The 57671-nt window shown below is 30.5% G+C and carries 46 protein-coding genes (2 of these 46 running past the window's edge); 37 read left to right on the plus strand and 9 right to left on the minus strand.

Annotation, left to right across the window (positions count from 1 at the left end; all coding sequences use genetic code 11):
- Positions 1–3246 carry the 5' portion of a type IX secretion system sortase PorU gene (porU, locus tag AC1EUY_RS01065; protein ID WP_480193642.1) on the minus strand. 99 nt of this gene lie to the left of the window's left edge, so the window shows 3246 of its 3345 coding nt (coding positions 1–3246); the start codon lies at positions 3244–3246; its stop codon lies beyond the left edge, outside the window.
- A gap of 256 nt (positions 3247–3502) precedes the next feature.
- On the opposite strand from porU, the gene gldJ reads away from it, so the two are divergent.
- Both gldJ and AC1EUY_RS01075 read left to right on the plus strand, forming a co-directional pair.
- Positions 3503–5206, plus strand: a complete 1704-nt coding sequence (gene gldJ, locus AC1EUY_RS01070) for a gliding motility lipoprotein GldJ (RefSeq protein ID WP_480193643.1) — start codon at positions 3503–3505, stop codon at positions 5204–5206.
- Positions 5207–5269: 63 nt separating this feature from the next.
- Positions 5270–6544 (plus strand): UDP-N-acetylmuramoyl-tripeptide--D-alanyl-D-alanine ligase, encoded by a 1275-nt coding sequence (locus AC1EUY_RS01075; protein WP_480193644.1) that lies wholly within the window; start codon positions 5270–5272, stop codon positions 6542–6544.
- 231 nt (positions 6545–6775) lie between these two features.
- On the opposite strand, the gene secA is transcribed toward AC1EUY_RS01075, so the two are convergent.
- From secA to AC1EUY_RS01095, 4 genes are all read right to left on the minus strand, one after another.
- The gene (gene secA / locus AC1EUY_RS01080) at positions 6776–10111 is read right to left on the minus strand and encodes a preprotein translocase subunit SecA (RefSeq protein WP_480193645.1); all 3336 of its coding nucleotides are present in this window, start codon (positions 10109–10111) and stop codon (positions 6776–6778) included.
- A gap of 156 nt (positions 10112–10267) precedes the next feature.
- Positions 10268–10489 carry a DUF2795 domain-containing protein gene (locus AC1EUY_RS01085; protein WP_480193646.1) on the minus strand — a complete coding sequence of 74 codons (222 nt, stop codon included), beginning with the start codon at positions 10487–10489 and terminating at the stop codon, positions 10268–10270.
- A gap of 104 nt (positions 10490–10593) precedes the next feature.
- On the minus strand, positions 10594–11181 hold the full coding sequence (locus tag AC1EUY_RS01090; RefSeq protein WP_480193647.1) for a cob(I)yrinic acid a,c-diamide adenosyltransferase: 588 nt from the start codon (positions 11179–11181) through the stop codon (positions 10594–10596).
- 136 nt (positions 11182–11317) lie between these two features.
- Positions 11318–12094, minus strand: coding sequence for an O-methyltransferase (locus AC1EUY_RS01095; protein ID WP_480193648.1), 777 nt, complete (start codon positions 12092–12094; stop codon positions 11318–11320).
- A gap of 85 nt (positions 12095–12179) precedes the next feature.
- Between AC1EUY_RS01095 and AC1EUY_RS01100 the strand changes: the two genes are divergently transcribed.
- The 35 genes from AC1EUY_RS01100 (at position 12180) to AC1EUY_RS01270 (ending at position 54548) form a co-directional block, all read left to right on the plus strand.
- Positions 12180–12965: a polysaccharide biosynthesis/export family protein gene (locus AC1EUY_RS01100; protein WP_480193649.1), complete on the plus strand. Its 786-nt coding sequence runs from the start codon at positions 12180–12182 to the stop codon at positions 12963–12965.
- A 6-nt stretch (positions 12966–12971) separates the two neighbouring features.
- Positions 12972–15410 carry an exopolysaccharide transport family protein gene (locus tag AC1EUY_RS01105; protein ID WP_480193650.1) on the plus strand — a complete coding sequence of 813 codons (2439 nt, stop codon included), beginning with the start codon at positions 12972–12974 and terminating at the stop codon, positions 15408–15410.
- A 9-nt stretch (positions 15411–15419) separates the two neighbouring features.
- Positions 15420–16718, plus strand: coding sequence for a nucleotide sugar dehydrogenase (locus AC1EUY_RS01110; RefSeq protein ID WP_480193651.1), 1299 nt, complete (start codon positions 15420–15422; stop codon positions 16716–16718).
- A 15-nt stretch (positions 16719–16733) separates the two neighbouring features.
- Positions 16734–18047 carry a UDP-glucose dehydrogenase family protein gene (locus AC1EUY_RS01115; protein ID WP_480193652.1) on the plus strand — a complete coding sequence of 438 codons (1314 nt, stop codon included), beginning with the start codon at positions 16734–16736 and terminating at the stop codon, positions 18045–18047.
- A complete protein-coding gene (locus tag AC1EUY_RS01120) occupies positions 18047–19090 on the plus strand; it encodes an NAD-dependent epimerase/dehydratase family protein (RefSeq protein WP_480193653.1) in 1044 nt (347 codons plus the stop codon). Before AC1EUY_RS01115 ends, AC1EUY_RS01120 begins: the two co-directional genes overlap by 1 nt.
- A gap of 9 nt (positions 19091–19099) precedes the next feature.
- Complete coding sequence (gmd, locus tag AC1EUY_RS01125; RefSeq protein ID WP_480193654.1) at positions 19100–20215, plus strand: GDP-mannose 4,6-dehydratase; 1116 nt, start codon at positions 19100–19102, stop codon at positions 20213–20215.
- Positions 20208–21296, plus strand: a complete 1089-nt coding sequence (locus AC1EUY_RS01130) for a GDP-L-fucose synthase family protein (protein WP_480193655.1) — start codon at positions 20208–20210, stop codon at positions 21294–21296. Before gmd ends, AC1EUY_RS01130 begins: the two co-directional genes overlap by 8 nt.
- 14 nt (positions 21297–21310) lie before the next feature.
- Positions 21311–22378: a non-hydrolyzing UDP-N-acetylglucosamine 2-epimerase gene (gene wecB / locus AC1EUY_RS01135; protein WP_480193656.1), complete on the plus strand. Its 1068-nt coding sequence runs from the start codon at positions 21311–21313 to the stop codon at positions 22376–22378.
- Positions 22379–22420: 42 nt separating this feature from the next.
- Positions 22421–23605, plus strand: a complete 1185-nt coding sequence (locus AC1EUY_RS01140; protein WP_480193657.1) for a UDP-N-acetylglucosamine 4,6-dehydratase — start codon at positions 22421–22423, stop codon at positions 23603–23605.
- A 116-nt stretch (positions 23606–23721) separates the two neighbouring features.
- Positions 23722–24363 carry an acetyltransferase gene (locus tag AC1EUY_RS01145; protein WP_480193658.1) on the plus strand — a complete coding sequence of 214 codons (642 nt, stop codon included), beginning with the start codon at positions 23722–23724 and terminating at the stop codon, positions 24361–24363.
- Positions 24363–25427, plus strand: a complete 1065-nt coding sequence (locus tag AC1EUY_RS01150; RefSeq protein WP_480193659.1) for a nucleotidyltransferase family protein — start codon at positions 24363–24365, stop codon at positions 25425–25427. The genes AC1EUY_RS01145 and AC1EUY_RS01150 overlap by 1 nt, the downstream gene beginning before the upstream one ends.
- A gap of 8 nt (positions 25428–25435) precedes the next feature.
- The gene (locus AC1EUY_RS01155) at positions 25436–26560 is read left to right on the plus strand and encodes a hypothetical protein (RefSeq protein WP_480193660.1); all 1125 of its coding nucleotides are present in this window, start codon (positions 25436–25438) and stop codon (positions 26558–26560) included.
- An 80-nt stretch (positions 26561–26640) separates the two neighbouring features.
- On the plus strand, positions 26641–28431 hold the full coding sequence (locus tag AC1EUY_RS01160; RefSeq protein ID WP_480193661.1) for an ABC transporter ATP-binding protein: 1791 nt from the start codon (positions 26641–26643) through the stop codon (positions 28429–28431).
- A 15-nt stretch (positions 28432–28446) separates the two neighbouring features.
- Positions 28447–29691, plus strand: a complete 1245-nt coding sequence (locus AC1EUY_RS01165) for a glycosyltransferase family protein (protein WP_480193662.1) — start codon at positions 28447–28449, stop codon at positions 29689–29691.
- A complete protein-coding gene (locus AC1EUY_RS01170; RefSeq protein WP_480193663.1) occupies positions 29688–30707 on the plus strand; it encodes a glycosyltransferase family 2 protein in 1020 nt (339 codons plus the stop codon). Before AC1EUY_RS01165 ends, AC1EUY_RS01170 begins: the two co-directional genes overlap by 4 nt.
- 45 nt (positions 30708–30752) lie before the next feature.
- On the plus strand, positions 30753–32624 hold the full coding sequence (locus AC1EUY_RS01175) for a carbamoyltransferase family protein (RefSeq protein ID WP_480193664.1): 1872 nt from the start codon (positions 30753–30755) through the stop codon (positions 32622–32624).
- A gap of 1 nt (position 32625) precedes the next feature.
- Positions 32626–33792 (plus strand): SGNH/GDSL hydrolase family protein, encoded by a 1167-nt coding sequence (locus tag AC1EUY_RS01180; protein WP_480193665.1) that lies wholly within the window; start codon positions 32626–32628, stop codon positions 33790–33792.
- Positions 33793–33795: 3 nt separating this feature from the next.
- The gene (locus AC1EUY_RS01185; RefSeq protein ID WP_480193666.1) at positions 33796–33945 is read left to right on the plus strand and encodes a DUF5989 family protein; all 150 of its coding nucleotides are present in this window, start codon (positions 33796–33798) and stop codon (positions 33943–33945) included.
- 8 nt (positions 33946–33953) lie between these two features.
- Positions 33954–34322: an SxtJ family membrane protein gene (locus tag AC1EUY_RS01190; protein ID WP_480193667.1), complete on the plus strand. Its 369-nt coding sequence runs from the start codon at positions 33954–33956 to the stop codon at positions 34320–34322.
- A 25-nt stretch (positions 34323–34347) separates the two neighbouring features.
- Entirely contained in the window at positions 34348–36354 is a 2007-nt protein-coding gene (asnB, locus tag AC1EUY_RS01195) for an asparagine synthase (glutamine-hydrolyzing) (RefSeq protein ID WP_480193668.1), read from the plus strand.
- Positions 36355–36379: 25 nt separating this feature from the next.
- On the plus strand, positions 36380–37504 hold the full coding sequence (locus AC1EUY_RS01200; RefSeq protein WP_480193669.1) for a glycosyltransferase: 1125 nt from the start codon (positions 36380–36382) through the stop codon (positions 37502–37504).
- A gap of 62 nt (positions 37505–37566) precedes the next feature.
- Positions 37567–38805: an EpsG family protein gene (locus AC1EUY_RS01205; RefSeq protein ID WP_480193670.1), complete on the plus strand. Its 1239-nt coding sequence runs from the start codon at positions 37567–37569 to the stop codon at positions 38803–38805.
- Positions 38802–39938, plus strand: coding sequence for a polysaccharide (de)acetylase (locus AC1EUY_RS01210; RefSeq protein ID WP_480193671.1), 1137 nt, complete (start codon positions 38802–38804; stop codon positions 39936–39938). The genes AC1EUY_RS01205 and AC1EUY_RS01210 overlap by 4 nt, the downstream gene beginning before the upstream one ends.
- 29 nt (positions 39939–39967) lie before the next feature.
- On the plus strand, positions 39968–41293 hold the full coding sequence (locus AC1EUY_RS01215; protein WP_480193672.1) for a DUF362 domain-containing protein: 1326 nt from the start codon (positions 39968–39970) through the stop codon (positions 41291–41293).
- A 2-nt stretch (positions 41294–41295) separates the two neighbouring features.
- Positions 41296–42324 (plus strand): ATP-grasp domain-containing protein, encoded by a 1029-nt coding sequence (locus tag AC1EUY_RS01220; protein ID WP_480193673.1) that lies wholly within the window; start codon positions 41296–41298, stop codon positions 42322–42324.
- A 4-nt stretch (positions 42325–42328) separates the two neighbouring features.
- A complete protein-coding gene (gene asnB, locus AC1EUY_RS01225; RefSeq protein WP_480193674.1) occupies positions 42329–44197 on the plus strand; it encodes an asparagine synthase (glutamine-hydrolyzing) in 1869 nt (622 codons plus the stop codon).
- 4 nt (positions 44198–44201) lie between these two features.
- Positions 44202–45284, plus strand: coding sequence for a glycosyltransferase (locus AC1EUY_RS01230; protein ID WP_480193675.1), 1083 nt, complete (start codon positions 44202–44204; stop codon positions 45282–45284).
- A 1-nt stretch (position 45285) separates the two neighbouring features.
- Positions 45286–46413 carry a glycosyltransferase gene (locus AC1EUY_RS01235; RefSeq protein WP_480193676.1) on the plus strand — a complete coding sequence of 376 codons (1128 nt, stop codon included), beginning with the start codon at positions 45286–45288 and terminating at the stop codon, positions 46411–46413.
- Positions 46414–46421: 8 nt separating this feature from the next.
- Positions 46422–47567, plus strand: coding sequence for a glycosyltransferase family 4 protein (locus AC1EUY_RS01240; RefSeq protein ID WP_480193677.1), 1146 nt, complete (start codon positions 46422–46424; stop codon positions 47565–47567).
- 3 nt (positions 47568–47570) lie between these two features.
- Positions 47571–48692 carry a hypothetical protein gene (locus AC1EUY_RS01245; RefSeq protein ID WP_480193678.1) on the plus strand — a complete coding sequence of 374 codons (1122 nt, stop codon included), beginning with the start codon at positions 47571–47573 and terminating at the stop codon, positions 48690–48692.
- 9 nt (positions 48693–48701) lie between these two features.
- Positions 48702–49307 carry a sugar transferase gene (locus AC1EUY_RS01250; protein WP_480193679.1) on the plus strand — a complete coding sequence of 202 codons (606 nt, stop codon included), beginning with the start codon at positions 48702–48704 and terminating at the stop codon, positions 49305–49307.
- A gap of 3 nt (positions 49308–49310) precedes the next feature.
- Entirely contained in the window at positions 49311–50330 is a 1020-nt protein-coding gene (locus AC1EUY_RS01255; RefSeq protein WP_480193680.1) for a sugar-transfer associated ATP-grasp domain-containing protein, read from the plus strand.
- Positions 50330–51400, plus strand: coding sequence for an ATP-grasp domain-containing protein (locus tag AC1EUY_RS01260; RefSeq protein ID WP_480193681.1), 1071 nt, complete (start codon positions 50330–50332; stop codon positions 51398–51400). The genes AC1EUY_RS01255 and AC1EUY_RS01260 overlap by 1 nt, the downstream gene beginning before the upstream one ends.
- A 45-nt stretch (positions 51401–51445) precedes the next feature.
- Entirely contained in the window at positions 51446–52570 is a 1125-nt protein-coding gene (locus AC1EUY_RS01265) for a DegT/DnrJ/EryC1/StrS family aminotransferase (RefSeq protein WP_480193682.1), read from the plus strand.
- Positions 52571–52652: 82 nt separating this feature from the next.
- Positions 52653–54548 (plus strand): polysaccharide biosynthesis protein, encoded by a 1896-nt coding sequence (locus AC1EUY_RS01270; protein WP_480193683.1) that lies wholly within the window; start codon positions 52653–52655, stop codon positions 54546–54548.
- On the opposite strand, the gene AC1EUY_RS01275 is transcribed toward AC1EUY_RS01270, so the two are convergent.
- The 4 genes in view from AC1EUY_RS01275 to AC1EUY_RS01290 are tightly spaced (at most 54 nt apart) and all read right to left on the minus strand, a layout consistent with a single transcriptional unit that may run on beyond the window.
- Positions 54541–55713, minus strand: coding sequence for a lipoprotein N-acyltransferase Lnb domain-containing protein (locus tag AC1EUY_RS01275; RefSeq protein ID WP_480193684.1), 1173 nt, complete (start codon positions 55711–55713; stop codon positions 54541–54543). The genes AC1EUY_RS01270 and AC1EUY_RS01275 overlap by 8 nt on opposite strands.
- Position 55714: 1 nt before the next feature.
- Positions 55715–56833, minus strand: a complete 1119-nt coding sequence (locus tag AC1EUY_RS01280; protein WP_480193685.1) for a putative type IX sorting system protein PorV2 — start codon at positions 56831–56833, stop codon at positions 55715–55717.
- A gap of 54 nt (positions 56834–56887) precedes the next feature.
- Positions 56888–57553, minus strand: a complete 666-nt coding sequence (locus AC1EUY_RS01285) for an ABC transporter ATP-binding protein (protein WP_480193686.1) — start codon at positions 57551–57553, stop codon at positions 56888–56890.
- Between the two features lie 41 nt (positions 57554–57594).
- Positions 57595–57671, minus strand: the final stretch of a protein-coding gene (locus AC1EUY_RS01290) for a DUF5916 domain-containing protein (RefSeq protein WP_480193687.1). Its footprint extends 2374 nt past the window's final position; only the last 77 of its 2451 coding nucleotides appear in the window; its start codon lies off the right edge, out of view; the stop codon is at positions 57595–57597.

Here is a 57671-nt window from a genome sequence, read left to right on the forward strand (position 1 = left end):
ATTACCAAAATCATCTAAACCGTTCCAAGAGATGTCTCTGGCTAAATTTCCTTCGGTTTGTATGGTTTGATGTATTGTTTTTATCAATTTACCAGAAACTGTGAAAATTTGAACTTGTACATCTAATGGTTCATTCGGTTTATTATGACTGAACCAAAATTGTGTGTAATTAATCATAGGATTTGGATAATTCAATACATTTTCTAATACCAAATCGCTATCATCGACTACAACAAAATTTAACGTAGCTTCTGAAGGATTATTGTATGTATCCCAACATTTAAATGTTAATGTATGCGAACCCACTTCTAAATCGCGAAACGGAAACTTTACTTTTCCTTTTGTAAAGTCATCTAATTCAGTCTGATAGAAGTCGTTTAAAATGTAAGGATTGGCTTGATCACCATCTAAAATGGCAACAATATCATGATCAACTGCTGTAATTGAAGTATTAATACCAGATTCATCAGCTAAAGATGCCACTAAAAAAGGAGATTCGTTCGTATTGCCACCATCTGTAAATGACTCATCATTCATAAATAATTGTATGGTTGGCCCTGTAGTATCCTCAGGAGCGTTTTCGTTAATACCACCAATAACTATATCTCTTGTGAAACCCGACTTGTCGATCTGTTTGTTATCAGCATATAAACTTATTTTTGCTTTTCCGAAAGCGATTCGTAAATCTTTAGGGGCTATAAAATCAAATTTAAAGGTGCCATTGGTTACAGAAGCTTGTCCTCTAAACACTTTGCTTTCTATAGCATCAAAAGTAAGTTTTCTCCCAAAATTATTATTATCTAAAGTAGTTCTATCAACAGATTTGTCAAAAACGGTAGCAGACAGAGAGCCATTAAAATTTGAAAGTAAATTATTATTGGTGTCTGTTATAATACCTTCTAATGTAATTTTTGATAGGGCTTTTATAGTATCTAGAGATTGTGAAATAGCAACACCATTCATTTTTGTAAGTTGAATACTGGGCTTGGGTTGTGCTAATTTCATGGCAGGATCTCCCAAAAAATAGACAAATAAACGCTGACTGGTTCTAGGAGATGTAGGATCGTTTTTCATTTCCATTAACGCTTGGGCAATAGTATAATCTTCACCGTTAAACCCAAAAAGTTTTTTTACTAGTACTTCATTATAACGTTGACCCACAGAAATAAAAATTTCACGGGTGGTGGTAATCATGCTCGCTGCCCCTCCTGTAGAATTTAAAAAAACAAACTCACCTGCTGTTTCTCTTAATGGATTATCAAAACGTGAAAATTCACAGGTAACAGTAATAAGAAGCGGTAATGTATTTGGATTTCGCCAATTACGAATCTGATCTACTTCTAAAATGCGCTCGCCTGCCCAGCCATCTTCACCGCCATGACCGAAGTAGTTCATGACTAACGAACCTGTTTCAATAGCATTATCGATTGCATCTTCGACATCTGGATAACGTTCGCCTCCAGAAGAAGTCTGTTGAACAAATGCATCGGCATATATTTTTGTAATATTAAACTCAGGTTTATTTACAGCTATATCGTCAGCAATTCTTTCAACCGTTTCTTGCAAGACAAATTCCCCAGGCGTATCAGGGTCATCTGCTACCACCGTGATGTTATTTCGCCAATCACCAAATGATGCTGTCTCATAATAAGATAATATTTTATCAACTGTCTGTTGTGCCTCAATAACAGTAGTAATTGGAAATCTGCCAGTAGCAACATCTTGCTTGTCATTTGTTGTTAGTGTACCTTCATCATCGTCCATCATTCCATAATAATCATCGGTTACATATGAACGCGCTAGATCAAAACTTTCAAAAGATTGAAAGGCAGGAACAATATTATTATTGCTATTAATTCTATCTTTAAAATCATAAGAAGCATCTCCGAAAAGGCAAACGAATTTAACTCGTTTATCATCTGAAGACGCATTAGTGTATAAGTGCCGTACAAAGTCCCGTATTGCTGTTATGTCTGAGGATCCAGAAGCAAATTCATTATAAATTTCATTTAGATCTATAATGCGGACGTTAAGATTAGAATTTTGTCTGTGATAATTTGCCAATCTTTCAGCTTGCGAAAATAAATATGGCTGCGTAATAATCACATAATCGATGTCTTGTAAACTATGTAGGTTCTGGTTTGTAATGGGTGATGACGAAATTATCTCAGGTATTAAAAAATTAGTAGCATCAAAAACGATGAACTCTTTTAGTTGACCAGCACTTGATTTAAAGGTAAATGAAACACCTGAATTTTGATGTGTAATCCTTTGAGGATTTATAGGATCGGTAACCTCCCAAACTTTGGTAGTTGCATTTGTATTGCTAATTTGATATTCTATAGTTGATGAAAAAGGTAGGGAGGCAGTTTCAAAACTTCTAAATGAAAATTGTTTATCTGCTGCAATGAGTTGTTTCTTTCCAATAATTTCTACATAATCTAAATATGCTTTTGCTGATGGGTTACCATTATTATTATACGTGATCTCAACACTTATCTGATCTGAAGTTATATTGATATTATCAATGATCTCTCTAGGAATAGCAAGCGTTAGGTTATTAGAAGAGCTAGGAATGCCTGGGAAGTTTATTGTTGCTAACGATTGACCATTTACACGTATATCCATAGAAGAAGGCGTAAAGGATTCAATGATACCACGAACTCTAACATAAATATCTTCAGCTGGATCTAAATTTTCAAAATTGAAATTTACCGTTGTTGAATTTTCAAAACTTAAATTTTGACCAAACCATTGTTGTCCGTTCGAAAATAGATTCACTTCATCTTCTTCAAAAACTTCATAATCGTCAAAAGTGGTAACAATTAAGTCGGCAGTTGTATTAACAGTTGGGGCATTTTGAATTCTCTTTCCTATACCATTATCGGTTGTTATAAAATAATAAGCCTTGTCTTCATAAATATTATTTCGATGTCTAGAATTACTAGGTATATTTCTATCTACAATCCAATCATGCGGTCCTTTCGCATAAAAAAGAATATAGTCACTAGTATCAAAACTATTATCTTCAGCACCTTCTATGAATATGGCGTTTTCTTGCAACCCATCATAACGAAACTCACTATTCAGCATGGGTAGTAATGAGCCACCATTGCCAAAAATTCGAATAGTATTTGGGTTTACATCATTAACATTAATACCCAAATTTTGTAGAAAAGCTCTATCTATTCGGTAAATTCCTGTGGTGTCAACAGCGAATTTATACCAAGTTCCTGTAGCGAGCACAGAATTTTTTACACTAAAACTTTTTTGCGAAAAAAGAGCTACATGAAACAGTAGGAAAAAAACAATGAGAAATGTTTTATATCTATGCATATCAATTTAAAAGGCAAATTTACGACGAGTAATTTTAATTTTTACAAGGTTACATATAATAAAGAAATAAAACAATCGTTATACATGCAACCGAGGCTGTTTATGTTTCGGAGTTAACCAATTAAAATAGGACGACAGAACCCCTAAATTAAATAAGAGAGTAAATATGAGAAGGTTTATAGGAAAACAAGTTTTATTAGCTGTTCTAGTTGCTGGAACTTTGATAAGTTGTGGTAAAAAAGGCAGAACATCTTCTGAATTAACAGGTTGGAATTTTAATGACCCGACGTATGGTGGTTTTACTGCTAATACTAATTATGAAGGTCAGAAAACACCACCAGGTATGGTATTAATTGAAGGAGGTACTTTTACCATGGGTAGAGTACAAGATGATGTGATGTTTGATTGGAATACAACACCAACAAAACAACAGGTACGATCGTTTTATATGGATCAAGCTGAGGTAACGAACCTTGAATATTTATTCTATTTGCAATATTTAGAGCGTGTATTCCCTCCACAAGATGATAATTATAGAAAAATTTATCAAGCAGCTTTACCAGATACTTTGGTATGGAGAGATGCATTAGGTTTTAATGAGTTATTAACCGAAACGTATTTACGTCACCCATCATATGCAGATTATCCTGTAGTAGGAGTTTCTTGGTTGCAAGCTAATGAGTATTGTAAGTGGAGAACTGACCGTGTAAATGAGAAGATTCTTATTGATAAAGGAGTTTTAAATCCTACTTTCGATATGGATTCTATTACAGTAGAAGGTAAAAATCGTTTTGATACGAGTACGTACTTAGCGAATCCAGGCTTATTATTTGATGGTGATTCAGCAGTATATAATAGAGGATTACCTGATTATTCTCAAAGTAGAAAGAAGAAAGGTAAGAAAGCAAAAAAGAAAACGAAAGGTCAATTTACTGGACGTCATGTAAAAACTTCTGATGGTATTTTAACACCACGCTTTAGATTGCCAACTGAAGTAGAGTGGGAATATGCAGCAAAAGCGTTAATAGAGAATAGAGAATATAACACAATTAGAGGTCGTAAAAAATATTCTTGGAATGGTCGTTATACTAGAGATCAATCTAAGAGAAGAGCTGGTGACCAATTAGCAAACTTTAAGCAAGGTAAAGGAGATTATAGTGGTCTTGCAGGATGGAGTAATGATGGTGCTGACATTACAATTAAAGTAAAAGCTTATGATCCTAATGCATTTGGTTTATACGATATGTCTGGTAATGTTGCAGAATGGGTACAAGATGTATATAGACCCATAGTAGATAATGACGCGAATGATTTTAACTATTTTAGAGGTAATGTATTTAAAAAGCCTTTAATTGATGAAGAAGGTAAAGTTGTAGTGGTAGATTATAATAGTATTGAATTTGATACTTTAGATAATGGTAAAATTGTTCCTAAAGATTTACCTGGTAGTGTGAAATATGTGCCTATTACGAAGCGTGATGCCTTTATGAGACCAAACTATGAGAAAGCTGATAATGTAGCAATTGGTGACGGTGACTTAGGTTCTACTAGAGATTATTATAGAGATGAAGATGAATTAGAAACGAAACCAAGAATGTATAATTCACCTAAAAATCCTCGCCAGATTGGTGAAAGTGGGTTGATTATTCAACAGTACGATAAGCAAAAACGTACAACGTTAATTAGTGATCAGTCAAGAGTATTCAAAGGAGGTTCTTGGAGAGATAGAGAATATTGGTTAGACCCATCGCAGCGTAGATATTTACCTGAGTATATGGCGACAAACTTTATAGGTTTCCGCTGTGCTACAGACAAGTTAGGTGCGATGACACAAAAGAGAAGACGTAAGTCTCCAATCATTAGAAAATAGAATACCAATTATATTTAATAGAAAACTCAATACTTTTTGTATTGAGTTTTTTATTTTTATCAAATGAATATCGAAGATCTATATTTATTATATAAACAGTCACATTTAGTTTCAACGGATACTAGAAAGATTACAAAGGGCTGTCTATTTTTTGCATTAAAAGGTGATAATTTTAATGGTAATGCTTTCGCGGAAGAAGCTCTGAAAAAAGGAGCATCGTATGCGATCATTGATGAGCACGAATTTAAAAATGATGATCGATGCATAGTAGTGAAAGATGTACTTACCACACTGCAACAGTTAGCAAACTATCATAGAAAACAATTGGCAATACCCATTGTATCATTGACTGGTAGTAATGGTAAAACCACAACAAAAGAATTAATTAGTGCCGTATTGTCAAAAAAATACCGAACTACCGCTACTGTAGGAAATTTAAACAATCATATAGGGGTTCCTTTAACACTTCTATCAATGACAAATGATACGGAGCTAGGTATCGTTGAAATGGGTGCTAATCATCTGAAAGAAATTGAATTTTTATGTACTATAGTAGAACCTGATTATGGGTACATTACAAACTTTGGCAAAGCGCATCTTGAAGGTTTTGGTGGCATAGAAGGGGTTATTAAAGGTAAATCAGAATTATATGATTATTTGAGAATACATAATAAAACTGCTTTTGTAAATGCCGATGATAGCATTCAGTTAGAGAAAAGTAGCGGTATAAAAAGAGTATCATTTGGTGAAGTCATTGCAGATACTGTTGTAAAATTAATTACTGCAAATCCTTTTCTTACGATGCAATACAAGAATTTGATAATTTCTAGCCAATTGATAGGACGTTATAATTTTTATAATATTGCAGCTGCAATAGCTATAGGAAATTATTTTAAAGTTGACGATCGTTTGATGCAAGAAGCTATTGAGAATTATATACCATCTAATAACCGTTCTCAAGTTATTACTAAAGGAAACAATAAGATCATCTTAGATGCTTATAATGCAAACCCGAGTAGCATGCAAGTTGCAATCGAAAATTTTTCTGGTTTATCTAATAGATATAAGATTGCTATTCTAGGTGATATGTTTGAGCTTGGAGATGTAGCAAAAGATGAACATCAATTTATAGCTGATTTCGCCGCTGATACTACAATTGACGCTATTTATTTACTAGGAGAAAATTTTTATAAAATTCAACCCAAGAATTCAAAAGTCTATCTGTATAAAACGTTTGATGATTTTAAAACTTTTTTTCAACAACAAAAAATTAAGGATGCAAGTATTTTAATAAAGGCATCAAGAGGAATGGCTTTGGAGAGAATTTTAGATTTATAAAGCCTACTTTACTTCTAAAAGAAAGTTCTTAAAAGCTGCCCAATATCCTTGATAATCGTCTGTGGTTTCCCAGATGGCTCTTGAGCCATGGATACCTTTTTATAGTTCAATATTTTAGTTAACAATAAATTAATAATTCTAAAGCTAAAAAAAACAGAGTATAAAAAAAGGGGTTTTCCTGTTTTTCAGGAAAACCCTCTTGATAAATTGAAATTTATTTTGCAAACGTTTTTATTCTACCAGTACCCATTCACCACGTTCAATTAATGAAATTGCTTGTTTATACTTTACATCTTTGCTTTCACCACTTAAAACATTTTTTATAGTCACGCGTTCATTTCTACCTATTTTACGTTCTGTACGTACAATAGTCTCGGTAACCTGTTGTTCTTGTGTACGGTTGGCAGAAGTGCCTTCAGTAGGACTTCTAAAATCGGCTTTGCTCACCTGTACTTTTTCACGTTGCTGTTCACGAGCTTGAGACACTTGATTTGCATTTTGATTTGGTAATTCTCCTTTAAACAAAAATGATAATACTTCTTTATTTACCTTATCAATCATTTTTTTAAACAATTCAAAAGCTTCAAATTTATAGATTAATAATGGATCTTTTTGCTCATACGAAGCATTTTGAACCGATTGTTTTAATTCGTCCATCTGACGCAAATGATCTTTCCAAGTTTCATCAATGATGGCTAATGAGATATTCTTCTCAAAATCGGTTACCAACTGTTTTCCTTTTGATTCATAGGCATCTTTAAGGTTTGTAACAACATTTAACGTTTTCACACCATCCGTAAACGGAACTGCAATACGTTCATATTGGTTACCTTGCTTTTCATATACATCTTTAATTACTGGAAAAACTGCTTCTGCATTTCGGGAAATCTTATTTTGATAATGTTTATAAACAACATCAAATAATTCATCAATAAGTTCTTGTTCAGGTTTACTTTCAAATTCTTCTTTTGAGAATGGCGATGAAGTAGAAGAAAAACGGATTAATTCAAATTCAAAATTTGAATAATCATTATTAGCTTTATTCTCTAAGACAATACTCTCGCAAGTATCATACACCATATTTACAATATCAACTTGTAAACGTTCACCATACAACGCATGGCGACGACGTTTATAGATCACTTCACGTTGCGCATTCATAATGTCATCATACTCTAACAAACGCTTACGAATACCAAAGTTATTTTCTTCTACTTTTTTCTGTGCGCGCTCTATTGACTTAGAGATCATAGAATGTTGAATTACTTCACCTTCTTTAAGACCCATTCTATCCATCATTTTGGCAACTCGCTCAGAACCGAATAAGCGCATCAAGTTATCTTCAAGAGAAACATAGAATTGAGAAGATCCTACATCACCTTGACGACCCGCACGACCACGTAACTGACGGTCAACGCGACGAGAATCGTGACGTTCGGTACCTATAATTGCAAGTCCGCCAGCATTTAAAACATCTTCTTTTAACTTAATATCTGTACCACGACCTGCCATGTTTGTAGCGATAGTTACTACACCAGGTTGTCCTGCTTCAGCTACAATATCAGCTTCTCTTTTATGAAGCTTCGCGTTTAATACATTATGTTTAATTTTTCTAATTGTTAGCATACGAGATAACAATTCTGATATTTCAACCGAAGTGGTACCTACTAATACAGGGCGACCTGCATCGACTAAATCAACGATTTCTTCTATAACAGCATTGTACTTTTCTCGAGTGGTTTTATAGATTTTATCTTGACGATCATCTCTAGCTAATGGTTTGTTTGTTGGAATCTCAATTACATCTAATTTATAGATTTCCCAGAACTCTCCAGCTTCAGTTACAGCAGTACCTGTCATACCCGAAAGCTTACGATACATTCTAAAATAGTTTTGTAAAGTAACGGTAGCAAAGGTCTGTGTAGCTGCTTCAATTTTTACATTTTCTTTAGCTTCAATAGCTTGGTGTAATCCATCTGAATAACGACGGCCATCCATAATACGACCTGTTTGCTCATCGACGATTTTAATTTTTCCATCCATCAATACATACTCTACATCTTTTTCAAAAAGCGTGTATGCTTTTAATAGTTGATTCATCGTATGAATACGTTCGCTCTTTATACTAAAATCACGATATAATTCTTCTTTTGCTTTTGCTTTTTCATCGGCATCTTCATTTTCGTTTTCAATCTTAGCAATTTCAATACCTATATCGGGTAATACGAAGAAATTGTCTTCTTTAGTGTCATTTCCGCTTAAATACTCTATTCCTTTATCAGTGAGTTCGATAGAATTGTTTTTTTCATCAATCACAAAATATAATGCCTCATCTATTTTGGGCATTTCACGATTGTTATCTTGCATATAGAAGTTCTCTGTCTTTTGCAATAACTGTCGAACTCCTTCTTGACTTAGAAATTTAATTAATGCTTTGTTTTTGGGTAAACCTCTAAATACTCTTAATAGTTGAAATCCGCCTTCTTTGGTGTCGCCAGCAGCAATTAGTTTTTTAGCTTCGGCTAAAACTCCTACTAAATAGGTACGTTGTTTTTTAACGATATCATCTACTTTAGGCTTCAATTCATTAAATTCATGTCGGTCGCCCTGAGGCGTAGCTCCAGAAATTATGAGTGGAGTTCTCGCATCATCTATTAAAACCGAATCAACCTCATCAATAATTGCATAATTATGAGGGCGTTGTACCAAATCTGTTGGCGAATGTGCCATGTTATCACGCAAGTAATCAAAACCGAACTCATTGTTGGTGCCGTACGTGATATCGGCATTATATGCTTTTCTTCTTGCATCAGAATTTGGTTGGTGGTAGTCGATACAATCAATACTCAACCCATGAAATTCAAAAATTGGTCCCATCCAAGCAGAGTCTCGTTTTGCTAGGTAGTCATTTACCGTTACTACATGAACTCCTTTTCCTGTTAAAGCATTTAAGTAAATAGGTAAAGTGGCTACCAAAGTTTTTCCTTCACCAGTCATCATCTCAGCGATTTTACCTTGGTGGAGTACTGAGCCACCGATAAGTTGCACATCATAATGAATCATATCCCAAGTGATAGGCTTACCAGCGGCATCCCAAGAATTATTCCATACGGCTTTGTCTCCCTCAAGATTTACATGGTCTTTTGTAGCTAATTCTCTATCAAATGGAGTGGCAGTAACAGTAAGAGTTTCATTATTAGCAAAGCGTTTTGCGGTTTCTTTAATAACAGCAAATGCTTCGGGTAATATAGTATTTAAAACATTTTCTGAAGAAGTATAAATTTCATCATTAAGTGCATCTATTTCTTTATAGATTTCTTCTTTACGATCGATATTAGCATCTTCTAATTCATTTCTAAGATCAACAATTTTGTCTTCAGCTTCTTTCGTAGCTTCTTTGATCTTTTGTTTAAAAACGACAGTTTTATTTCGTAATTCATCAATAGATAATGTACTCATTTCATCATCGAATGCTCTCACATTATCTATAATTGGCTGTAATGATTTTAAGTCTTTTTTGCTTTTATCACCCACAAAAACCTTTAATACAGAATTTAAAAGACTCATAATTTTTTATGTGTTTTTGATAGTTATACTATGATTTTTTAAAATCACTTTTAAGGAAAAACAAATATAGTTATTGCTTTTCCAGATTTTAAATTTTATTCGTTAAATCTAATTTTAAGATAAAAAAAAAGCCTCGCTACAGAGACTTTTAGTTTTTTAATATTCATCTTCGTTCCAAAGAAAATCTTCATCGGTTGGATAATCAGGCCATATTTCTTGAATTGATTCATAGGTCTCTCCTTCATCTTCAATTGATTGTAAGTTTTCCACTACTTCAAGAGGTGCGCCAGTTCTGATAGCATAATCTATCAATTCGTCTTTGATGGCTGGCCATGGTGCATCACTTAAATAAGATGCTAATTCTAGTGTCCAATACATAGCTTATAATGTATAATTTTTAATTTTTGCAAAAGTAATTTTTTTAAGCAAAAATGCAAGTTATTTATAAATTATTTTTTTCATTAAAAAAAGAACGTATTTTTTTAATTATCAGGCTCTTCAATTTTCTTTGGAATCCAAGAAATTTCAGTAGCCTGATTATCGATTGTCAATTTTCGTGCCAGTACAAATAAAAAATCTGAAAGGCGGTTTAAATATGATAAAATTAATTCGTTAACAGGTTCTTGTTCATTTAGATAGACTACTAATCTTTCTACGCGACGACATACACAACGTGCTATGTGACAGAATGACACGGTTTGGTGCCCGCCAGGTAATATAAAATGTGTCATGGGTTGTAAGGAGTGTTCTATAAAATCGATTTCTTTTTCAAGAAAATTAATTTCGTTCTTAGATATTGTATATATATTCAATCTTTTTTTCCCGCTTTTTAGCATTTCTTTTTCTGGAGGAGTGGCAAGCATCGCTCCAATGGTGAAAATTTCGTTCTGTATTTTTAGTAGTGTTTCTGAAGTTCTTGAATCAATATTTTGATCTTTTAGTAAACCTATATAAGAATTCAGTTCATCTGCGGTACCATACGCTTCAATTCGAGCATGGTATTTTGGAACGCGAGTTCCGCCATAAAGTGCAGTAGTGCCTTTATCACCTGTTTTTGTATATATTTTCATTAGATATTCCTTTTGTTATTTAAGGGTCTTTTAAAATAGTCTGATCTAGATTTCTTCAATTTTTTACGATTTCTCTTATTGTTTAAGATTACGAGAATAAATAGAATAATAATACCAAATAATCCGATGCCAATTTTCATAATCTGATTGTAAAATGTTCTTTAGCTTGTTCTTTTCGAAAGAAAACGATTCCCCATTTAAATGTATCAATAGATACGGTAACTTTTTCGTGTTTTTTAATATGATTCCAAGCTTCATTCATGCCTTTACTCCAGTAAATATCGTCAAAGATAAAAATAGAATCATTATGAATATGATCTAAACACTGTTCGAAATAATTAATAGTAGGTCCCTTTTGATGATTTCCATCAAAATATATTAAATCGAATGTTTGGTTGTTCAACACTTTAGAAAGCGTTTTTCCAAATTCACCAATGATCAAATTAATATTGTTTAATTGATAATTGTCAAATTGTTCTTGAGCAATTTTAGCTGTTTCAGCACATCCTTCTAAAGTCGTAATTGTTGCTTTTTGGTTAGCTAATGACATACTGGCTGTAGCAATTCCTAGTGAAGTACCAATTTCTAATATATTCTGTATATTAAAATACTTGACGACTCTATATAAGAGCTTAGCTCTATTTTTAGAAATACCAGCATTACGAGCAATTTCTAAAATTAGGCGTTCATTGTAATTTAGTTTTTTAGATCCAGCACCAAAATCTACAATCTTTATTTTGCTTTTATTATTTAAGAGACTTTCTCTGTAACTAGCCATTGTGCCGTATTGGTTGATTTGTTCTTTATTATAAAAACAAAGAGAGATCAAATCAAAAACAAAAGGAGAATGTACTCCATGCTCATTTGATGAATTTATTAAAAACTTTAAGAGTGATTTTATTTGAAAAAGCATGGTTTATTTAATCAGTTCGAAAATAACCAGAATTATTATTCTAATAAAGATTTTACAATTATATTTGCCGTTAGTTTAAAATTGTATGAAACATAATTTTTTAATACTCCTATTAGTAGTGTTTTTTGTGTCTTCTTGTATTCCAAAGAAAAACTTAGTTTATTTTCAAGGAGAGCCTTCTAAGGGTGCTACACAAATAATTAATGAGCCTTATAAATTACAGGTAAATGATATTTTGAACATTCAGATAAAAGCAAACGATGAAAAATTAACCCAGATGTTTAATAGACAATCGGAGAGTAATACTGTTGCAGGGAATCAATTTTCGGATGAGAGTATATATTTCACTTCGTATTCTGTTGACAGATTCGGAAATATTAGAATTCCATACTTAGGGAACATAAATGTATTGGGTTATACAGAGAAAGAAATTATAAAAAAAATTGAGAACGAATTGTTAAAATATCTAAAGGATTCGGCGGGAGTTTTTGTTAATGTAAAGTTAGCTGGTATTCGTTTTACTGTATTAGGAGAAGTTTTACAAACAGGGACACTTATATTATATCAAAATCAAGTGAGTATTGTAGATGCAATAGCTAATGCAGGAGATATAAAAGTTACTGGAAATAGAAAAAGAGTAAATGTCATTCGTAAAAACAACAATAGAACAAAGAAATTTATATTAGATTTAACAGATGCGAATATATTTGAGTCTGAATCTTATTACATACAACCTAATGATGTTATTTATGTTGAACCTTTAAAACAAAAATCTTGGGGTACTGGGACTACTGGTCTTCAGACTTTAACTACTATTATTTCGATTGTATCATTAGTGACGTCTGCAGTATTAATTTCGAGAAATTTATAATATCAAATGGATAATCAATTAGATAAATTTGATCTAAATAGTATTAAAACTTTTGATGTAAAAGATTACATATTAAAAATAGTTTCCCATTGGAAATTGTTTTTAGGGATGATTTTATTGGGCTTACTAATTGCTTTTTTTATTAATAAAAGAAAGCAGCGTATTTATAGTCTAAGTAGTTTAATCACAGTAAAAGAAGAACAAAATCCCTTATTTACTTCAAATACTAATATAGCATTTAACTGGGGTGGGCCAAGCGATAAAGTTGAAACAATAATAAATATTTTAAAATCAAGAACTCACAATGAAAAAGTAGTTGAAAAATTAAAATATTATATTGATTATTTACAAAAAGGTAATTATAGATTAGAAGATGTTTATGGTTCCGTTCCTTTTGAAGTTGTACTAGATTCTAATAGCTATAATATATTAGGCGTTCCTATTAAATTAAATTTCCAAAATAACGGTATTGTAACTATTTCAGCTGAATTTAATCAGGAAGAATTAACATTATTTAATTATACTCAAAACAAGGTTAAAAATTTTAATCCCAAAGAAAGTAAGACGAGTGTGAAATTGAAAATAGGTGAATCAGTAAGTTTACCCTTTTGCAATTTTGAAATAAGGGTAAAAAGAATTAAAGATTTATTAGGTAAAGAATATTATATAAGATTTAAAAGTTTTAATAGTACTGTAAGAGGTTATCAAGGTATTAATGCTAGAACTAAAACGAAGGGGACGTCTTTGATTCAATTAGAATTAAAAGGAGCTAACAAAAAGAAAATAGAAGATTATTTAAACACAACTGTAGAAGTATTAGATTATGATCAACGGGAACAAAAAATACGATATGCTAGGAAAACCAAAGATTATATAGATAGAGTTTTTGATTCTGCCGAAGTAAACCTTAATACTATAGAAAAACAATTAGGTGATTATAGACGTAATAATAATGTTTATGATTTGAGTACTGAGGGACAGACGTTACTTATCGAAGTTTCTGAGCTTGATAAAATAAAACAAACTACTGAAGATAGGCTTTTATATTTTAACAATCTAGAAAATTATATAAGTTCTAATGCTGATATTGATGATGCTGTACCAGCACCAGTGAATTTAGGCTTAGAAGATGCAAATATTGCTAAAAACATTACTGAATTAATTGAATTTTCAAAGGAGAAAAAAAATTTAGAAAAAACAGTTACTTCAGATTTTCCTGGGTTACAGATATTAACAGATAAAATTTCGACTACGCGCAAAGTTGTTCTTGAAAATTTAAAGAACCTAAAAAAAGAAACCAATAATTCATTAAAAAATATTAATAATAGAATTGGTAGGTATAATTTTCGTCTGAGTAAACTACCAAAGAAAGAACAAGGTTTACTTACTCTACAGAGGTCACAAGGAATTACTGCAGCCAATTATGAATATTTGAAACAAAAACAATATGAAGCAGGAACTGCTATTGCTGCAAATGTATCAGATATAAAAATACTTGACAAAGCAAAAGATATTGGTCAATCTCCAATAAGTCCAAGAACTAGGTTCAATTATTTAATTGCTGTAATGATTAGTTTTGGTATTCCTTTTTTTTATATTTTGGTAAAAGAGGCTCTAAATAATAAAATATTAACTGTTGATGAGTTAGAAAGATTATTTGATATACCAGTTTTAGGGGTTATAGGAAGTGGTAGAATAGAAAATTATTTAGCGGTTTTTAATAAACCTAAATCTTCACTGGCTGAGTCTTTTAGAGCATTAAGATCAAATGTACAGTTCTTATTTAAAAAAGTAAATACTGAAAGTAAAACTCTTGTAGTTACTTCTTCTGTTAGTGGCGAAGGAAAAACATTGACTTCGATCAATATGGCTACTGTATTTGCTATGAGCGATAAAAAAACAATTTTACTTGGTTTAGATTTGAGAAAACCAAAATTACATCAAGATTTTGATATTAATAATGATGTCGGAATTGTGAATTTTTTAATTGGTGAAAGAAGTGCCACAGATATAATTCAAAAAACTAAAGTTCCAAATTTAGAAATAATAACTTCTGGACCAATACCTCCAAATCCATCAGAACTTCTGCTTAGTGATAATACAATTGATCTAATGAATTACTTAAAGGAAACATATGATTATATTGTTATTGATACTCCGCCTGTTGGTTTAGTGGCAGACGCAATAGAACTTTTTAAATACTCTGACGCTATTTTATACATTATAAGACAAAATTACACACAACGCGGTATGCCTAAAATGATTGATGATAAATATAAAAATGGTGAGATTAAAAATATAAGCTTTATTTTAAATGACTTTTCAATAAAAGATAGTTACGGATATGGATACGGATACGGGTACGGGTATGGTGGATATGGTAAATACGGTAACGGATATCATCAAAATGAAATTGAAAAGCCTTGGTATAAAAGAATCTTTTAAAAATTAACTATGAAGAACACTAAAATTGCTATTATAGGCTTAGGGTATGTAGGATTACCTTTGGCTGTTGAGTTTGCAAAAAAATATCAAACAATAGGATTTGATATTAATGAGAAAAGAGTCGATCAATTAAGAGCGAATAAAGACATTACTCTTGAAACCACTTCAGAAGAATTAAAAGCCGTAAATGTAAATTCATTAAATGAGCTAGAAAATAATAATGGGTTGTGGTTAACTACTAATTTATCTGAAATTTCTCAAGCCAATTTTTATGTGGTTACAGTTCCTACGCCAGTAGATAAAAATAACAGACCAGACCTTACACCTTTATATAAAGCTAGTGAAAGTGTAGGAAAAGTTTTAAAAAAAGGAGATGTTGTAGTTTATGAATCTACGGTTTTCCCAGGTGCTACTGAAGATGAGTGTATCCCAATATTAGAAAAAATATCAGGTCTAAAGTTTAATAAAGATTTTTATGCAGGTTATTCTCCTGAGAGAATAAACCCTGGTGATAAAAAACATACCGTCACTAAAATTTTAAAAGTTACTTCTGGTTCGACACCAGAAATAGGTGAATATATTGATGAAGTTTATAAATCTGTAATTACCGCAGGCACACATTTAGCTTCTTCGATTAAAGTTGCTGAAGCTGCTAAAGTAATTGAAAACTCTCAGCGTGATATTAATATTGCTTTTGTGAACGAGCTATCTAAAATTTTTAGATTGATGAATATTGATACCAATGATGTTTTAGAAGCAGCAGGTACTAAATGGAATTTCTTACCGTTTAAACCCGGATTAGTAGGAGGTCATTGTATTGGGGTTGACCCTTATTATTTAGCTCAAAAAGCAACAGAATTAGGATATAACCCTGAAATTATTTTAGCTGGAAGAAGATTGAATGATAGTATGGGCTCCTTTGTAGCACAAGAAACAGTTAAGATGATGATACGAAAAGGAATACTCATAAAAGGTAGTAATGTATTAGTACTTGGAATTACATTTAAAGAAGACTGCCCTGATATTAGAAACTCTAGAGTTATAGATATTATTGACGAGTTAAAAACATACGACATACATGTAGATGTTTTTGATCCATGGGCTTCACATGACGAAGTAAATCATGAATACGGTATCGATTTGATATCAAAAGAAGAAACCATATTAAAAAGTTATAATGCTGCTATTTTAGCTGTTGGTCATAAAGAATTTAAAGATTTTAATATAGATAAATATTTATTAGAAAAAAATGTGATTTTCGATGTTAAATCAGTATTGCCTAAAGAAAAATCTCATTGTAGGCTTTAAAATATAAATAGAACAATGAATATAACAGTAATTGGCACTGGCTATGTAGGATTAGTAACAGGAACTTGTTTATCAGATATGGGTAATAATGTTACCTGTGTCGATATTGATGTTGATAAGGTAAAAGCAATGAGGTCAGGAAAAGTGCCTATATATGAGCCAAACCTAGAAGAAATTTTTTTAAAGAATATTAATGCTGATCGCTTACATTTTACGACTAGTTTAGAAGAAGGTATTAAAAATTCAACCATTATTTTTCTTGCCTTACCAACTCCTCAAGATGAAGATGGTTCTGCAGATTTATCTTATGTAGAAAAGGTAGCTCATGATTTAGGAAAAATAATTAAGGATTATAAGATTATAATTAATAAAAGTACAGTACCTGTAGGTACTTCAGATATAGTTAAAGATATTATTTCTAAATATACATCTATTGAATTTGATGTAGTTTCTAATCCTGAATTTCTTAGGGAAGGTTTTGCAGTAAAAGACTTTATGGAACCACAGCGAATTATTATAGGTACTAAAAGTGAAAGAGCAAAACACTTACTTGCATCTCTATATAAACCTTTTGTTAATGTAAAAAGACCTATTATCTATATGGATGAGCGTTCATCAGAATTAACAAAATACGCATCAAATACTTTCTTAGCTACTAAAATTACTTTTATGAATGAAGTAGCTAATCTTTGTGAGAAAATTGGTGCAGATGTTGATTTGGTACGTATAGGTATGGGTTCAGATCCAAGAATTGGTAATCGTTTTCTGTTCCCAGGTATAGGTTATGGGGGATCATGTTTTCCAAAAGATGTAAATGCACTAGTCAAATCTAGTGATGATGCAGCATATGATTTTAAAATTTTAAAATCTGTCCTTAAGGTTAATAAAGCACAAAAAAGATCAATTATTCCTAAGATTAAAAAGTTTTTTTCTAATAATCTTAAGAATAAAAAAATTGCTATTTGGGGCTTAGCGTTTAAACCAAATACCGACGATATTAGAGAGGCACCTTCTATAGATATTATTAATGAGTTACTATTGATGGATGCTATGATAAATGCTTATGACCCAGAAGCAATGCCAAATATGAAGAGAATTTACGGAGAACGAATAGACTTTAAAGAAAATGCTTATGAGGCATTAATCGATGCAGACTGTTTAGTTATATGTACAGAATGGAGTGAGTTTATTTCACCAAATTATAACAAGATGAAAGAACTTATGCAAAATCATGTGATATTTGATGGTAGAAATATATTTGATCTTGAACAAATTAAAGATAATGGATTTTATTATGAATCTGTTGGAAGAAAAATAATAGAGAATTAATGAAAAAGGTATTAATTACTGGAGCTGCAGGGTTTATTGGGTTTCATTTAGCTCGTTTGCTTGTTGAAAATAATTTCAATGTTGTTGGTATTGATAATATTAATGATTACTATGATCCAAACTTAAAATTAATAAGACTTAACGAGTTGGGTATTGATACGTCAAAAATAGAATACAATACATCCTTAAAAGGAACAATTGATTTTGTAAAACTAGATTTACAAGATAAAGAAGAACTTTTTAGATTATTTAAAAAAGAAAAGTTTGATTATGTAATTAACCTTGCTGCACAAGCAGGAGTACGATATTCTATAGAAAATCCGCAAGCTTACATTGATAGTAATATTACTGGTTTTTTGAATATTCTGGAAGCTTGTAGGGCTTACCCTGTTGAGCATTTAGTTTTTGCATCTTCAAGTTCAGTATATGGCTTGAGTGAACAGATTCCCTTTTCTGTGAATAACAATACAGATCACCCGATGGCTATGTATGCAGCTAGTAAGAAAGCTAACGAAATGATGGCGCATTCGTATGCACATCTTTTTAATATTCCATGTACAGGTTTACGTTTTTTTACTGTATATGGTCCGTGGGGTCGCCCTGATATGGCATTACATATTTTTACTAAAGCGATTGTTGAAGATAAAGAGTTTAGTGTATTTAATTATGGCAATATGAGTCGTGATTTTACATATGTGGGAGATATTGTAGAAAGTATAAAGAGATTAATTCCTCTTTCACCAAAAAAGGATAATTTGAGTTTTGATCCAAAAAACCCTAACCCTTCTATAAGCTCAGCCCCTTATCAGCTCTTTAATATTGGTAACAATAGCCCAGTTGCTTTAATGGATTTTGTTAGGGCAGTAGAAGACGCTTTAGGTAAGAAAGGAAATATTAAATTAGAACCCATTCAACCAGGTGATGTTCCTAAGACTTATGCTGATGTTCAAAGTCTATTTGATTATATTGATTTTAAACCATCTACAAATATTAAAATTGGTGTGAAAACGTTTGTAGATAAATATTTAGAAATTTATAACTAAAAAGAAAGTATGAAAAAAGTTGCTTTGATTACAGGAGTTACTGGACAAGATGGAGCTTATCTAAGTGAGTTTCTTTTAAAGAAAGAATATATTGTTCATGGTATTAAACGCCGGTCTTCACTTTTTAATACTGATAGAATTGATCACTTATATCAGGATCCACATATAGAAAATAAAAATTTCATATTGCATTATGGAGATATGACAGATAGTACGAATCTTATTCGTATTATACAAGAAGTACAACCAGACGAAATATATAACTTGGCAGCTATGAGCCATGTGCACGTCTCATTCGATATGCCAGAATATACAGCGAATGCTGATGGAATTGGAACCTTAAGACTACTTGAGGCTATTCGTATATTGAATATGGAGAAAAAGGTGAAAATTTATCAAGCTTCTACATCTGAATTGTATGGTAAAGTACAAGAAGTACCTCAAACTGAAACTACACCTTTTTATCCTAGAAGTCCTTATGCTGTTGCAAAAATGTATGCATATTGGATAACGGTTAATTATAGAGAAGCCTATGGTATTTATGCCTGTAATGGTATATTATTTAATCATGAATCACCTATACGAGGTGAAACTTTTGTTACAAGAAAGATTACGAGAGCAGTCTCTAAAATAGCTTTAGGTTTACAAGATAAATTTTATCTCGGAAATTTAGATGCAAAGAGAGATTGGGGTCACGCTAAAGATTATGTTAGAATGATGTGGATGCTATTACAACATAAAACTCCGCAAGATTGGGTGATTGCAACAGGTAAGACAACCACAGTTAGAGATTTTGTAAAAATGGCCTTTGCTGAAGTTGGGGTTGAATTAGAATTTAAAGGTAAAGACGATAAAGAGAAGGCTTATATTAAGTCTTGTTCTAACCGAGAATATAAAATTGAAATAGGTAAAGAAATATTGGCGGTTGATCCAAGATATTACCGACCTACTGAAGTTGATCTGTTGATTGGAGATGCTACAAAAGCTAAAGAAAAATTAGGTTGGGTTCCTAAATATGATTTACAAGGTTTGGTAAAAGATATGATGAAGAGTGACCTAAACTTGATGAAGAAAAATCAATATCTTAAAGAAGGGAATTATCAGATTATGAATTATTATGAATAAAAATGCTAAAATCTTTATAGCTGGACATAGAGGTTTAGTGGGTAGTGCAATTCTAAAAAACCTTAAATTTAAGGGGTATTCTAACTTTATATTAAAAACTCACAATGAATTAGATTTAACAAGTCAAAAAGAAGTAACCTCTTTTTTTGAAAAAGAAAAACCTGAATATGTTTTTTTAGCTGCAGCTAAAGTGGGTGGTATAGTTGCAAATAATGTATATAGAGGAGAGTTCATTTATAATAATTTAATGATTCAAAACAATGTAATTCACCAATCATATCTGAGTGGAGTTAAAAAATTATTATTCCTTGGAAGTACATGTATATACCCAAAAAATTGCCCTCAGCCAATGAAAGAGGATTATTTATTAACTGATACACTCGAATATACAAATGAACCTTACGCAATTGCAAAAATAGCAGGGATTAAAATGTGTGAAAGCTATAATATTCAATATAACACTAATTTTATAGCAGTACAACCTACTAATTTATATGGCCCAAATGATAATTTTGATCTCGAAAAATCGCATGTACTACCAGCCTTAATTCGTAAAATTCATTTAGGGAAAGCTTTAGAGAAAGAAGACTGGATTACTATTAAGGAAGACTTAAATAAATTACCAATAAAGGGTATTTCTGGCGATCATAGTAAAGATGAAATTTTGAATATTCTTAAAAAATATGGTATTCGATTTAACTCTTTGAATCAGGTAGAAGTTGAAATATGGGGAACAGGTAAACCGATGAGAGAGTTCTTATGGAGTGAAGATATGGCAGATGCTTGCGTTTTTTTAATGGAGAATGTAAATTTTTCAGATTTGATAGACAATAAAAAAAATATTATAAATACCCATATTAATATAGGAACAGGCATAGAAATATCTATAAAAGAACTATCTCAAAAAATTAAGGATATAATAAATTTTAAAGGAAATTTATATTTTAATGAAGACAAACCAGATGGAACTCTACGAAAATTAACCGATACTTTTAAGTTAAATAATTTAGGTTGGAAATATTCTGTTGATTTAGAAGAAGGAATAAGAAGAGTTTATAATTTATATAGTGGTAAAAATTAAAAGTTACTTTATTTATGAAAGTTGTTACCGTTATTGGTGCTAGACCACAGTTTATAAAAGCCTCTTTATTAAGTAGAGAAGTCTTAAAATTTAAAAATATTGAAGAAGTAATTATTCATACAGGGCAACATTTTGATGAAAATATGAGTAAAATCTTTTTTAAAGAAATGGATATTCCTGAACCTAAATATAATTTAGAAATAAATAGCCTTTCTCATGGAGCCATGACTGGTCAAATGCTTGAGAAAATAGAAGAGATATTGTTGGTTGAAAAACCCAACTGGGTTTTAGTATATGGCGATACAAATTCTACTATTGCTGGGGCTTTAGCTGCAAAAAAACTTCATATTAAAGTAGCACATGTTGAAGCAGGTTTAAGGTCTTATGATAATAAGATGCCAGAAGAGATCAATAGAATTTTAACAGATAATATAAGTGACATATTATTCTGTCCAACAGAATCTGCCGTTTCAAATCTAAGAAAAGAAGGTTTTTTTAATAAAGAAGATGTCAAGATTATTAACTGTGGAGATATTATGTATGATGCTGCACTATACTATAAAAGCAAAGCTAAAGGTAATTTAAAAGTTGATAAAGAATTTATTTTAGCAACTGTACATAGGCAAGAGAATACAAATAACAAGATCAAACTGACTCAAATTGTAAAATCTTTTAATGAGTTAGTTGATATGGGAAAAAAAATTATTATACCATTACACCCTCGTACTAAAAAACTTATAAGAGAATATAAATTAGAAACAAAGTTTACAATTATAAATCCAGTAGGCTATCATGAGATGATTTATTTATTAGATAATTGCAGTTCGGTTATAACAGATAGTGGCGGTTTACAAAAAGAAGCATATTTTTTTAATAAGTTTTGTATAACATTAAGAGATACTACAGAATGGGTAGAACTACTAGAGAATAAAGTAAACGTTTTATTGCCAATTGATAACCGTTTAACAGAAAAGATTAAAGAACATTTGAATAAGAAAATTGATAATAATACAAAGCTATATGGAGAGGGAAATAGCTCTCAAATTATTCTTAATAATTTGAAGGAATTTAACTTGAATTAATATAAAAATTATATTACTAAAAAATATCTAATTAATATTATAATGTACTTAGATCTTATTGGTAGGAGTAGAAAATTATTTGTAGAAGATATTCACGACTATGATGAATTCTTAAAAGAAAAAGTAAGTAAGTCTAGTTTTTTAGTTTTAGGTGGAGCAGGATCTATAGGTCAGGCTGTAACCAAAGAAATTTTTAAAAGAAACCCTAAAAAACTTCACGTAGTAGATATAAGCGAAAATAATTTAGTAGAACTTGTTCGGGATATTAGAAGTTCTTTTGGATATATAGACGGAAAATTTAAAACTTTTGTTTTAGATATAGGTTCAGTTGAATATGATGCTTTCTTTGAAGATGATGGAAAGTATGATTATGTATTAAACCTTTCTGCATTAAAACATGTACGCAGTGAGAAGGATCCTTTTACTTTAATGCGTATGATTCAAGTAAATATTCTTAATACAGATAAAACATTACAGCAATGTATAAATAAAGGAGTAAAGAAATATTTTTGTGTTTCTACAGATAAAGCTGCGAATCCAGTTAATATGATGGGTGCTTCTAAAAGAATTATGGAGATGTTCGTTCATAAAAGAAGCAAAAAAATAAAAGTATCTATGGCGCGCTTTGCTAATGTTGCTTTTTCTGATGGTTCATTGCTTCATGGTTTTGATCAAAGAATTAAAAAACAACAGCCTTTGGTTGCTCCAAATGACGTTAGAAGATATTTTGTTATCCCAGAAGAGTCAGGGCAATTATGCCTTATGTCCTGTATATTGGGAGACAATAGAGATATTTTTTTTCCTAAATTAAGTGAAGATTTACATTTAATAACCTTTTCAGAAATAGCTGAAAAATATCTATATACGAAAGGGTTAGAGCCAGTGCATTGTACTTCTGAGGTTGAAGCCAGAGAATTAGCAAAGTCTCTAGGAAACAGCAATAAATGGCCATGTCTTTTTACTAAAAGTGATACTACTGGAGAAAAAGATTTTGAAGAATTTTTCACTAATAATGAAATACTTGATATGAATACATTCAAAAACCTTGGTATCATAAAAAATGATGTTTATTTCGATAACTCTAAATTAGAAGAATTTACAAATGCCATATTAGATTTTAAAGGAAAAAAGAAATGGAACAAAAAGCAGATAGTAAATTTATTTCTAAAAATAATTCCCGATTTTTCTCATAAGGAAACAGGTAAATATTTAGATAGTAAAATGTAGTAGTAAAATCTTATAAGTAGAATTTTTTACTACATAAAAATAAATGTTATATAGGTTTTAAATTATTTAAATAAAAAAAATCAACTTTAATATCTGATTGCTCTTAATCATAATTAATGAAGAAACCAGAAATAATTCTTGTCGGTGGCGGAGGACATTGTAAGTCGTGTATTGACGTGATTGAGACCGAAGGACGATTTACGATTAAGGGTATTATTGATTTACCCGATTCTTTAGGTGAATTAACTTTTGGTTATCCCGTTATTGGAAATGATAATGATTTAAGTAAATTATCACGAGAAGGCAATAATTTTCTAATTACTTTAGGTCATTTAGGTAATCCGAAAAGAAGAATAGAACTGTTTGAGATTATTAAAACAAATAAAGGTCACTTACCAGTGATAATATCTCCTTTTGCTCGTGTTTCAAAATATTCAGAAATTGGAGATGGTACAATAGTTATGCATAACTGTATTGTAAATTCAGATGCTAAGATTATGGAAAACTGTATAATTAATAGTAAAGCACTTGTCGAGCACGATGTAACAATTGGCTCAAATTGTCATATTTCTACTAATGCAAATATCAATGGAAATTGTAGAGTTGCAGAAGAATCTTTTATTGGAAGTTCTACAACCGTTAAAAATGGAATTTCAATAACAAGTAATGTAATTATCGGAGCTGGTTCGGTCGTTGTAAATGCTATAAACGAGAAAGGTATATATTTTGGTAATCCAGCTAGAAAAGTAAAAATGTAATGAATTTAACAGAGAAAATTGATAAAAGAAAGATTGATGTAAATGTAAAAGTGTTAGATGCATTAAAACAAATGGATAACATTGATAAAAAACTGTTACTGGTTTTTGATAATGATAAGTTTGTTAATATATTAAGTATAGGAGATATTCAAAGAGCAATAATAGCGGGGAAAAATTTGAATGAAAGCATAGGTCATGTTTTAAGGTATGAGACTAAAGTAGCAAATGAGACTGATAAGTTTGAAGATGTTAAAACTATAATGGAGAAGTACCGAATGGAACTCATGCCAGTTTTAGATAACAATAATCGCTTAATTCATGTGTATTTTTGGGAAGATGTATTTGAAACCGAAAGAATAAAAAAAAACGTAAAACTTGATCTTCCTGTAATTATCATGGCTGGGGGAAAAGGTACGCGTATGAAGCCTATTACTAATATTATTCCAAAACCATTGATACCCTTCGGAGATAAAAGTATGATGGAACAAATAATTGATAGATTTCAAGTTGTAGGTTGTAATGAATTTCATGTTTCTGTTAATTATAAATCAGAAATGATAAAATTCTATTTTGAACAAATAAAGGATAAAGAGTATAGTATTAATTTTTTTAAAGAAGATAAACCGTTAGGTACAGCTGGAAGCTTGCATCTGTTAAAAGGGAAAATCGACAGTACTTTTTTTGTAAGTAATTGTGATATATTAATTGATGATGATTATGAAGAGATTTATAAATATCATCAACAAAACAGCAATGAATTAACCATAGTTTCAGCATTAAAACATTACCCAATACCTTACGGAACTCTAGAAACCGGTCGTAATGGTGTGCTAAAAAGAATAACTGAAAAACCTGATTTAAATTTTCAAATAAATACTGGTTTTTATATTGTTGAGCCACATTTATTAGATGAGGTACCTAAAGATAGAGTTTTTCATATTACACACCTAATAGAAAAAGTGTTAGATAGGGATGGTAAAATAGGCGTATATCCAATTAGTGAGGGTGCATGGAAAGATATTGGAGTATGGGGAGAATATTTAAAAAACAACGTAATCGAATAAAAATTTAAATGAAGATTATTTTTATTTTTAATCTGGCTTATAAAACACCTTTTTTTTATGAGTTAGTAGATCGGTTACTCAAATCTGGTAGCGAGGTTGTTGTTTATGATTTTATCAGCTCGAAAAAGTACATACCAAGCACTAGAGAAATCCATTCACTTAATCCTTTTTTTGGTGCTAAGTTAATTCTTAAAATAAGATATTTTAGACGTCTTTTTATCCCATTTATAAATAAAAAAATAGTTGAAAAAGAGTTTGGACCAAAAGATATTGTTAATATTCATTATCTCCATAAAGATTATGTACAATATGCAAATGTTATCAAAAGTAAAGTTGCAAAGCTTATCATTACATTCTGGGGGTCAGACTATTTACGAGTTGATACAAAAACAAAAAATAAGTACATTCCCTTACTTGATAGTTGCGATACTATTAGTATGGTTGAAGGAATTCAAGATGATTTTAAGAGAACTTATAGTAGTTTTAAGCATAAAATAAGAACCAGTTATTTTGGATTGAACCAACTAGATTTTATTAAGAATACCAATACTAAATCAATCGAAGAATTTAAGAATAAGTACACTTTAACCAAAGATGCAATTTTTGTTTCAATAGGTTATAATGCGAGTCCAGCTCAACAGCATCTTTTATTGATAGAAAGATTGAATAACTTATCAATCAAACTGAAAAATAAGATTCATATCTTAGTGCCGTTGACTTATGGAGGAGATCAAAATTATATAAAAGAGATTATTAATAAGTTAAAAGATTCTAAAATTTGTTTTACAACTTTTACAAGTTTTTTAGAAGATGATGACCTAGCGATTTTGCGAAATATTTCTAATATCACCTTAAATATTCAAAAGACTGATGCTTTTTCTGGTAGTATGTCAGAGTCTATTATGGCACAAAATGTTGTTTTAGTTGGCGATTGGTTGCCGTATGATATTTATGATGCATGGAACGTTAAAATTTTTAGGGCAAATCTAAATGAATACGAGAGAAAAATGAGTGATATTATTGAAAACTATAAATATTATTCAGAACTAATATTGGGTAATAGCGAAAAAGTTTATAAGAAGTTAAGTTGGCAATATACATTACCACTTTGGCAAAATATATACAAAGAGTAGTAGAAATTTACTAAACAATGAGTTCAATGTTTAAAAAAGATGAAACAAAAGTTAGAATGTATAAAAAAGGTTAACGTTTTATGATCAAAAGATTATTAAGAAAATACTTTACTCACTTTAATTTCTTTTATAGTTTCTTAGGTTATCGAATGTTTATTTCATTAGGCTTATCGATTGCTGTAGGTGTACTCGATGGTTTGGGTATAGCTATGTTTTTGCCATTGCTTCAAATGGTATCAGAAGAAGGACTCGATGATTCTAGTAGTTTGGGAGAAATGGGTTTTATTGTAGAGGCATATGACGCAATTGGAATTGAATTGAGTTTAGGTGCTATTCTTATTACAATGGTAATCTTCTTTATTTTAAAAGGATTAGCTACTTATATAAAAAGGTATTATGATGTTTTTTTGTTAGAATTATTTAGTCGGATGTTGCGTATGAAAACGCTCAATGGTCTAAATGGTATAAATTTCAAAACTTTTGTATCCTCTGATATGGGTCATATTCAGAATGCAATGACTGGTGAAATTGATAGAGTTGTAACAGCAAAAATTAATTACTTCGGTACATTACAGCAAAGTACTATGGTTTTAGTGTATGCTATTTTTGCTTTTATGACCGATTATCGTTTTGCGTTCTTAGTAATTATTGGAGGAATTACAATTAATTTCCTCTATCAAATAGTGTACAAAAAAACAAAAAAAGCATCTTCGGTTTTATCGTATCAATATGATGTGTATGAGGGAAAAATAATGCAACATGTTCGAAATTTTAAGTACATAAAAGCCACAGGATTACTTGATTATTTTGGTGAAAGGTTACGTAAAACCATTTTCGACATTCAATCGAGCAGAGTCAAGATAGGAAAGTTACAGTCGTTAATGGCGGCTACTAGAGAGCCAATTTTAGTTATTATTGTGGCACTGGTTATTTTTATTCAAACAAAATATTTAGGAGGAGAATTAGGTACAATTTTATTGAGTTTACTATTCTTTTATCGTGCACTTTCTTCAGTAACAATGTTACAAAACCACTGGAATCAATTCTTTGGAGTATATGGTTCAATAGTTAATATACAAGGATTCTTTGAACATTTAAAGGAACATGAAGAACCTAATGGAAAAAAAGAAGTTGATTCAATTAAGTATGGGCTTACTTTGAATAATATTACATTTAATTATGGTGATACACCGATACTTAAAGAATTGTCTTTGAATATTAGACTGAATGAAAGTGTTGCTTTTGTTGGAGAAAGCGGAAGCGGAAAAACAACGCTTGTAAACATTCTCGCGGCATTGTTACCAATAAATAGTGGAGAATATTTAATAAATAATATACCCATTCAAAAAGTTGATCGATCAAGTTATCAAAAAAGGATCGGTTATATAACTCAAGAACCAGTAGTATTTAACGACTCAATTTATAACAATATTACTCTATGGGCAGAGAAGAATGATGAAAATATTAAGAGATTTAATAAAGCCATAGAGCAAGCTTCATTGACAAGTTTTCTAACAGAGTTAAAAAAAGGTCGAGATACCGAACTGGGTCACAATGGAATTAACCTAAGTGGTGGTCAACGACAACGACTGTCGATTGCAAGAGAGTTATATAAAGATATTGATATTTTAATAATGGATGAGGCAACTTCTGCATTAGATTCAGAAACAGAACGTTCAATACAAGAGAATATAGAATCCCTACAAGGGCAATATACCTTATTAATCGTAGCACATAGACTTTCTACAATTCGCAATGTAGATAGAATTGTGTTTATGGAAAAAGGAAAAATTGTTGCTCTAGGTAGTTTTAGAGAACTAACAGATTCATATCCTCAATTTAGAAAGATGGTTCAGCTTCAAGAACTTTAATATCGTTTTTTCGTTATGCCTAAACTTTTAATTATTTGTGATGTATATCCACCAAGTTTCGCTCCAAGAATGGGTTATTTGGTCAAATATATAAAAGATTACAATTGGAGTGTTGATATTGTAACCAGAGAAGAAGATGGTGATAAAAGTTTTAAATCACTGGTAGGAGATGATAAAGTCATTAGAGTAAAAGGTGTACAAGTTCAACTAAAAAACTATAAAGACAAAGTATCTAAATTATTAACTCAAAAACAATTTTATAGAAAAAACGCTAAACTTTTTTCAGATAAAATTACCAATAGTTTAAATTCAAATGACTATGAATTAATTCTTTGCTCAACAGCTCATCGTACATTTTTGTTAGATGCTACATTTCAAGTAGCAAAAAAGTGGAATAAACCATGGATTGCAGATTTAAGAGACCTATTTGAACAAAAACCTAAAATTTCTAAAAAGAATAACAATTTAGCCGAGCTTATAATTAATACTTTAGAAAGTGACTTTTTAAAGTTCACAATTAAAAATAGAAATAAGAGATTTAAAGTAGCAGATGCATTAATCACTATTTCTCCCTGGCATGTAGATCAGATAAAAAAATATAATGATAAGACCTACTTGATATATAATGGTTATGACCCTGATTCTTATTTTCCTAAAAAAGTAAGTAATATGAAATCATTTAACATTACTTATACGGGTACCGTTCATCATGGGAGGCATAATCCTGATCTTTTATTCAAAGCAACGAAGAAACTCTATGAACATAACATCATAAATAAGGATACCTTTCGAATTCAATTTTATGTTCCTTTGCAGTGGAGAAAGAATATTATCAATAGTAAAGCTTATGCTGATATTTCGGAATTTGTACATTTTTTCGATTATGTAGATACATCAGAAGTGCCCAAGCTTTTAAATGAATCGGCGGTTCTTTTGTTGTTATCAAATCTATTACATCCTGATGGTCCAAAAGGATTAATTTCGACTACAAAATATTTTGAATATTTGGCAGTTCAAAGACCCATACTTTGTGTGAAGAGTGATGAAGATTTATTAGAAGAATCAATAGTTAAGGCAAAAGCAGGTATAGCAGCTCGTAATGTTGAAGAAACATATAATTTTTTATTAGATAAATGGTATGAATGGATGGAGAAAGGACATACAACTATAGAAGTAAATCGTGATTACACAAAGCTATTTTCTAGAAAATTACAAGCAAAACAATTTGTTGACTTATTCGATGAAATAATTAATAAATGAAAAAGTTAAGTTTTATTCTTCCAGTCTATAATGTAGAACCCTACCTAGAAAAATGTGTACGGAGTATAAGAGATAAGGAGATGTCTTATGACGAATACGAAATTATTGTGGTGAATGATGGTTCACCAGACAATTCTGAAACTATTGTTAGAAATTTGCAAAATGAGATATCTAATATTATTCTTATCAATCAAGAAAACGCAGGAGTTGCTGTAGCGCGTAATAAGGGAATTACAAAAGCCAGTGGCGAATATATTGTTTTTATTGATCCAGATGATTATATAACACCAAATTTATTAACGAGACTCTACAACAGAGCTAAAAAAGATGATTTAGATATTTTGTTAAGTGGTAGATCTACAGTAAGTCCAACTGGGAAGATCAATAATATGACTGGGTATAGAAACTTAGAAAAACAAATATATGACGGAATATCTGCTTTTGAAAAAAAAGACATCCCATATCCTGTCTATGATTCGTCTGTTGGCCGTCTTTATAAAACATCACTTATTAAGAAAAACAATCTAACATATCCCGTAGGTGTAGTTCATTTAGAAGATGGAGTTTTCGTACGGAAAATATTCACATTGGCTCAACGAGTTGGTTTTGAAAATTGTAACTTTTATCAGGTTTTTGAGCGTGTAGGATCTGCTTCAAGATCAAATATTGGTACATCCGAAAAAGCAGCTATTGGTGATATTAAATCAGCTAACTATTTAATAGATTTTGTAAAGGAGCATAAACTCAATTCTTCTCAAATCGGATTAGTACACATGAGTATTATTAAATACACCTTACTACCTTTAATGCGTGCCACAAATAATAAAGATTTAAGAGCGTTGTTGAAGTATAAAAAAATGTTAGTTAGTGAAGGCGTTATACCAGTTAGTATTGATTATGTTCCTAAAAGTGACTATTTAAAATATGCAAAAGCATTGAATAAGTCAATATGGTTTTTTGTTATGCTCTATTTTTATGATCTAATTAAAAGAAACTATAAATCTAAAAATGCTTAGCTTTGCGGGTTGGAGTATAAAATATTTTAATAAGAAAAGACAATAATGGATAAAAAAAATATTCTAGGCATTTCGGCTTTTTATCATGATTCGGCTGCTACTATTACAATTGGAGGAGAAATAATTGCTGCTGCACAAGAAGAAAGGTTTACTAGAGAAAAACACACTCCAGATTTTCCAACAAATGCCATAAAATATTGTTTAGAAGAAGCAGGCTTAGAAATCGATGAGTTAGATACTATCGTTTTTTATGATAAACCTTTACTTAAATTTGAACGGTTATTGCAAACCTATTATGCATTTGCCCCTAAAGGATTAACCTCTTTTTTAAAGGCCATTCCCGTTTGGCTTAATGAAAAGATGTTCTTAAAAAAATTAATCTATGATGGTCTTAAAGAAATAGGAAATTATGATAAGAAAAATTTGAAGCTTTTATTTCCAGAACATCATCTTTCACATGCTGCAAGTGCTTTTTTTCCTTCTCCTTATGAGAAATCGGCTATTCTTACAATTGATGGAGTAGGTGAGTGGAGCACGGTTTCAATTGGGTTTGGAGATAAAGAAAATATTGAAATAATAAAGGAAATGGAGTTTCCTCATTCTGTGGGATTGCTGTATAGTGCCTTTACTTATTTCTTAGGTTTTACTGTTAATTCTGGAGAATATAAACTCATGGGACTTGCTCCTTACGGTAACCCCAAAGCATCAGAAACTGAAAAATTTGAAATGTTGATCAAGAAAAATTTGATATCTATTAAAGAAGATGGTTCGGTTTGGTTAGATCAAAAATATTTTAAATATGCGACAGGTCTTAGAATGATAAGAGAAAAAAAATGGGCTGACCTTTTTGGATTTGGGCGTAGAGAACCAGAAACTGATCTTGAACAAAAACATTGTAATTTAGCTCTTGCCATTCAAAATGTGACTGAAGAGATTGTGATTGCAATGGCTAAAGAAGCCAAAAGAGTTACAGGTTCTGATAATTTATGTCTAGCTGGAGGAGTAGCCTTAAATTGTGTAGCAAATGGTAAGTTATTAAGAGAAAATATTTTTGAAAACGTTTATATTCAACCAGCTGCAGGTGATGCAGGCGGATCGTTAGGTGCTGCGTTAGCAGCGAGTTATATGTACTTTGGTGAGAAGAGAATCATAACCGATAAAATGGATGCTATGAAAGGATCTTATCTGGGACCTGATTTTTCTGATAAAGAAATTGAACTAATGAATCGAAAAGTCAAAGCTAAATATAGAAAATACGATGATTTTTCGAAGCTCGCAAAAGTTACAGCTGATAGTTTATCACAAGGTAATGTGGTTGGCTGGTTTCAGGGAAAAATGGAATTTGGTCCCAGAGCACTAGGAAATAGAAGTATTCTGGGTGATGCTCGCAATTCTGAAATGCAGAAGAAATTAAACCTTAAGATCAAATATAGAGAAGGATTTAGACCTTTCGCACCTTCTGCTTTGGCAGAAAAAGTATCTGATTTTTTCGAATTGGATACAGATTCACCATACATGCTCATAGTTGCACCCGTAAAAGACACCCGAAGAAAAGCCTTACCAGATAATTATTACGACCTACCACTTTGGGATCGTTTATATACGCAAAGAAGCGATGTGCAATCAATAACGCATCTCGATTTTTCAGCAAGAATTCAATCGGTTCATAAAGAAACCAATCCACGATATTGGGAGCTAATTAATGCTTTTGATAAACAGACAGGTTATGGATTAGTAGTGAATACTAGTTTTAATGTTCGTGGTGAACCCATCGTTTGTACACCATATGATGCTTATAGATGTTTTATGAGTACAGAAATGGATTATTTAGTAATTAATGATTATTTCTATGTTAAAACTGAGCAGCCTGATTGGGAAAATAGAGATAAATGGAGAGTGAAGTTTAAAATGGATTAATATGGCTAAGAAAAGTTTTATAAAAACGGTACTAATCAATATTGGGATTTTTGTCGGTTTTTTGATTATACTTAATTTTCTAATTATTTCTGTTTGGGAATCGAGACGCCTTATAAATTATATAAGGACAGATGTATTTAAGAAAAAAACTGAACAAATTGATAAAAGGGCATTACTTCCCAACTATAAAAATGTTAATTGGGCCAAAGAATATTTTAAAGATTTTAACACATTAAAAGATAATCATTATAAATCATATATAGGCTGGAGAAAGACTGCTTTTAACTCTAACTATATTAATATAGATTCTGCAGGAGAAAGATTAACCACCCAAAGTATATCGAATATTGATTCTGTTACTAAAATTGTATTTTTAGGAGGTTCAACTATGTGGGGTACAGGGGCAACAGATGCTGGAACTATACCTTCTTTATTTGCTAAAGCAGGTGGTGGTAAATATGACGTTAAAAATTATGGTGAGTCAGGATATAGAGCTATGCAAAGCTATATTTATTTGATGCTTAAGTTTAACGCAGGAATGAAAACAGATTGGATAGTTTCCTATGATGGTGTTAACGAAGCTGTTGGATTTCTTGATACACATGAAGCCATATCGACTTATGCAGAAATAAGAATGAGGGAGAAATTGAAACAAAATTCTGAGCCTTCAAATTTAGTAACGAATTTAACCTATTATAACTTCTTTTTTCAACCCATATTAAGTACAATCAATAGATTTAAAAGTAAACAACTTCCGAATTCAGAACTTACTGTTATTTTAACTAGGTCAAGAGTAGATGAGGTTGCTAAAACATTACTCGATAGTTGGTTAGCAACAAAAGATTTGGCAGAAAAGAATAATTCAAAATACCTAGCGGTATTACAACCTAATGCTGCGTTAGGTAAACCAAATATTTCACATTTAACATTTGATAAATATGAAGAACTCTTGATGAAAACGTATGATCAGTTATATAGCCGTATTAGAGAGTTGTTAAATAACGAAAGTAAATACGCAAACTTGCGTGATCACGTTCTTGATCTTACACATAGTTTTGATGGGAATGAATATTATTATATTGACTGGTGTCATGTTTCTCCTAATGGGAATCAAGTGATTGCAAATCAAATATTAAAAAAAATAGAAAAGAATAATTTTAAAAAGTAAATTATGGAATTTTTAAGTGACCTTTGGCTCTTTATGAAAGAGCGTAAGAAATACTGGTTGGCACCAATAATTATCTTACTAATTTTATTAGGCATATTAATAGTTTTTGGGGGCAGTAGTGCTATCGCACCATTTATTTACACATTGTTTTAACTATGGGTATGTTAAAAGTAAAATCAGACCCTACAAAAACAGTTTTAGTGATTACTGTTGGGATGTTAATCGTTTTTTTATTAACAGATTGGAAATGGTCACTTTATATTGCTTTAATCATCGGAACACTAGGCGTTTTTTCAAGCTTTATAGCAAAAAAAATTGACTATGTATGGATGAAGTTAACATGGGTATTGAGTCTGATCGTTCCGAATATCTTGCTGAGTATTGTATTCTATCTATTTTTAGCACCTATTGCATTTATTTCAAGGCTGTTTGGTGAAAAAGATCAACTACGTCTAAAAAATAGTCAAAATAGTATGTTTAAGAATTCAAATAAGAAATTTGAACCATCTTCTTTTGAAAATCCTTGGTAATAGGATTAAAAAAAATCAATAATTTATGTGTGGTATAAGTGGCATAATTAGTAGACATAATATAGATGTTGCTACTTTATGCAAAATGAACCAATCAATTCGTCATCGTGGACCAGACGATGAGGGTTTTGTTTTGTTTGATAAATCATTTAATGCTGCTGTGATAGGCAGCAATGATACAGCTAAAGATGCTTGGAATAGTAGCTATAACTATTCACCTAATTTAAAAATTGATGAAGTAAAAGGCAATTTTACATTTGCATTTGGTCACCGTAGATTATCGATTTTAGATTTATCACCAGCAGGTCACATGCCTATGTGTGATGCTCAGAAAAAAATATGGATTACCTACAATGGTGAAGTCTATAATTTTATTGAGATTAGAAATGAACTAGAAACTTTAGGGCATAGTTTCAATACTACAACTGATACCGAGGTGATTCTAGCTGCCTATAAAGAATGGGGAACTAAATCTTTAGATCGATTTATGGGTATGTTTTCAATAGCCATAATGGATACAGAAAACAAAACCTTGTTTTTAGCTCGTGATCGTTTTGGAATCAAGCCTTTATATTATTGGGTAACCAAATCTGGAGATTTCTTTTTTTCGAGTGAAATCAAACAGTTTATGGTTTCTGAGGCATGGCAACCCAAATTAAATCATCAAAGAGCTTTTGATTATTTATACGGATCAAGTACCGATCACACTCAAGAAACAATGATTCGTGAAGTTTTTCAGATTCCTGGAGGTCACGCTGCATTCTTAAATCTTAAAGATAGTGAATTTGTAGAAGGTAAACCTATTAAGTTATTTAAGTGGTATAAGCCAGAAAACAAGGAGTTTAACGGAAGCTTTAACGAAGCAAAAGAGATATTTAAGAATAAATTTTTCGAATCGATAAAGATGCATTTGCGCGCAGATGTAAAAGTTGGTTGTACGCTTAGCGGTGGTTTTGATTCTTCTTCGATTACCTGTGTAGTTAATGAATTATTAGAAAAAGAAGGCAAGGTAGATGCTCAAAATAGTTTTTCGGCAATAGATGGTGATTCAAAATATTCAGAGAAAAAATGGATAGATGAAGTTGTAAAGCAAATAAAAATTACTCCACATTATATTACGCCCAACCCTTTAGAAGCTCTTAATGAGATTGAAAAACTTACTTGGCAAATGGATGAACCAACCGCTTCTATGAGTCCTTATTTGGGGTTTTTAGTAGATCGTAGTGCCAGAAAGAATGGAGTTACGGTTTTATTAAATGGTCAAGGAGCAGATGAATATTTGGGCGGGTATGGTGCATTTAGAAAGATACAAGAACAAAGGGCTTTAGATTCATTGCGTATTAAGGAAATTAAAAGGGAATTTCGATGTTCTAATACTGAAGCAATGAAAATGGCCACTCGATCATTCTTTAGGATAATCTATGCATCATTATTTCCTAAAAGTTATGGTAGATCGTTTGGAAATCCTCTTGATTCAAAAAAGTGGTTTCACTATCTTAATTATGAAACTCTTGAAGTAAATACAAGTACTATTATTGCTAAAGGTTCTCCGAAAATGAAATCGTATTTAGAAACTTCTGATAGTTTGCTCAAGAATTTTCCATTACCCATGTATTTAAGATGGGGAGATCGAAATTCAATGGCTCATTCTATAGAAGCACGTGTTCCATTTTTAGACCACCGTTTGGTAGAATTTTGTCATAGTTTGCCAATAGATTATTTAGATATACACGGACAAACTAAAAGAGTATTATTAGAAGCGATGAAAGGAATAATACCTAATAAAATTTATCATCGTAAAGACAAAATGGGTTATGTAGCTCCTGATGAAAGGTGGGTAAAAGAAGAATATACACAAACTTTTAGAGATTTATTGGCAGATAGTATTACGTATTCACAAGGCATTATTAGACCTGAGGTTATGAATTATTTTGACGATATTATTTCAGGAAAAGAGAAATTTAACTTTTCTTACTGGAGATTTATCATGTTTGGGCATTGGATGAAAGTTTTTAAGGTCAATTTAAATTAATTATGAAGTTATAAATTGAGATGTTTTGAATAAACAAAAAAGAATATTAATTGTTTCTAAGGCTTTTTACCCAAACAATACACCTAGATCTTTTAGAACAACAGAATTAGTTAAAGAATTTAGTCGTCAAGGTCATAATGTGACAGTGTATATTCCAAAAAACAAAAAAGAGCATTATGATTTTGAAAAGCGTTACCACATTACTATAAAAGACTTAGGGAATAGTTTTTTCAAAGAGATAAACTTTAATCATCCTAATAAACTTATTAGAATATTTAAAAGAGTTTGGAGGAGATTTTTAGTGCAATTAATTGATTACCCTCATACAGGATTAATTTTTCAGGTAAAAAATAGATTAGTAAAGGAAAAGGAATATGACCTGCTTGTTTCTGTAGCGGTACCTTTTGCTATACATTGGGGTGTAGCTTGGGCAAGAACTAAAAGAAATAGAATAGCTAAGACTTGGGTAGCTGATTGTGGAGACCCTTTTTACTTTTCTAGTCATGATACGTTTAAAAAACTATTTTATTATAAATATTTAGAAAAATGGTTTAGTAGAAAAGCTGATTTCATTACCATACCTTTTGAAGGATTAAAAAAATATTTTTTTAAAGAATTCAATGAAAAGTACAGAATTATTCCTCAAGGTTTTTCTTTTGATGATGTAGTAGTTTTAAATAAACCTGTTGAGAATAAGATTATTACATTTGCTTACGCAGGTGGTTTTATGAAGATATCTAGAGATCCAAGGCAATTTTTAGACTATTTAACAACTCTAACTATACCTTTTAAATTTATTATTTATAATAAACAAAGAGAATTTACACTACCCTATAAAGAAGTCCTTGGTGACAAATTAATTGTAAAAGATTATATACCTCGTGAAGAATTACTAAAAGAGTTGAGCAAAATGGATTTTTTAGTTAATATCGAATATGATGTCACAAATCAAATTCCAAGTAAATTAATAGATTACAGTTTATTGAGAAGACCAATTTTATTGATTAAAAATAAAGAGTTTGATAAGAAAGTAATAAATGAGTTTTTAGAAAGAAATTATACACATCAATTTAGATTCGATCAAATTGAAAAGTATAACATAAAAAATGTTGCAGCTCAGTTCTTAGATTTAATAAATGAAAACAGTTGAAGTTTTATAGTTATAAATGAATAAGTAAACGAGTTCTCGTTTTAATCACTTTTGATTAAAGAATGGATAGTAAAATATATAGTTGGTTACTTTTTATGATGAATCCGTTCGTTAGTATGATTATTGCCTTTAAACATATTTCATTGCCATATGCTAAAAATATTTTTTGGGCCTTTTGTACTTTTTATGGATTGACATTTGCCATTGGCATTGAGTCATCTAATAGTGATATAACAAGATATGTTCAAGAATTAGTGCAGTTGCATGACCAACCTTTTTTTACATTTAAAGATGCTATTCAATATTTTTTGCAATCTGGAGAAATTGATATATTAAGAACACTACTTTCCTATATCATATCGAGATTTACTGGGAGTCAAGTTGTTTTAACAACGGTTTATGGATTTATTTTTGGCTTCTTCTTTTCTCGGAATATTTGGTATATTTTTAGTTTATTAAAACATAAAATAACCTTTCTAGAAAAATTTCTATTGTTCGCACTCATTTTAGTAGTACCAATTTGGTTTCTTAATGGGTTTAGAATGTATACCGCTTTTCACGTTTTTATGTTTGGGTTGTTACCTTATATATTTGAAAACAAAAAAAAGAGTTTAATTTTTGTCTTTTTATCATTTTTAGTGCATTTTGCTTTTATGCTCCCAATAGCATTAGTATTAATATATGTAATTTTTGGTAATCGGTTAAAGTTGTATTTCGCAATATTTATTATTTCAATATTTATAACAGAGTTAGATTTTGGTATTATAAATCAATATATTGAAACATATGCACCTACAATAATAGATGAACGTACTTCCTCATATAGAGCAGAAGATCAAGTAGATTTGATTCGAGAAAATATTGAAAATGATAATAGAGCTTGGTATGTAACTTTACATCGAGAATTGTTTAATTGGTCTTTAATGTTGTTACTATGTTATTTTTTCGTCATGGCTAATCCGAAGATTAAATTTATACCAACCTGGAAAAAATTATTTTCTATTAATTTGATCATTTATGCTGGTGCCAACCTCCTTTCAAATGTGCCGTCTGGTGCACGATTTTTGAATTTTGCTTTCTTTTTAACGTTAATAATGACAATTCTGTATTTACATCAATTTAGAAATGATCCAAAAATCAAAGGGTTAATTTATCTGCTAAGTCCTGCTTTCTTATTATTTATTATTGTGTCAATAAGATTAGGCTTTTATGGAACAAGTGTTAGCACTATTATAGGAAACCCGATTACTGCTTTTTTTTTAGCAGGAGAAACAATCTCATTAAATGATTTAATTAAATGAGTATAGTAAAAGATATAAAGCTAAACTTTAGCAATGTATTTGGCTGGAGAAGCCCGAAAAAAATTATTGTTTTCGAAAGTGATGATTGGGGTAGTATCAGAACACCTTTAAAAAAGGAATATCAAGTTCTAGAAAGTAAAGGTATAAAGATTGATGATCAAAATAATTGGTATTTAGATTGTTTAGAATCTGGTGAAGATTTACAAAATTTATTTTCTATCATTCATAAATACAAAGACGCTCAGAATAGTTTTCCTTTGTTTACGATGAATACCGTTATGGGTAATCCTGATTTTGGTAAAATTAGAAATTCTAATTTTGAAACTTTTTATCATGATCATTTTTTTAATTCTTACAAGCAATATCATGGAGCTGATTTACAGCCAATATGGAATCAAGCAATTGAAGATTGCTTGATTCGACCTCAATTCCACGCTAGAGAGCATCTAAATGTCAACTTATGGCTCAAAGATTTAAAAAGCAATAAAAAAGATACAAGAATTGCGTTTGACCATAATTTTTTTGGCTTGGTGACTAAGACTTCTTCATTATATCAAAAGCACTATTTGGCAGCGTATCAAGTTGAGAGTGAAGAATCTTTCAATGAACTTAAAAATATTGTTGATGAAGGACTCATATTGTTTGAAAACACATTTGGATTTAGATCTGAATCTTTCATAGCTTGTAATTTTATTTGGCCTAAAGTATTAGAATCTTTTCTTTACGATAAAGGGATAAATTACCTTCAAAGCCAAAGAGGACAATTAGAACCTGATCCGTTTAAAAATGGAAAAGTTAAAGTAAAACGTCACTATATGGGAAAGAAAAATGTTCTTGGCCAAATATATACTATTAGAAATGTTAAATTTGAACCTTTTGAAAATAAAAATGTTGATTGGGTAAATCAATGTTTAAAAGAAATACAAATGGCATTTTTTTGGAATAAGCCTGCTGTTATTTCAACACACCGAATAAATTATGTAGGTGGAATTGATATTGAGCATAGAGATAGAAATTTAAAAGCTCTCGATGAATTACTCAGAAATATAACAATAAAATGGCCAGATTCAATCTTTTTAAGTACAGATCAACTAGGAACCTTAATAAGGAACCATCATAATAATCTGAACTAGAATTACAACTATGAATATATAGAAAAATAATGAAGTTATTCACCAATGTAAATACGGTTTTTCCCGATACAGCAAGAGATTTAGGATCTCTTAAAAGTATTTATGAAGATCCTGAAAAATTAAAGATACTCATCATGTCTGTAGCTGGAGCGCACTTGACTGCAGATGTAGTTAGGGAAAAAAAAATATTACTAAAACCAAATTGGGTTCGTCATTCAAAAAATCAAGAAGATGAGTGGTGTCTAAGAACACATGACTCTTTTTTATTGGCAACAGTTGATTATGTTCTGCAATTAGAGCCAAAAGAAGTATTAATTGGAGATGCACCAATACAAGGATGTTATTGGGATGAAATGGTGACTGATGATTTAATGTATGCAGTGAAAGATTTGTCAAACAAATATAACATTCCTGTTAGTATAAAAGATTTTAGAAGAGTATATTTTGATCAAGAACAAAATAATAGAATAGAGAAAAAAGCTCCCCTTGAAAACTATGTGATTTTCGATGTTGGTAAAAAAAGTTACTTAGAACCAATCACCGAATCTGGCTCAAATAAATTTAGAGTTACGGTATATAATCCAGATAGATTTCATGAATCTCATAGCCCAGGAGTTCACAAGTATTGTATCACAAAAGAACTTTTTGAAGCTGATGTGGTTATTTCGTTACCAAAAATCAAAACACATCAAAAAGCAGGTATAACAGCAGCGTTAAAGAATATTGTTGGTCTGAATGGTGATAAAGATTTTTTACCACACCATAGGCTGGGAGGTACCGATATGGGTGGAGATTGTTATCCAGGAGGTAATAAACTTAGATATTGGTCAGAGTTAAGTCTTGATAATGCTAACAGAAATAAAGGAAACTGGAAGTATTTCATCTGGACTAAAATAGCTTCCTTGTTATGGAAAATTTCTAGACCCAAAAATGTACATAGTTTGGCCGCGGGTTGGTATGGTAATGATACTACTTGGAGAATGGTGATGGATTTAAATCAGATTGTATATTATGGTACTAAAGAAGGAAAATTAGAGAATAATAGACAAAGACAATTTTTTTCTTTATGTGATGGAATTGTAGGAGGTCAGGGTAATGGTCCTTTAAATCCTGAACCTTTAGCCCTTGGTGTAGTTAGTTTTACAAATACTTCTAGTTGGAATGATCTTGTCATGTCACAATTAATGGGTATGAAGTCAGAAAATATTCCGTTATTAGTTTCTGCAAGATCGTTTGAAGAAACTGATGAAGTTATTTTCAAACTGAATGGTGAAAATGTCAAGTTTCAAGAATTTTCGAAACATGCAATAAAAGCCACAATGCCACCAGGTTGGACTGAATACATTAGAAATTAATCATGATCATAGCCATTCATAATAGCAAAGCTGGATTTCACTTAAGGTGGATAGATTATTGTATTAAGAATAACCTTGTATATAAAATTGTTAATTGTTATGATAATGATATAATATCCCAATTAGACGGTTGCAGAATTTTGATGTGGCATCATAGTCATTCTCGAGCCAAAGATATCCTATTCGCCAAGCAATTGTTATTTACTCTCGAACAAGCAGGGATTCTTGTGTTCCCAAATTTTCGAACTGGATGGCATTTTGACGATAAGGTAGGGCAAAAATACTTATTGGAAGCGATTGGTGCTCCATTAGTATCTTCATATGTGTTTTATGATAAACAAGAAGCAATTGAATGGGTTAGAAAATCTACTTTTCCTAAAGTATTTAAATTAAGAGGAGGATCAGGTTCAGCTAATGTTAAATTAATTATTGATGAAAAGGAAGCTCTTAGGTATATAAAAAAAGCATTTAGCAAAGGTTTTAGACAGTATGAACCTTTAAGTAATCTAAAGGAAAGATGGCGAAAATATAAAAATGGTTTAACAGATTTGAAAGATGTTTTAAAAGGTATTTTACGTTTTTATAAAGAACCTGAATTCTCAAAAAATATAGGATATGAGAGAGGGTATATTTATTTTCAAGATTTCATACCAAATAATAACTTTGATATTCGTGTTATTGTAATTGGCAGAAGAGCCTTTGCTCTAAAAAGAATGGTGCGTAAAGGTGATTTTAAAGCTTCAGGAAGTGGAGATATGAAATTTGCAAGAAGTGAATTTGATGAGAGATGTATAAGAATAGCTTTAGATACAAACAAAAAATTAGGAGCTCAATGTTTAGCTTATGATTTTGTTTTTGATAAAAATGGAGTACCATTAATTGTTGAAGTGAGTTTTGGATTTTCTGTTGAGGCTTACGACGCTTGTCCTGGTTATTGGGATGAAAATTTAAATTGGCAAGAAGGAAATTTTAATCCTCAACATTGGATGATAGAAGATGTTATAACTCAAATTAAACATAAAAACAAATAATTTTATGTGCGGTATAGCAGGCATTATTTCCAAAAAAGATAAAGTTAAGAATAGATTTAATGATTTTATTGAATCTTCAAAACTAATGAATCATAGAGGACCAGACTTTAATGCTTTTATACAGCATGATAATTTACTATTAATTCATTACAGATTAAGTATTATAGATCTAGATGGTAGATCAAATCAACCATTTTCTTCTAGTAGTAGCGAAAGTGTATGTGTTTATAATGGCGAAATCTATAACTATAAAGAATTGATTTCAAGTTTAGATATGAATTTAAGAACAACTTCAGACACAGAAGTAATGCTTGAATCATATGAAAAATATGGTGAACAGTTTATAACTAAATGGAATGGAATTTTTGCTATGGCTATTCACGATAAAAAGAAAAATAGTATTACCTTAATTAGAGACAGATTTGGCGTAAAGCCACTTTATTATTATGAAGATGATGAAGTTATATTATTTGCTTCTGAAGCAAAAGTAATATATAATTGGTTAGACTATTTAACAATATCATTAAAAGGATTGTCAGAATATTTATGGTATGGAAATACCATCAGTAGTCATACAATAATATCTAATGTGCTTAAATTTGAACAAGGTTCATTATTAGAAATTGACCTTAATAATTTCAAAAAAAGAAAATCTAAGTTTTGGTCAAATCCAGGAACAAAGAAAACAACTTTAACAGAAAAAGAGCATATACTTAAAATTAAGGAATTACTAGGTAGCTCTATTGATAGACAATTAATTTCTGATGTTCCACTCGGCATCTTACTAAGTGGAGGCATTGACTCATCTGCTATTGTTGCTCTAGCAACTCAAAAATCTAATTCAAAATTAGATACATATTCAGTTGAATATGACTTTAATATTGGAGGAGAAAGCGAATTGAAAAAAGCAGCTTTAATTGCAAAAAAATACAGTACTAACCACCATGAAATGGTTATTACTGCTAATGAGGTGCCAGATATTTTTAACGCACTCGTATTTCAATACGATGAGCCATTTGCAGATAGTGCTAACATACCCCTGTATCAACTTTCAAAAGCATGTAGTTACGACAAAACAGTTATTTTACAGGGAGACGGAGGGGATGAAATTTTTGCAGGATACAGAAGATATAATATAATGGATTGGCTAAATTTTTGGAAGCTCACTTCTTCTATTTCATACAAATTCATTAAAAACGATAGATTAAAAGAAAGAATGAAAAGAATGTCTTTTGTATTGAATCAAAAAGATAATGGGCTTAGAATGGCTTATTTCTTAACTCAGAATGTTCCTTATATAGACCCTTATGCTATTTTTTCAAACGATTTCAAGTCAAAACTCTCGAGTCAGAACCCTTTTCAATCTTACCATGATTTAAATGCTAAATATATAAATGAAGATTTAATACAAAGACTTTTATTTGCTGATACAGAAATCTTGTTACCACACACATATTTAGAAAAAGTTGATAAGGCTACAATGCTTACTAGTGTTGAGTCTAGAGTACCTTTTTTAGACAATGATTTAACAGATTATATGTTGCGCTTGCCAAGTAATTTAAAAGTTAGAAAAGGGGAAAAGAAATATTTATTAAAAAAAGCCTTAGATGGTTTAGTCCCAAATGAAATATTGTATGGAAAAAAAAGAGGTTTTGATGTGCCCTATAAACAATGGTTAAAAACTAATTTATATGATTTTGCTCATACTACCTTTGAAGAAAATACATTTAAAGAAATCATGAATACTAATCAACTTTTAACACTTTTAAAAGAACATAAACAAGGAAAAGTTGACCATGGGCCAATATTATGGAAATCATTAGTTTTATCAACATGGCTAGGTATGTATAAAAATAAAATATCTTTTAGCTAATAATATGAAACTATCTAAATTAGTATTTGTAATTCCTTCGTTAAATGTTGGGGGTATGGAGCGAGTTATGGTTGAAATCGTAAATTATTTTTCCCGTAAAAATCTAGCGGAAGAAATACATTTAATAATATTGACAAAAAAAGAGCGTGGATTTTCTATTAATAAAAATGTTGTAATTCATGAACCCAAATTTAACTATCAAGATTTCTCAAAAATAAAATATACACTTAAAACTATTAAATATTTAAGAAATAAAATAAAACATATTAAACCGTCTTCAATTTTAAGTTTTGGAGATAGATATAATTCTTTAGTCATTTTAAGCTCTTTGTTTATTAAAACAAATGTATATGTGTCAAATAGAATGAATCCAAACTTAAGTAATGGTTTATTTATAGATATTTTTAATAAAATATTATATCGTTTTGCTTCTGGAATCGTTGCTCAAACCAATACAGCTAAAGAAATATTTTTAAAGCGATATGCTAATAAAAATGTTTTAGTAATTCATAATCCAATAACAATTCTAAGTCCCAAAAAATTACTGAAAGAGAATATAATACTCAATGTAGGAAGGTTTGTTGATGGTAAAAATCAGCATTTGCTTGTGAAATATTTTAATAAAGTTAATATTAATAAGAATTGGAAATTAGTTTTTTTAGGCGATGGACCAAACTTAGAATCAATTAAAGAAAATGTTTTAAAATTAGGACTGAACGATTTTGTAGAATTTCATGGTAATGTAGATAATGTTGATCATTTTTATGCAAAGAGTAAAATTTTTGCCTTTACTTCTTCAAGCGAAGGTTTCCCCAATGTATTAGGTGAAGCCATGTCTGCAAAAGCAGTTTGTATTAGCTTTGATTGTATGACAGGACCTTCAGAATTAATTAATAATAATAAAAACGGATTTTTAATACCTTTATTTGATGACGAGGAATATGTTTCTAAACTAGAAAAATTGATGAACGACGAAAAATTGATGAACGATTTTGCAACAAATGCGTTTAATAAAATAAAGCATTTTTCGATTGATAAAATATGTCAAGAATATTATAATTTATTTATCAATTTACAAACTAAATAAATTGAAGATATTAGTTAATACGACATCAACTTTTAAAGGTGGAGGTGTACAAGTTGCCAAATCTTTTATTGAAGAATGTAAAAATATACGTGATAACGATTATTTAATTGTTTTAAGTGAACCACTTTCTAAAATTATTGATATTTCTGATTTTCCTGAAAATATTAAATTTTATAAAGCAACATTCAGGCCTGCAACTAGGGTGTTTTCATTTAAATCTCATAATAGATTTCTAAAATTACTGGAAAAAAAATTTCTCCCAGATGTTGTGTTTACAACTTCAGGACCTTCTTATTGGAGACCAAAAGCTCCCCATTTAATGGGGTATAATTTACCAAACTACATTTATCCTGAATCACCTTATTTTAAAAGAATATCCACAAAAACAAAAATATGGTGGTTCGCAATGAAGTTATTTGCAAAATATATTTTAAAAAGAGATGCTGATGCTTTGGTAGTTCAAACTGATGATGTAAATTCTAGAGTTAAAAAATTATTAAATAAATCAAAAGTTTTTACAGTTTATAATACGATAAATGCCTACTACATATCTCCTTTAAAAGTTGATAATAAACTACCTTTAAAAGCCGAAAATGAATTCAGGTTTTTAATCTTATCGGCATGGTATCCTCATAAAAATTTATCAATAATACCTGAAGTTGATAGTTTAATAAAACAATTAGGATATAATACTATAAAGTTTATAACAACCCTACCAGAAAATGATTTTAAAAAGTTGAATGTAACTAGTGATGTTCAAAATATTTTAAATGTTGGCCCAATAAAAATTGAAGAAGCTCCATCACTCTATAAAGAATGTGATGCCATGTTTTTGCCAACTTTACTAGAATGTTTTTCTGCATCATATGTTGAAGCAATGAAAATGAAAAAACCAATTGTTACGAGCGATATGGGTTTTGCACACACTGTTTGTCAAAATGCTGCTATTTATGTAAACCCAACTGATGCAAAAGATATCGCAATTAAAATTATAAACTTATATAATTCAAAAGATTTACAGAATAGATTAATAGAAAATGGATTAAGTAGAGTTAAAATATTTGGGACAGCCAAACAGAGAGCAATTCGTTATCTTAAAATTTGTAAAAATTTAATAAAAGAAAAATAAATTGTTAAGTGAAAATTAAAGATAGAAAAATTGTTATTGTTAATCAAGCTGTTAATTATCTAACAATTGGTATATGTAATGAGTTTGTATTAAAGTTTGAAAATGTAGTTTTATTAACTGGAGGTATCCATGAACAAGGAGAAAGTTTAGCCCATTCTATTAGAGTAAGGTATATTAACAAATGGAAAGAAGAACACGGCTTTTCTAAAGCACTAATATACCTTAGAGCTTTATTCAGTATATGGTTTTTATTATTAACAAAATATAGAAAACATGAAGTTTTTTTTATTTCTGTTCCTCCTATGGCTTATTTATTAAATATTATTTTACCAAACCGGTTTAGCATGTTAATTTGGGATGTTTATCCTGATGTATTTAAAATTACTGGGATGAAAGAAAATCATCCTATCTATAGAGTTTGGCAGAAATTAAATCACATTTCATTTAGAAAAGCATATAAAATATTTACCATAGGCGATAAAATGGCTGAACTTATTTCGAATTATGTTAGAAGAGATAAGTTAATAGTACAACCAATTTGGTCTATTTTTCAAGATAATAATAGAGTATCAAAAAAAGAGAATACGTTTATAAATAAACACCAACTTCAAGATAGATTTATTGTACAGTATTCTGGAAATATTGGTCTAACTCACAAAGTTGAAGTTATGATAGATTTAGCAGAAAAAATGCAAAATCATCAACAGATACTATTTCAAATTATAGGAAGAGGACCTAGGGTAGCTAAATTAAAGAAAATAGTAGAAGAAAAACAATTACCAAACTGCCAATTTTTACCCTTTCAGTCTGATGATATGTTTCCATATTCTTTATCTGCTGCTGCTGTTGGGATTGTGATTTTGGATGAATTAACATCTAAAGGTAGTGTGCCTAGTAAATCGTATAATTTAATGAGTTATGGTATTCCTTCATTGTATATTGCTGCCCCAGATTCTGAACTCCAAAACTATGCGAATAAGTACCAACATGCTAAATGTTTTACTGAAAAAGAACTTGATAAGGCTACTAGATTTATCTTAAATTTGTATTCAGATTCAGATTTTTATAAAGAATTAGAAAAAAATAGCCTTAAAGCCGCAGCATATTTTAAAAGAAATAATGCGAAGAAGTTTGTAGATCATTACTTAAGTTAACGTATGAAACAATCTCTATTAAATAATATAAAAAATATCTATGGATGGAAAACAAGAAAGAAAATTATAGTAATTTCTGTAGATGATTATGGTAATGTTAGATTAGATAGTAAAAAAGCCAGACAAAGAATGGATAAAGCTGGACTTAAAGTTAAATCACGATTTGATGCTTATGATACCTTAGAGACCAGAGAAGACCTAGAAGTTTTATATGAAACACTATCTAGTGTGAAAGACAAAAATGGTAAACATGCTGTTTTTACTTCTTTTGCTATGCCTTGCAATATAGATTTCGAAAAAATGGCAGAGAATGGTTATGCGACATATTATTATGAGCAATTACCCGATACTTTTAAAAAATTGTCAATAATCGACGCAAAATCTTACGAAGGAACTTGGAATCTATGGAAAGAGGGTATAGCGCAAAAATTAATAATACCTCAATTTCACGGAAGAGAACATTTAAACCTTAAAGTATTAGAAGAAAAGTTAGCTCGAAAAGATCATGAAGCGATAATTGCGCTTAAGAATAGATCATATACAAGCATATCTAATTCGGGTTATGATACTATAAGTTATACTGCTGCATTCGATTTCTGGAATGTAGGTGAAAACGAATTTCTTTCAACAATTATAGATGATGGTATAGAAGAATTTAAGCAAGTTTTTGGAAATACACCTGTTAACTTTATGCCACCAACATCAAAGATACACCCAATGCATTTACCGAAATTAGCTGCTAAAGGAGTTAAGTATATAGATACAAATTTAATTCATAAGCAACATATGGGTGATGGTGTATTTAAGACTACAGTAAATTTTACAGGAAAAAAGATAGATAAAAATCAGCTTTATTTAGTACGCAATGTGGTATTCGAACCTACAACTAATAAAAATATAGATGTAAGTGTAAAAATAGCATTAGATCAAATAAGAGCGGCTTTTAGATGGAACAAACCCGCGATAATAAGCTCACATCGTGTAAATTTCTGTGGTCATGTAGATGAGAACAACAGAAAGCACGGTATTTTAGCATTATCTAAATTATTAAGGAGTATAGTTACTATTTGGCCTGATGTAGAATTTATGAGTGCTAATGAACTAGGAGATCTTATCTCTAGATAAAAAGATGTTATGTATAGATTTTTTTTAAAAAGAGTTTTAGATTTATTCTTAAGTCTATTTGCACTCATCTTATTTTTCCCAATAATTTTGATTGTTTTTTTAGTTCTGTTATTTCAAAATAACGGTAGTGCCTTATTTTTTCAAAATAGACCAGGACAACATCAAAATAGAATCAGAATTATTAAGTTTAAATCTATGACTGATGAGAAAGATATTAACGGAAATTTGCTGTCAGATGAGAAAAGAGTTACAAAATTTGGTGCTTTTATTAGAAAAACATCACTTGATGAATTACCGCAACTTTTTAATGTATTATGGGGAGATATGAGCTTGGTAGGACCAAGGCCATTATTGTTTAAATACATACCTTTGTTTAGTAAAGAACAGCTTAGAAGACATGATGTAAAACCTGGTATTACAGGTTGGGCACAAGTTAATGGTCGTAATAGTATATCATGGACCAAAAAGTTTCAATATGACGTGTTTTATGTTGACAATGTATCTTTTTTGTTTGATATAAAAATATTATGGTTAACAGTTGTTAAAGTACTTAGAAAGGAAGGTATAAATCAAACAGATTCGAAACCTATGGAACCCTTCAATGGTAAAAATTGATTAATGTATAGAAAGACATTGTATTTATTGTATTACTTTAAAAAATTAGACTGGAATAAGTTTAATAAGTTTGTCAACTATGTTTCAGAAAAAAATAAACGCTCAAAATTTTCGATATGGAAAGAAGCAGTGAATTCTGTGTATAAGTATAATATTTCGTTATTAGAATACTTCTTGTTCAGATTTTATGAAATACCAGATATAGAAAAATTGAACTATGCAGGAACGGGGTATATGTATGAGTATCAGCTTCTTATGAATCCAAAAAAAAATAGGGATATTTTAATAGATAAATTAAATTTTTTAAAGCATTATAAAAAATTTGTTCGGCATCAATTTATATCTGCAACAGAGTTAAATGATATAGAAAAAGTAGAGAAAATGCTGAAAGGAAGTTCTAAAAAAATAGTGTTAAAAAGTTTGGATGGGCAGTGTGGAATTGGAGTTGAAGTTCTAGATGTAAAAGATACAACCAAAGATTATTTGTTATCTAAATTAAAAAATAATAAAGATTATTTCATAGAAGAATTTATAGAGCAACATGAAGACTTAATGAAATTATCTAATACAGGATTAAATACTGTTAGAATAATAACTCAGTTGAATTCGAATAATGATGTTGAAGTGATTGGTGCTAGATTAAGGATTACGGTTAATTCTGACGTAGATAATCTTGCTGCAGGAAATATTGCTGCTCCTATAGATATAAACTCAGGAGAAGTATTTGATAAAGCCATTTACAGTGATATAACCAAAAGTGATGTTGATATGCACCCCTTAACACATGAAAAAATTGTTGGATTTGCAATCCCATTTTGGCAAGAATGTTTAAAAATGGTCAAAGAAGCTGCACTTCTGTATCCAGAAAATAGATCTATAGGTTGGGATGTAGCAATTACAAGTGAAGGACCAGAATTATTAGAAGGGAATCATGATTGGTGCAAATTGTTATGGCAACTTCCTGTAAAAGAAGGATTAAAAATGATTTTAGAAAAGCATAAACAAGAATATTTAATTAACTAATGAAAATACTTATTACAGGTGTTGGAGGCCCTACACCCAGAAGTTTTGCTATATCTTTAAAGAAATTTAGTAAAGAATTTGAAGATGTTGAATTTATAGCTACCGATATTAATCCATTATCAATGGGTTTGTATCAGAAAGAATTATTTAAATATTCTTATGTTATACCTCAGGCTTCAGATAAAGATTATTGGCCTACAATTCAATCAATTATTGATAAACATAATATAGAAATTGCAGTTATACAGCCAGAACTTGAGGTTTTAGAATGGAGCAAAAGAAATGAAAAAGAAGGTTTGCCTTGTAAAGTATTACTACCTCAACATAAGCTTGCCAATTTGTTGGTTGACAAAGCTAAAATGACAGAGGTTCTAAAAGATTTAAACATAGTCCCAAACTCTATTGAGTTTTCAAGAAATGAGATAAACCTTGATGCTATCGGTGAAGAGATCGGATATCCGTACTGGGTTAGAAGCACTAGCGGTTCTAGTGGATTGGGATCATTAAAGATAGATAATATTGATTCTTTAAAAAATTGGATACAAATAAATCCAAACGTCTATCAATTTCTTGCCAGCGAATTTTTAGGAGGTAGAAATTTGGCTTGTAAGTTACTTTATTTTAATGGTAAACTTTTAAGATCTGCTGTTGCCGAAAGAGTAAATTATATAATGTCAAAAGTAGCACCGTCTGGTATAACTGGTAATACTTCTTTCGGAAGGTTACTAAACGAACCTAAGATTGTGGAGATTGCGATTAAAGCAATGGATAAAATGTTTTTGCATAGTAATGCTACTAAACATGGGTTTTTTACAGTTGATTTTAAAGAGAACGAAAAAGGAAAGCCTTATATCACAGAAATAAATGTTAGACATGTAGCTTTTACACAATGTTTTGCAGCCGGAGGTGCGAACTTTGCGTCTGATACAATTAAATTGCTTATTAATAATTCTAATTTTAATAATAATTATTTGAATTATGAGTTTGATAAAGGTTTGATTTTTATTAGAGATGTTGATGAACTTCCGATTATAATGAAGGAAGATTTACTCTTGAAAAAGGAAATATAGCTAGCTGTAAAAATACAATTGAGTTGTTTAAAATTATGTTTATAGATGATTGCATTTGATCAAAAAATATGGCTTTCATCACCGCACTTAACAGGTGAAGAGCAAAAATATATAAAAGAGGCGTTTAAAGATAATTGGGTGGCACCTTTGGGACCCAATGTGAATGGATTAGAGCAAGATATTTGCAATTATACTGGAGCAAAAGCTTGCTCTGCATTATCTTCAGGAACGGCGGCTATTCATCTTGCGTTAATTTTACTTGGAATAAAAGAAGGTGATGAAGTGATTTGCTCAACCTTCACGTTTTCAGCTTCTGCTAATCCTATTTGCTACGAAAAAGCAACACCTATATTTGTTGATTCTGAAAGAGATACATGGAATATGTGTCCAAAAGCTTTAGAAATAGCAATTAAAGATAGAATAGCTAATGGCGAGAAGCCAAAAGCAATTATTTTAGTTCACCTTTACGGAATGCCATCCAAAATGGCAGATATACAAGAAATAGCATCTTATTATGAGATACCAATTATTGAAGATGCTGCTGAGGCTATTGGATCAACATATAAAGGAAAAGCTATGGGTACTTTTGGAGAGATAGGTATTTACTCTTTTAATGGAAATAAGATAATCACTACCTCTGGAGGTGGTGCATTGGTGTCAAATAATCTTGAACACTGTATAAAAGCAACTTTTTTGGCTACGCAAGCTAGAGATGCAGCGCCACATTATCAGCATTCTAATATAGGCTACAATTATAGAATGTCTAATATTGTTGCAGGTATAGGTAGAGGGCAAATGGAAGTTTTAGATGATAGGGTCAACGCAAGACGTAAAAATTTTGAGGTTTATAAAAATACTTTAACCGAAATAACAAATATTGAATTTATTGAAGAACCTTCTGAATATTATTCGAATAGATGGTTAACGTGTATCTTAACAGATAGTTTTAAAACTAGAGAGAGCATAAGATTAGCTTTAGATGAGCAAAATATTGAATCACGTCCTTTATGGAAACCTATGCATTTACAACCTATTTTTAAGGAATATCCGAAGTACACTAATGGAGTATCTAAGGACCTTTTTGATAGAGGTTTATGTTTACCTAGCGGATCTAATTTAACAGACCAACAAAGGCAAAAAGTAATTAATACAATCAAATCCGTTTTTTAAGCGTTATAGGCAAATACAGTAATCTTATTATATATTTAATAATAATCACGACATTTGTACTAAATTTATTGAAAAAGAAGTAATGCTTAAAAAACTTTTCCATAAGGGTGTCACTGCTAATGTATCACGTTCGGTAGTATTACTTATCGATATCTTCTTAGTGCTACAAGCGTTTATAGGTGGGTACTTAATTTACTTTGATTTTAATTTAAATTTTCAACAGTACGGATTTTTTGCACAATTGCCTTTAGTAGCGATATTAAGTACTATCTGCTTTTTACTAGTGGGTTCTTATAAGGGAACGGTTAGACAAACAGGGATTAGAGACGCCCAAAATGTATTTTATGGTGTTACACTACTTTTTATCACTTTAGCTATTATTACTTTTATTGATAGACAAATTTTTGACTTTACAGATAGGCTTGCTGTTCCTTATTCTGTTAACATAATAAGTTATCTGCTAAACATTATTGTTTTAATTGCTAGTCGTTTTATTTTTAAACGATTTGTGCAGCGAATTTTAGTATCATATAAGCCACCTAAAAACACTTTAATATATGGAGCAGGAGATTCTGGGCTCATAACATATACCGCACTTAGTAATGATTTAAATAATAGTAATAATATTGTTGGTTTTATAGATGATGATAAGAAAAAGACTGGCAAAACATACAACAGAGTAAAAGTTTATAGACCTAAAAAAATAACCAAAGAGTTCATAGAAAGTAAGAACATAAAAGAGATCATTGTTTCTATTCAGAATATAAAATCATATAAATTAATGGAAATAGTTGATTCGCTTTTACCACTTCCTGTCAAAGTAAAAATTGTACCCTCTGTTGATAAATGGATAGATGGTGACCTTAATGTGGGACAGATATCTGAGGTAAAAATTGAAGACCTTTTAGATAGAACACCAATTAACATTAACAATCCAGTACTTGAAAAAGAATTAAAAGGAAAGTCCGTTTTAATAACTGGAGCGGCTGGCTCGATTGGTAGTGAAATTGCAAGACAGATTAGTATTTATAATTATAAAACTTTAATACTATTAGATCAAGCTGAATCTCCTTTATATGACGTGCAACAATCCTTTGAAAGAGATAATGTTAAAAATTATGAAGCATTAATAGCAGATATTAGAAATGAGAATCGATTAAAAGAAATTTTTAGGAATTATAAATTCGATGTTGTGTTTCATGCAGCGGCATATAAGCATGTACCACTAATGGAGAACAATCCCTATGAAGCTGTGAAGGTGAATGTTGCAGGAACCAAACAGTTAATGGATTTGGCCTTAGCCCATGAAATTGAGAAATTTATCATGGTTTCGACTGACAAAGCCGTGAATCCAACAAATGTTATGGGCGCAACAAAAAGAGTAGCAGAGATCTATGGTAGTTGTTTAAATAAAAAGAAGAGCAAAACTAAATTTATTACTACACGATTCGGTAATGTATTAGGCTCTAATGGTTCAGTGATACCTTTATTTAAAAGACAAATTAAACAGGGTGGGCCTCTCACAGTAACACATAAAGATATTACGCGTTATTTTATGACGATACCAGAAGCTTGTCAATTGGTTCTAGAAGCTGGTAGTATGGGTAAAGGAGGAGAGATTTTTGTTTTCGATATGGGTAAATCTGTTAAAATATTTGATATTGCTAAGAAAATGATTGAACTTTCTGGATTGCGATACCCAGAAGATATAAATATTAAAATTGTAGGATTACGTCCTGGGGAAAAACTATATGAAGAATTATTAGGAAATGAAGAGAACACGATAAAAACATATCATAAAAAAATTATGATTGCTAAGCCTGAGGAGATTGATTATTCTAGGTTAGAATCTTTAATTTCTGAATTGGCTAAAGTTACTGAGACTGATAAGATTAATATTGTTTCTCAACTTAAAGAAATCGTACCTGAGTATATTTCAAACAATTCTGAGTTTGAAAAATTAGATAAAGCTATATAACCTTTCTTAAATAAAAATATCTTATACTAAGCATTATAAGTATAGGTATAATTGCTACATTAAAAGCTTGAATTTTAAAAATCCACAGAGCTCCCGTTACTAATATTAACAACAACAATAGTAATAGATAATTCCTAATAAAATACTCCATTTTTTCTTTAGATAGCATAAATGCTACAAATAAATTTAATGGAAATGCCCATAAAAAATTAAAATTCTTTGCTGTTGCTGAATGATCTGTTGCAAACCACAATAACAATACTAAGACTCCTATTAAACCTGTTGTGAAGAAGATTATAAAATCGATTCCTTTAGTTCTTTTATTCCTTTTATAATCACGATATGTTAAATATATAATTAATAATGATATAATACTTAAGATTACTAAAGGGGAGAAAATATTTTTATTATTCGTTTCAGATTTATGCTCAAATAAGATATTGGTGTTAAGAACAGCGGGTAGTTGATTTTCTTTAGAGATTATTTTACTTTCATTAAAAATTTCAAAAATATAATCAGGTAAGAATGCATATTCAGCGGGTTTAGCTTTTCTATCAATTACCGAACCTAGCGCAAGATCTATCCCTAAAGTTCCCCAGGGCTGTGTATATGAATAATTATGAATAAGATCTCTTAAAGTTTCACTTTTATTATTTGTAAAACTATAATCAAATTGTACATCCTTTTTTAAAATATCTGTAGTAACATCCCTTAGTTTTGTAGCACAGTTATCATAGAAGAAGTCATATAGATATTTACTATTTTCTGGTTTAGCATTGTTTAGTAAATAGTTAAAATAAGCTTGTCTTTTGGGTTTTGATAAATTCAATATTTGCTCTTTTACTGATCTTTTTTGCCCTTTGTAATAATCAAAAAAGGATTTGAAATCTCTGAAACCTACTTTGTAAAGTAATTTGCCTTGAGCAAATTTTAAAATGAAATTGGGCTCTTCAAAATCATAGATTCCATAATTAAAAACGAGATCTAATTGTAATACTGGATCTTTAACGCGAATAGCGCTATGTCCAAAACAATCAACTAGGCTATCACCTGGCCCAATGGTTATAATGCTTATCTGTGCGTATTCGCTCAAACCCAAAGTTTGAGAATTCCCTATAAAAGAAAGAAATAAAAAGGTAAAAATAGAAATGATTATTTTTTTCATACTACCGCAAATCTGAAATATCAACTTTCAACGAAAAGATATTAGAATAAAGAGTTCCGTTTGCACCTCCAATATTAGAGAGTGCATAGTCAACTTGTATGCCTTTATATTTGAATCCAACACCAAAATTTGGTTCTAAGGTTAAGGATTCAGAATTATCAAAATTTCGTGTATTTTGAAAGTTATTGATACCACCTCTTATATACACGAAGTCTAAGTAATCAACTTGAAAACCGAAGGAAGGCGTTATACTTGCAAATGAACTGGCAATAATATCATTAGTCTCTGTAAAACGAACATTTAAGTCTAATGCAGTTAATAGACCAAACCCGTTAGCAATTTTGAATTTACGGGCTACTCCTAATTGCATTTTAGGTTTTGTTATTTCAATTTTTTCTGGAGTAACCGTCGGTATGATTTCATCATCATTATCTGGATTGCCATCATTAAGAATAGCTTGATTAATATCGTCATAGATAGCGATAATGGCATTTAATTCATCTTGTTCAAAAGACCACGCATTAAATGAGGTTGTAATATCTCTTAGCATGAGCCCAAAACGCCATGTGTCGGTGCTGTATTGGGCTCCTAAATCAAAACCAAAGCCGATTGAAGAAGCAAAATCACCAATTCTTCGTCTAATTACTTTTGCATTAACACCAACGTCAAACTTTTTATTATTTATGGTGAGTCTCTTAGCATAGGCAACATTTATTGCCCAATCTGCAGCTGAAAATAAACTAATGCGATTATAATCAATAGAGCCATCTACGATTAAATTTGTTGTATTTAAAATGTCATCAACTCCAAAACGAATGATAGAAGCCGCTATGGTACTTTCTGTATCTATAGGCTTAGCAATTGCTATATAATCATATTTTGCTATTCCTTGAAAATATTCAGCATGCATCAGTGCACCCTGATAATCATTAATACCAACTAATCCCGCAGGGTTCCAATAAATAGCATTTACATCATTGGTAACAGCTGCTGTGGCTTTTCCCATACCAAAAGCTTGCGCATCAACACCTATATTTAAAAATTCATTTGAAAATCCTCGTATAGTTTGACTATTAGCAAACAAAGGAAGTAGAATAAAAAAAAAGAGTACTTTTTTCAAAAGGCTGCCGTTTATGCAAATATCTAATTTAATTATGAAACGTATATGCTTAACTTATGAATTAACAACTTTACCATCTTTCATTTCGAGTTTCCTATCTGCCATATCAGCGAGCACTTTATTATGTGTTACGATGACAAATGTTTGGTTAAACTCATCACGTAGTTTAAAAAATAGTTCATGTAAGTTTTTTGCTGAAGCAGAATCTAAATTACCACTAGGCTCATCGGCAAAAATTACTTGAGGTTTATTTATAAGGGCTCTAGCGACAGCAACGCGTTGTTGTTCACCGCCAGAAAGCTCATTGGGTTTATGAGCTATTCTATCTTTTAAACCTAGAAAAGATAATATTCTTTCAGCTTCTTGTTCGGTTTCTTTTCTGCCTTTTTTACCAATATACGCTGGTATAGATACATTTTCTAAGGCAGTAAATTCTGGTAATAATTGATGAAATTGAAAAATAAATCCGATATGTTGATTTCTAAATTTAGAAATACTTTTATCATCTAAGCGAAGTATATTTTCTGAATTAAATGTTAATGTAGCATTATTAGTATTGGTTGGTTTATCTAATGTGCCTAAGATTTGTAATAGCGTAGTTTTACCAGCACCAGATGGCCCCACGATGGCTACAATTTCACCTTTATTTATTGTTAAGTTTACATCTTTTAATACTTGAAGATCGTTATAAAACTTATTAATATTTTTTGCTTCTATCATAGTTTGAATGCTAGAAAGCGAAAGTATGAAATTTAGCTTGTCTAAAAAATATTTTTAAGATTGTTATAGTCAATAAAATAAACCAATCTAAGTGAAAAAATATGTCGTGAAGGTTGAT

Source organism: Maritimimonas sp. 2210JD6-3, assembly GCF_056591795.1.

What these genes read in the sequence shown, in the direction of transcription:
- gldJ (WP_480193643.1), top strand. Translation starts at nt 3,503, where the DNA reads ATGAGAAGGTTTATAGGAAAACAAGTTTTATTAGCTGTTCTAGTTGCT.
- AC1EUY_RS01075 (WP_480193644.1), top strand. Translation starts at nt 5,270, where the DNA reads ATGAATATCGAAGATCTATATTTATTATATAAACAGTCACATTTAGTT.
- secA (WP_480193645.1), bottom strand. Translation starts at nt 10,111, where the DNA reads ATGAGTCTTTTAAATTCTGTATTAAAGGTTTTTGTGGGTGATAAAAGC.
- AC1EUY_RS01085 (WP_480193646.1), bottom strand. Translation starts at nt 10,489, where the DNA reads ATGTATTGGACACTAGAATTAGCATCTTATTTAAGTGATGCACCATGG.
- AC1EUY_RS01090 (WP_480193647.1), bottom strand. Translation starts at nt 11,181, where the DNA reads ATGAAAATATATACAAAAACAGGTGATAAAGGCACTACTGCACTTTAT.
- AC1EUY_RS01095 (WP_480193648.1), bottom strand. Translation starts at nt 12,094, where the DNA reads ATGCTTTTTCAAATAAAATCACTCTTAAAGTTTTTAATAAATTCATCA.
- AC1EUY_RS01100 (WP_480193649.1), top strand. Translation starts at nt 12,180, where the DNA reads ATGAAACATAATTTTTTAATACTCCTATTAGTAGTGTTTTTTGTGTCT.
- AC1EUY_RS01105 (WP_480193650.1), top strand. Translation starts at nt 12,972, where the DNA reads ATGGATAATCAATTAGATAAATTTGATCTAAATAGTATTAAAACTTTT.
- AC1EUY_RS01110 (WP_480193651.1), top strand. Translation starts at nt 15,420, where the DNA reads ATGAAGAACACTAAAATTGCTATTATAGGCTTAGGGTATGTAGGATTA.
- AC1EUY_RS01115 (WP_480193652.1), top strand. Translation starts at nt 16,734, where the DNA reads ATGAATATAACAGTAATTGGCACTGGCTATGTAGGATTAGTAACAGGA.
- AC1EUY_RS01120 (WP_480193653.1), top strand. Translation starts at nt 18,047, where the DNA reads ATGAAAAAGGTATTAATTACTGGAGCTGCAGGGTTTATTGGGTTTCAT.
- gmd (WP_480193654.1), top strand. Translation starts at nt 19,100, where the DNA reads ATGAAAAAAGTTGCTTTGATTACAGGAGTTACTGGACAAGATGGAGCT.
- AC1EUY_RS01130 (WP_480193655.1), top strand. Translation starts at nt 20,208, where the DNA reads ATGAATAAAAATGCTAAAATCTTTATAGCTGGACATAGAGGTTTAGTG.
- wecB (WP_480193656.1), top strand. Translation starts at nt 21,311, where the DNA reads ATGAAAGTTGTTACCGTTATTGGTGCTAGACCACAGTTTATAAAAGCC.
- AC1EUY_RS01140 (WP_480193657.1), top strand. Translation starts at nt 22,421, where the DNA reads ATGTACTTAGATCTTATTGGTAGGAGTAGAAAATTATTTGTAGAAGAT.
- AC1EUY_RS01145 (WP_480193658.1), top strand. Translation starts at nt 23,722, where the DNA reads ATGAAGAAACCAGAAATAATTCTTGTCGGTGGCGGAGGACATTGTAAG.
- AC1EUY_RS01150 (WP_480193659.1), top strand. Translation starts at nt 24,363, where the DNA reads ATGAATTTAACAGAGAAAATTGATAAAAGAAAGATTGATGTAAATGTA.
- AC1EUY_RS01155 (WP_480193660.1), top strand. Translation starts at nt 25,436, where the DNA reads ATGAAGATTATTTTTATTTTTAATCTGGCTTATAAAACACCTTTTTTT.
- AC1EUY_RS01160 (WP_480193661.1), top strand. Translation starts at nt 26,641, where the DNA reads ATGATCAAAAGATTATTAAGAAAATACTTTACTCACTTTAATTTCTTT.
- AC1EUY_RS01165 (WP_480193662.1), top strand. Translation starts at nt 28,447, where the DNA reads ATGCCTAAACTTTTAATTATTTGTGATGTATATCCACCAAGTTTCGCT.
- AC1EUY_RS01170 (WP_480193663.1), top strand. Translation starts at nt 29,688, where the DNA reads ATGAAAAAGTTAAGTTTTATTCTTCCAGTCTATAATGTAGAACCCTAC.
- AC1EUY_RS01175 (WP_480193664.1), top strand. Translation starts at nt 30,753, where the DNA reads ATGGATAAAAAAAATATTCTAGGCATTTCGGCTTTTTATCATGATTCG.
- AC1EUY_RS01180 (WP_480193665.1), top strand. Translation starts at nt 32,626, where the DNA reads ATGGCTAAGAAAAGTTTTATAAAAACGGTACTAATCAATATTGGGATT.
- AC1EUY_RS01185 (WP_480193666.1), top strand. Translation starts at nt 33,796, where the DNA reads ATGGAATTTTTAAGTGACCTTTGGCTCTTTATGAAAGAGCGTAAGAAA.
- AC1EUY_RS01190 (WP_480193667.1), top strand. Translation starts at nt 33,954, where the DNA reads ATGTTAAAAGTAAAATCAGACCCTACAAAAACAGTTTTAGTGATTACT.
- asnB (WP_480193668.1), top strand. Translation starts at nt 34,348, where the DNA reads ATGTGTGGTATAAGTGGCATAATTAGTAGACATAATATAGATGTTGCT.
- AC1EUY_RS01205 (WP_480193670.1), top strand. Translation starts at nt 37,567, where the DNA reads ATGGATAGTAAAATATATAGTTGGTTACTTTTTATGATGAATCCGTTC.
- AC1EUY_RS01210 (WP_480193671.1), top strand. Translation starts at nt 38,802, where the DNA reads ATGAGTATAGTAAAAGATATAAAGCTAAACTTTAGCAATGTATTTGGC.
- AC1EUY_RS01215 (WP_480193672.1), top strand. Translation starts at nt 39,968, where the DNA reads ATGAAGTTATTCACCAATGTAAATACGGTTTTTCCCGATACAGCAAGA.
- AC1EUY_RS01220 (WP_480193673.1), top strand. Translation starts at nt 41,296, where the DNA reads ATGATCATAGCCATTCATAATAGCAAAGCTGGATTTCACTTAAGGTGG.
- asnB (WP_480193674.1), top strand. Translation starts at nt 42,329, where the DNA reads ATGTGCGGTATAGCAGGCATTATTTCCAAAAAAGATAAAGTTAAGAAT.
- AC1EUY_RS01230 (WP_480193675.1), top strand. Translation starts at nt 44,202, where the DNA reads ATGAAACTATCTAAATTAGTATTTGTAATTCCTTCGTTAAATGTTGGG.
- AC1EUY_RS01245 (WP_480193678.1), top strand. Translation starts at nt 47,571, where the DNA reads ATGAAACAATCTCTATTAAATAATATAAAAAATATCTATGGATGGAAA.
- AC1EUY_RS01250 (WP_480193679.1), top strand. Translation starts at nt 48,702, where the DNA reads ATGTATAGATTTTTTTTAAAAAGAGTTTTAGATTTATTCTTAAGTCTA.
- AC1EUY_RS01255 (WP_480193680.1), top strand. Translation starts at nt 49,311, where the DNA reads ATGTATAGAAAGACATTGTATTTATTGTATTACTTTAAAAAATTAGAC.
- AC1EUY_RS01260 (WP_480193681.1), top strand. Translation starts at nt 50,330, where the DNA reads ATGAAAATACTTATTACAGGTGTTGGAGGCCCTACACCCAGAAGTTTT.
- AC1EUY_RS01265 (WP_480193682.1), top strand. Translation starts at nt 51,446, where the DNA reads ATGATTGCATTTGATCAAAAAATATGGCTTTCATCACCGCACTTAACA.
- AC1EUY_RS01270 (WP_480193683.1), top strand. Translation starts at nt 52,653, where the DNA reads ATGCTTAAAAAACTTTTCCATAAGGGTGTCACTGCTAATGTATCACGT.
- AC1EUY_RS01275 (WP_480193684.1), bottom strand. Translation starts at nt 55,713, where the DNA reads ATGAAAAAAATAATCATTTCTATTTTTACCTTTTTATTTCTTTCTTTT.
- AC1EUY_RS01285 (WP_480193686.1), bottom strand. Translation starts at nt 57,553, where the DNA reads ATGATAGAAGCAAAAAATATTAATAAGTTTTATAACGATCTTCAAGTA.